The 57,671-nt window shown below is 69.7% G+C and carries 44 protein-coding genes (1 of these 44 running past the window's edge); 16 read left to right on the plus strand and 28 right to left on the minus strand.

Features of this window, described 5'->3' with window-relative positions; genetic code table 11:
* The first annotated feature begins 277 nt into the window (after positions 1-277).
* The 4 genes from O9280_RS03750 to O9280_RS03765 are packed head-to-tail and all read left to right on the plus strand — an operon-like array spanning position 278 to position 4,692.
* On the plus strand, positions 278-1,525 hold the full coding sequence (locus O9280_RS03750; RefSeq protein WP_298338954.1) for an efflux RND transporter periplasmic adaptor subunit: 1,248 nt from the start codon (positions 278-280) through the stop codon (positions 1,523-1,525).
* 29 nt (positions 1,526-1,554) lie between these two features.
* The gene (locus O9280_RS03755) at positions 1,555-2,241 is read left to right on the plus strand and encodes an ABC transporter ATP-binding protein (RefSeq protein WP_298339201.1); all 687 of its coding nucleotides are present in this window, start codon (positions 1,555-1,557) and stop codon (positions 2,239-2,241) included.
* A 13-nt stretch (positions 2,242-2,254) separates the two neighbouring features.
* On the plus strand, positions 2,255-3,517 hold the full coding sequence (locus tag O9280_RS03760) for an ABC transporter permease (protein WP_298338957.1): 1,263 nt from the start codon (positions 2,255-2,257) through the stop codon (positions 3,515-3,517).
* Positions 3,514-4,692, plus strand: a complete 1,179-nt coding sequence (locus O9280_RS03765; protein ID WP_298338960.1) for an ABC transporter permease — start codon at positions 3,514-3,516, stop codon at positions 4,690-4,692. The genes O9280_RS03760 and O9280_RS03765 overlap by 4 nt, the downstream gene beginning before the upstream one ends.
* Before the next feature lie 174 nt (positions 4,693-4,866).
* On the opposite strand, the gene O9280_RS03770 is transcribed toward O9280_RS03765, so the two are convergent.
* A complete protein-coding gene (locus tag O9280_RS03770) occupies positions 4,867-5,169 on the minus strand; it encodes a hypothetical protein (RefSeq protein ID WP_297877083.1) in 303 nt (100 codons plus the stop codon).
* 98 nt (positions 5,170-5,267) lie between these two features.
* On the opposite strand from O9280_RS03770, the gene O9280_RS03775 reads away from it, so the two are divergent.
* The gene (locus O9280_RS03775; RefSeq protein ID WP_298338963.1) at positions 5,268-5,981 is read left to right on the plus strand and encodes a WYL domain-containing protein; all 714 of its coding nucleotides are present in this window, start codon (positions 5,268-5,270) and stop codon (positions 5,979-5,981) included.
* A 100-nt stretch (positions 5,982-6,081) separates the two neighbouring features.
* Here O9280_RS03775 and O9280_RS03780 read toward each other — a convergent pair whose 3' ends face one another.
* The 15 genes from O9280_RS03780 to O9280_RS03850 form a co-directional block, all read right to left on the minus strand.
* Positions 6,082-9,678, minus strand: coding sequence for a M1 family aminopeptidase (locus tag O9280_RS03780; RefSeq protein WP_298338966.1), 3,597 nt, complete (start codon positions 9,676-9,678; stop codon positions 6,082-6,084).
* 12 nt (positions 9,679-9,690) lie between these two features.
* Positions 9,691-10,569, minus strand: coding sequence for an ABC transporter ATP-binding protein (locus O9280_RS03785; RefSeq protein ID WP_298338969.1), 879 nt, complete (start codon positions 10,567-10,569; stop codon positions 9,691-9,693).
* Positions 10,570-10,727: 158 nt separating this feature from the next.
* Positions 10,728-11,615, minus strand: coding sequence for a drug/metabolite exporter YedA (gene yedA / locus O9280_RS03790; RefSeq protein WP_298338971.1), 888 nt, complete (start codon positions 11,613-11,615; stop codon positions 10,728-10,730).
* 16 nt (positions 11,616-11,631) lie between these two features.
* A complete protein-coding gene (locus tag O9280_RS03795; protein WP_298338975.1) occupies positions 11,632-13,824 on the minus strand; it encodes a carboxy terminal-processing peptidase in 2,193 nt (730 codons plus the stop codon).
* 69 nt (positions 13,825-13,893) lie between these two features.
* Positions 13,894-14,889, minus strand: a complete 996-nt coding sequence (gene lipA, locus O9280_RS03800; protein WP_298338978.1) for a lipoyl synthase — start codon at positions 14,887-14,889, stop codon at positions 13,894-13,896.
* Between the two features lie 16 nt (positions 14,890-14,905).
* Positions 14,906-15,583: a lipoyl(octanoyl) transferase LipB gene (gene lipB, locus O9280_RS03805; RefSeq protein ID WP_298338982.1), complete on the minus strand. Its 678-nt coding sequence runs from the start codon at positions 15,581-15,583 to the stop codon at positions 14,906-14,908.
* The gene (locus tag O9280_RS03810) at positions 15,571-15,849 is read right to left on the minus strand and encodes a DUF493 family protein (RefSeq protein ID WP_298338985.1); all 279 of its coding nucleotides are present in this window, start codon (positions 15,847-15,849) and stop codon (positions 15,571-15,573) included. Before O9280_RS03810 ends, lipB begins: the two co-directional genes overlap by 13 nt.
* Before the next feature lie 15 nt (positions 15,850-15,864).
* Entirely contained in the window at positions 15,865-17,118 is a 1,254-nt protein-coding gene (locus tag O9280_RS03815) for a D-alanyl-D-alanine carboxypeptidase family protein (protein ID WP_343228723.1), read from the minus strand.
* Positions 17,119-17,231: 113 nt separating this feature from the next.
* Positions 17,232-18,281: a septal ring lytic transglycosylase RlpA family protein gene (locus O9280_RS03820; protein WP_298338988.1), complete on the minus strand. Its 1,050-nt coding sequence runs from the start codon at positions 18,279-18,281 to the stop codon at positions 17,232-17,234.
* Entirely contained in the window at positions 18,281-19,282 is a 1,002-nt protein-coding gene (gene mltB, locus O9280_RS03825; protein WP_298338991.1) for a lytic murein transglycosylase B, read from the minus strand. Before mltB ends, O9280_RS03820 begins: the two co-directional genes overlap by 1 nt.
* Before the next feature lie 144 nt (positions 19,283-19,426).
* Complete coding sequence (gene rodA, locus O9280_RS03830) at positions 19,427-20,533, minus strand: rod shape-determining protein RodA (RefSeq protein WP_298338994.1); 1,107 nt, start codon at positions 20,531-20,533, stop codon at positions 19,427-19,429.
* The gene (gene mrdA, locus O9280_RS03835) at positions 20,530-22,491 is read right to left on the minus strand and encodes a penicillin-binding protein 2 (RefSeq protein WP_298338997.1); all 1,962 of its coding nucleotides are present in this window, start codon (positions 22,489-22,491) and stop codon (positions 20,530-20,532) included. The genes rodA and mrdA overlap by 4 nt, the downstream gene beginning before the upstream one ends.
* Positions 22,488-22,982 (minus strand): rod shape-determining protein MreD, encoded by a 495-nt coding sequence (gene mreD / locus O9280_RS03840; protein WP_298339000.1) that lies wholly within the window; start codon positions 22,980-22,982, stop codon positions 22,488-22,490. The genes mrdA and mreD overlap by 4 nt, the downstream gene beginning before the upstream one ends.
* The gene (gene mreC / locus O9280_RS03845) at positions 22,979-23,941 is read right to left on the minus strand and encodes a rod shape-determining protein MreC (protein WP_298339003.1); all 963 of its coding nucleotides are present in this window, start codon (positions 23,939-23,941) and stop codon (positions 22,979-22,981) included. The genes mreD and mreC overlap by 4 nt, the downstream gene beginning before the upstream one ends.
* A gap of 31 nt (positions 23,942-23,972) precedes the next feature.
* Complete coding sequence (locus tag O9280_RS03850) at positions 23,973-25,019, minus strand: rod shape-determining protein (RefSeq protein ID WP_298339006.1); 1,047 nt, start codon at positions 25,017-25,019, stop codon at positions 23,973-23,975.
* 185 nt (positions 25,020-25,204) lie between these two features.
* Here O9280_RS03850 and O9280_RS03855 point away from each other — a divergent pair, with 185 nt between their 5' ends.
* A complete protein-coding gene (locus O9280_RS03855; RefSeq protein WP_298339009.1) occupies positions 25,205-26,140 on the plus strand; it encodes a carbohydrate kinase family protein in 936 nt (311 codons plus the stop codon).
* 277 nt (positions 26,141-26,417) lie between these two features.
* A complete protein-coding gene (locus tag O9280_RS03860; RefSeq protein ID WP_298339012.1) occupies positions 26,418-29,324 on the plus strand; it encodes a TonB-dependent receptor in 2,907 nt (968 codons plus the stop codon).
* A 63-nt stretch (positions 29,325-29,387) separates the two neighbouring features.
* On the opposite strand, the gene O9280_RS03865 is transcribed toward O9280_RS03860, so the two are convergent.
* The gene (locus O9280_RS03865; RefSeq protein ID WP_298339015.1) at positions 29,388-31,259 is read right to left on the minus strand and encodes a tetratricopeptide repeat-containing sulfotransferase family protein; all 1,872 of its coding nucleotides are present in this window, start codon (positions 31,257-31,259) and stop codon (positions 29,388-29,390) included.
* 57 nt (positions 31,260-31,316) lie between these two features.
* On the opposite strand from O9280_RS03865, the gene O9280_RS03870 reads away from it, so the two are divergent.
* Positions 31,317-31,898 (plus strand): 2OG-Fe(II) oxygenase, encoded by a 582-nt coding sequence (locus O9280_RS03870; protein ID WP_298339018.1) that lies wholly within the window; start codon positions 31,317-31,319, stop codon positions 31,896-31,898.
* Positions 31,899-31,911: 13 nt separating this feature from the next.
* The gene (locus tag O9280_RS03875) at positions 31,912-33,822 is read left to right on the plus strand and encodes an aspartyl/asparaginyl beta-hydroxylase domain-containing protein (protein ID WP_298339022.1); all 1,911 of its coding nucleotides are present in this window, start codon (positions 31,912-31,914) and stop codon (positions 33,820-33,822) included.
* 18 nt (positions 33,823-33,840) lie between these two features.
* Here the strand turns inward: O9280_RS03875 and O9280_RS03880 are convergent, their stop codons facing one another.
* The 7 genes from O9280_RS03880 to O9280_RS03910 form a co-directional block, all read right to left on the minus strand.
* On the minus strand, positions 33,841-34,581 hold the full coding sequence (locus tag O9280_RS03880) for a pseudouridine synthase (RefSeq protein WP_298339207.1): 741 nt from the start codon (positions 34,579-34,581) through the stop codon (positions 33,841-33,843).
* Positions 34,582-34,592: 11 nt separating this feature from the next.
* Positions 34,593-35,654 carry a methyltransferase gene (locus tag O9280_RS03885; protein WP_298339026.1) on the minus strand — a complete coding sequence of 354 codons (1,062 nt, stop codon included), beginning with the start codon at positions 35,652-35,654 and terminating at the stop codon, positions 34,593-34,595.
* Positions 35,655-35,678: 24 nt separating this feature from the next.
* Positions 35,679-36,068: a hypothetical protein gene (locus O9280_RS03890; protein ID WP_298339029.1), complete on the minus strand. Its 390-nt coding sequence runs from the start codon at positions 36,066-36,068 to the stop codon at positions 35,679-35,681.
* 33 nt (positions 36,069-36,101) lie between these two features.
* On the minus strand, positions 36,102-36,476 hold the full coding sequence (locus O9280_RS03895) for a hypothetical protein (protein WP_297867039.1): 375 nt from the start codon (positions 36,474-36,476) through the stop codon (positions 36,102-36,104).
* A gap of 65 nt (positions 36,477-36,541) precedes the next feature.
* Positions 36,542-37,690 carry a GGDEF domain-containing protein gene (locus O9280_RS03900; RefSeq protein ID WP_298339032.1) on the minus strand — a complete coding sequence of 383 codons (1,149 nt, stop codon included), beginning with the start codon at positions 37,688-37,690 and terminating at the stop codon, positions 36,542-36,544.
* 25 nt (positions 37,691-37,715) lie between these two features.
* A complete protein-coding gene (gene aceE / locus O9280_RS03905; protein WP_298339035.1) occupies positions 37,716-40,400 on the minus strand; it encodes a pyruvate dehydrogenase (acetyl-transferring), homodimeric type in 2,685 nt (894 codons plus the stop codon).
* A gap of 98 nt (positions 40,401-40,498) precedes the next feature.
* Positions 40,499-40,918: a universal stress protein gene (locus tag O9280_RS03910; RefSeq protein WP_298339037.1), complete on the minus strand. Its 420-nt coding sequence runs from the start codon at positions 40,916-40,918 to the stop codon at positions 40,499-40,501.
* Between the two features lie 200 nt (positions 40,919-41,118).
* Between O9280_RS03910 and O9280_RS03915 the strand changes: the two genes are divergently transcribed.
* Positions 41,119-42,066, plus strand: a complete 948-nt coding sequence (locus O9280_RS03915) for a glycosyltransferase (RefSeq protein ID WP_298339040.1) — start codon at positions 41,119-41,121, stop codon at positions 42,064-42,066.
* Positions 42,067-42,069: 3 nt separating this feature from the next.
* Here O9280_RS03915 and O9280_RS03920 read toward each other — a convergent pair whose 3' ends face one another.
* The 3 genes from O9280_RS03920 to O9280_RS03930 form a co-directional block, all read right to left on the minus strand.
* Positions 42,070-43,074, minus strand: a complete 1,005-nt coding sequence (locus O9280_RS03920; protein WP_298339043.1) for a glycosyltransferase — start codon at positions 43,072-43,074, stop codon at positions 42,070-42,072.
* Positions 43,075-43,085: 11 nt separating this feature from the next.
* Positions 43,086-45,365 carry an NADP-dependent malic enzyme gene (locus O9280_RS03925; protein ID WP_298339045.1) on the minus strand — a complete coding sequence of 760 codons (2,280 nt, stop codon included), beginning with the start codon at positions 45,363-45,365 and terminating at the stop codon, positions 43,086-43,088.
* A gap of 581 nt (positions 45,366-45,946) precedes the next feature.
* On the minus strand, positions 45,947-47,254 hold the full coding sequence (locus O9280_RS03930) for a flavohemoglobin expression-modulating QEGLA motif protein (RefSeq protein WP_298339048.1): 1,308 nt from the start codon (positions 47,252-47,254) through the stop codon (positions 45,947-45,949).
* Between the two features lie 88 nt (positions 47,255-47,342).
* Here O9280_RS03930 and O9280_RS03935 point away from each other — a divergent pair, with 88 nt between their 5' ends.
* The 3 genes from O9280_RS03935 (at position 47,343) to O9280_RS03945 (ending at position 52,756) form a co-directional block, all read left to right on the plus strand.
* On the plus strand, positions 47,343-49,670 hold the full coding sequence (locus O9280_RS03935) for a SpoIIE family protein phosphatase (protein ID WP_298339050.1): 2,328 nt from the start codon (positions 47,343-47,345) through the stop codon (positions 49,668-49,670).
* Positions 49,667-50,053, plus strand: coding sequence for an STAS domain-containing protein (locus O9280_RS03940; RefSeq protein ID WP_298339053.1), 387 nt, complete (start codon positions 49,667-49,669; stop codon positions 50,051-50,053). The genes O9280_RS03935 and O9280_RS03940 overlap by 4 nt, the downstream gene beginning before the upstream one ends.
* A gap of 201 nt (positions 50,054-50,254) precedes the next feature.
* The gene (locus O9280_RS03945; RefSeq protein WP_298339056.1) at positions 50,255-52,756 is read left to right on the plus strand and encodes a TonB-dependent receptor; all 2,502 of its coding nucleotides are present in this window, start codon (positions 50,255-50,257) and stop codon (positions 52,754-52,756) included.
* Between the two features lie 13 nt (positions 52,757-52,769).
* Here O9280_RS03945 and O9280_RS03950 read toward each other — a convergent pair whose 3' ends face one another.
* Positions 52,770-54,356: an FAD-binding domain-containing protein gene (locus O9280_RS03950; RefSeq protein ID WP_298339059.1), complete on the minus strand. Its 1,587-nt coding sequence runs from the start codon at positions 54,354-54,356 to the stop codon at positions 52,770-52,772.
* A gap of 116 nt (positions 54,357-54,472) precedes the next feature.
* Between O9280_RS03950 and O9280_RS03955 the strand changes: the two genes are divergently transcribed.
* From O9280_RS03955 to O9280_RS03965, 3 genes are all read left to right on the plus strand, one after another.
* Positions 54,473-55,123: a YceH family protein gene (locus O9280_RS03955; protein ID WP_298339062.1), complete on the plus strand. Its 651-nt coding sequence runs from the start codon at positions 54,473-54,475 to the stop codon at positions 55,121-55,123.
* Positions 55,124-55,154: 31 nt separating this feature from the next.
* Positions 55,155-55,370 (plus strand): DUF1289 domain-containing protein, encoded by a 216-nt coding sequence (locus tag O9280_RS03960; protein ID WP_298339065.1) that lies wholly within the window; start codon positions 55,155-55,157, stop codon positions 55,368-55,370.
* Positions 55,371-56,186: 816 nt separating this feature from the next.
* Positions 56,187-57,671, plus strand: partial view of an amidohydrolase family protein gene (locus O9280_RS03965; protein WP_298339067.1) — the 5' portion only. The gene runs 1,815 nt beyond the window's last position; 1,485 of the gene's 3,300 nt are visible here — the first part of the coding sequence; the start codon lies at positions 56,187-56,189; the stop codon falls past the right edge of the window.

Raw genomic sequence — 57,671 nt, forward strand, 5'->3', positions numbered from 1 at the left:
ATCTCGGCCAAGAACACCTCGCGCCGCGTGCGCTTGCGGCCTCCAAGATCCTCAGCATCACCAAACGAAAGCTGCATCGAACTCACCCTTGAAGCGATGACCGATTCTCGCCGAAAGTGGAGGAGTTGTTCAGACCTTCCCTAGGGCATGGCCGCGGGCCGAGGCAGCCGCGGCGCACCACCGGCTGACTTTCGTCAGTGACGCGGCGGCCCAGGACTTGGCACAGTGTCTTCATGCCCGGCGCCGCATGCTGTGCGCGCCCTGACTTGGAGCCCCCATGAGCCGTCCGGAAGACCACCTGCGCGACCTGCGCATCGACCGCCGTCCCGGCGCCGCGCGCCCAGCCTCCAACCGCAAGTGGATCGTGCTCGGCGTCATCGTCCTCGTGATCGCTGTCGGCGCCGTGCTGATGTCCGGCCGGCCCACGCCGGTCGACACCACGGTCGCGCGCAGCGCCGCCGACGCCGGCCCGCCCACCCTGCTCGACGCCTCGGGCTTCGTCACCGCGCGACGCATCGCCACCGTGTCGTCGAAGGTCACCGGCCGCGTGGCCGAAGTGCTGATCGAGGAAGGCATGAAGGTCGAGGAAGGCCAGCTGCTGGCCCGCCTCGACGCCACCGATGCTTCGGCCCAGCTCGAACTCGCCAGCGCGCAGCAGGCCTCCAGCGAATCGCAGCTCGCCGAAGCCCGCACGCAGCTTGCGCTGGCCGAGACCACGCTGAAGCGCCAGCAGGAACTGATCGGCCGCCAGCTGGTCGCGCAGTCGGCGTTCGACCAGGCCAAGGCCGACCGCGACGCCCGCGCCGCGCGCCTCGCCAGCCTCGAGAAGGCCGTTGAAGTCGCCCGCGACCAGCGCGCGCTGACCGCCATCGGCGTCGACAACACGCAGATCCGCGCGCCCTTCGCCGGCGTGATCGTGGCCAAGGCCGCGCAGCCGGGCGAGATGATCTCGCCGGTCTCGGCCGGCGGCGGCTTCACCCGCACCGGCATCGGCACGCTGGTCGACATGGACTCGCTCGAAGTGAACGTCGACGTCAACGAGGCCTACATCGGCCGCGTGCAGCCGAAGATGCCGGTCAACGCCGTGCTCAACGCCTACCCGGACTGGACCATCCCGGGCAGCGTCATCGCCATCGTGCCCACCGCCGACCGCACCAAGGCCACGGTGAAGGTGCGCATCGCGCTCGACAGCAAGGACCCGCGCATCGTCCCCGACATGGGCGTGCGCGTGAGCTTCCTGGCCCCGGTCGATGCCGACGCGCCGAAGCCCACCGGCGCCTTCGTGCCGGAAGCCGCCATCGTGCAGCCCGCGCCGGCCGCCGAGGGCGAGGAGCCCGGGCGCCCCGCCGTGTTCGTCGTCGAGGACGGCGTCGCCAAGCGCGTCGAAGTGACGCTGGGCGAAGAAGCCAATGCCGAGCGCCACGTCACCGCCGGCTTGAGCGGCGGCGAGACCGTGATCGTCGCGCCGCCGAAGGGCCTCGCCGACGGTGCGCGCGTGGTGGCCAACGCCGCCGCTGGCCGCTGAGCGACCGCCCCGCCATGAGCACGCTGTCGATGTTCCCGCTGGTCGAGATCCGCGACCTCACCAAGACCTATGTGCGCGGCAAGCAGCGCGTCGAAGTGCTGCACGGCATCCAGCTCGACATCCCGGAAGGCGACTTCGTCGCGCTGATGGGGCCGTCAGGCTCGGGCAAGACCACCTTGCTCAACCTGATCGGCGGCATTGATTCGCCCACCTCCGGGGTGTTGAAGGTCGGCGGCCAACGCATCGACGACTACGGCGCCGACGAACTGGCGAAGTGGCGCGCCGAGACCGTGGGCTTCATCTTCCAGAGCTACAACCTGATGCCGGTGCTCAGCGCGCAGAAGAACGTCGAGCTGCCCCTGCTGCTCACCGAGATGGGCGCCTCCGAACGCGCCAAGCGCGCCCGCATCGCGCTGGACCTCGTCGGCATCGGCGATCGCGCCGGCCACAAGCCCAACGAACTCTCCGGCGGCCAGCAGCAGCGCGTGGCCATCGCCCGCGCGCTGGTCAGCGACCCCACCCTACTGATCTGCGACGAGCCCACCGGCGACCTCGACCGCAAGACCGCGGACGAAGTGCTGCGCCTGCTGCAGCGCCTGAATTCAGAATTCGGCAAGACCATCATCATGGTCACGCACGACCCGAAGGCCGCCGAGTACGCCCGGCGCACGGTCCACCTCGACAAGGGCGCCCTCGTGCAGGAGGCCGCGCACTGAGCGCGGACGACCCATGCTGAAGTACGTCGGCCTCGTGCTCTCGGGCCTCACCCGCAAGAAGCTGCGCACCACGCTGACCTTCCTGTCGCTGGCCGCGGCGTTCACCCTGCTCGGGCTGCTGCAGGCGGTGAACTCGCTGTTCTCCGGCGCGGCCGATTTCCTCGGCGCCAACCGGCTGATCACGCAGGCCAGCACCAGCTTCACCCAGGCCCTGCCGATGCGCCTGATGCCGCAGATCGAAGCCGTGCCCGGCGTCACCGCGGTCAGCCATTCGCAATTCTTCGGCGGCCAGTACGGCGAGGGTCGCAGCTTCTTCCCGCAGTTCGCGGTGAACCCGCGGCGCCTGCGCGAGACCTACCCCGAGTGGGTGATGGAAGAAGACGCCTGGCGCAACTTCACCTCGACGCAGGACGGCGCGATCGCAGGACGTCTTCTCGCCGAGCAGAACGGCTGGAAGGTGGGCGACATCATCCCGCTCAACAGCTTCATCTGGACGAAGGCCGACGGCTCGCGGCTGTGGGAGTGGCGTCTCGTCGGGATCTTCGACGGCAAGGACGCGGAGTGGCAGAAGCGCGCCAACCTGATGTACCTGAACTACGGCCAGTTCGACGAGGGTCGCGTGCCGCAGGCGCGGGGTCTCGCGGGGGTGTTCGTCGTGCAGGTGGCGGACCCGGGTGAGAGCGAACGCATCGCCAGCACCATCGACGCGAAGTTCGCCAACTCCTCGGAAGAAACCAAGACGCAAAGCGAACAGGAGTTCCAGCTCGGCTTCATCCGCCAGCTCGGCGACATCGGCCTGATCGTCAACCTGATCACCGGCGCGGTGTTCTTCTCCATCCTCTTCCTCACCGGCGTGGCCATGTCGCAGGCGGTGCGCGAGCGCATCCCGGAGCTCGCCGTGTTGAAGTGCCTCGGCTTCAAGGACACGCAGGTGATGTGGCTGGTACTGGCCGAGAGCTTCGCGCTGTGCCTGCTCGGCGCGCTGGCCGGCATGCTGTTCGCCAGCTTCGTCATGCAGTTCCTGCCGCCGGAGTTCCCGATCACCGCCGATGCCTTCGTCTGGGGCGTGGCCGGCGCCAGCGTGCTGGTGCTCACCGTGCTCGTCGGCCTGCCGCCCGCGCTGACCGCGCAACGACTGAAGATCGTCGATGCGCTGGCCGGCCGCGCCGGGGATTCCCCGCTCGAACTCGCGCTGCGCAAGGCCATCGAATGGCCCGCCATGGGCTGGCGCTGGTTGATGGGTCGCCCGCTCCGCCCGGCCGAGGCCGACGCATGAGCACATGGACGCAGGTGCGCGAGATCACGCTGATGAACCTGCGCTCGATCCCCGAGCGCCTCGGTCCTTCGCTGGTGATCGTGGTCGGCATCGCCGGCGTGGTCGGCGTGCTCGTGGCCCTGCTCTCGATGTCCTCGGGCCTCGACGAAACGCTGGGCAGCGGCGGACGCACCGACCAGGTGGTCATCACCCGCGGCGGCAGCAATGGCGAGCTGGCGAGCTTCCTCGCCATCGGCTCGGCGACGCTGATCAAGCAGGACCCCGGCATCGCCCGCGCCGAGGACGGCACGCCGCTGGCCAGCAGCGAGCTGATCGTCATCACCGAAGTCCCTCGCCCCGGGCAGCGCACCGGCGCGAACGTCACCCTGCGCGGCGTGGAGCCTGTGGGGCTCGCGCTCCGCGACGGCTTCCGCATCGTGCGCGGGCGGCTGTTCCGTCCGGGCGTGCAGGAGCTGATCGTCGGTGCCGGCGCCGCGGCGCAGTTCAGCGGCCTCGAGGTGGGGCGCACGCTGCGCTTCCGCGGCTCGACGTGGACCGTCGTCGGCCACTTCGAGAGCGGCGGCAAGTACGACAGCGAACTTTGGAGCGACATCGGCACCGTGCAGAGCGCCTGGCGGCGCAGCGGCGTCTCGTCGATCCTCGCGCAGCTCAAGACGCCGGCGGTGCTGCCAGCGATGACGGCGCGGCTGAAGGAAGACCCTCAGCTCGACGTCGAAGTCAAGACGCAGCTCGACTTCTACCAAGGCCAGAGCGGCCAGCTCACCGCGACGATTGGGATTCTCGCCGGCATCGTGGCCCTGATCATGGCCTTTGGCGCCACCTTCGGCGCACTCAACACCATGTATTCCGCCGTCTCCGCCCGCACTCGCGAGATCGGCACGCTCCGCGCACTCGGCTTCGGCGCCTCGCCGGTCGTGGCCTCGGTGATGGCCGAAGCCCTGCTGCTCAGCACCTCCGGCGGCGCGCTGGGCGCGCTGTTCGCCTACCTCGTATTCAACGGCTACGCCGTGAGCACGCTCGGCGGCGGGTTCACGCAGGTCGCGTTCCAGTTCGCCGTGACCCCGCAATTGGTGGCGATCGGCCTGTCACTGGCCATTGCCATCGGCTTCATCGGCGGCTTGGCGCCCGCCATCCGCGCAGCGCGGATTCCGGTGACGTCGGCGCTGCGGGAGTAGCGCCGGCGCCACCGGTGTACCGCGGGGTCGCCGCCATGGCGCATCGGACCAGCAGGCGGACCGTTCCGCTCCCGCACGCTGACAGCAGGCGCCATTAGGCGAAGGCAGCGACCTGCCGTGGCCGGAAAACCGCCGCACTCCCGATGATTGCACCAATGCCTTTCGCGCGAGGCGTCAGGAGACACGCTGGTAGTGCGAGATCCTCAGGAAGTCGAGATCAATCAGGGCGAACACCCCTGCCAACTCCGGCGCGTCCTGGGAACGCCGCATCGCGCGCTCCGCCGCTTCGGCATCCTCCCAAGCGACATGGTCGATCCACCATCCATTGGCCTCGTCTCGGTACATGGAGCGTGACACATGGCCGGGCTGTGCCCTGATGAAGTCGCCGAGGGTCTCCATCCCTGCCCTCTGGTCGGCAGCGTCGACGCCACTGATGAACCGTAGCAGCGCGATCTCGTGCACCTGTTTGTCGTTCATTGGCTGAATTCTCCGTGTTGGACCGGCGTCGTCGCCGGCGCTTGAAGAATCCCCATGGACATGCCAGAAAATGGCATGTTCATTCATGCCAAACGCAAATGAGATCAGAGACCGGCGAGCGTGCCCTCGGACTGCTGCGCTCCCGCGATGACTGGACAGCACCTTCGCTGGCGCACGAATTGGGAGTCAGCGTGCGCACCGTCCACCGGCTGCTCGCGGAATTCAGGGAGCGTGGTTTGCCGATCGAGGCCTCCCGCGGCGCCGGTGGCGGCATCCGACTGGGGTGGAGCTACGGCCTCGACGGACTCCGGCTAGGGCACCGGGACACGCTCCAGGTGCTTCTTGCGCTGGCCGTTGCCGAGCGGGTCGGGGGGCCACTCATGACAGCGAGGCTCCCCGCGGTGCGGCAGCGGCTTGGCCTGGCGCTGCCCCAGCAACAGCGAAGCGCCGTTTCCCGACTCAGGCGCCGGGTCCTCGTGGGCGCGTCCGCCTCACCGGCCGTCGCGTCGACGTACGGAAGCATCAAGCCAAGCATCGCGGTTCGAATCCATGAGGCATTCCTTGCCCAGCGCGCCCTGCGCATCGCTTATCGGGATGGGTCGGGTGCCACCTCGGCCCGAAAGGTCGAGCCCCACTATCTGTTGTTCAATCCGCCCTGCTGGTACTTGCTGGCATGGGACTCCGGGAAGGATGCCGCCCGTCACTTTCGACTCGATCGCCTGACCGATGCCGGGGTCGCGGAGGAACCGTTCACCTTGCGCCCGTCGAAACAACTGATGCTCGACGTCGACACGTTCTTCGATGGCCTCTAGGTGCTGCCGATCCCAACATCAGGGCCTGTTTTGCCCAGTGACCGGAAGGCCGATCAACGCACTTGGAACGGGAGCCCCGAAACGGGGCCCCCGGATCCAATCAGGGCTCGACCACCTCCACCCGCTTGCGGTTATCCGAGGGCACGCGGTCGATCAACTTGTTGTAGGGGTCGAAGCCCACCTCGTAGGGCGCTTCGTCGACCGTCACGGTGATCGTCGGCTCGGCCTCGGTGATCCGGCGCCGCTCGAGGAACAGCACCCGCTCGTCCGCCTCGTCGGCACCCGGCGCGCGCGCGAACACCGCGACCTCGACCTGGTCGTCCATGGCCGCCGGCGTCTCCTTGCCCAGCCCATCGCTGTAGACCTTCGCGGCCTTGAGCGAGAGGGTGACATCCCAGCGACCGTCGGCGCGCTTCGTAGCCTTCGCGTCGAGCACCCGGTTGTCGTAGAACGTGATCCTCTGGAACAGGTCGGTGATCAGGCCCTGCTGCTCGGGTGATGCCTCGGCGCGGATGTACTCGATCAGTTCCGCGGAGGTCGTGTAGGGCGGTTGCTGGAAGCCCTTGTCCTGCAGGTAGCGCCGCAGCGCACGGTTGAGCGCTTCCTCGCCCATCTCCTCGCGCAGGCGGTAGAACACCAGCGAGCCCTTATTGTAGTGGATGTAGGACTGGTTCTCGACGCGGTAGAGCGGGAGTTCCTCCACCAGCTCGCCGCCACGCCGGTCGAGGTAGTTGTCCAACTCATACCTGAGGAACCGGCGCATCTTGTCACGGCCGTATTTCTTCTCCATCACCATCAGCGCCGAGTACTGCGACAGCGACTCGATGAGCATGGTCGAACCCTGCATGTCGGCGCCGACCACCTGATGCCCCCACCACTGGTGCGCGACCTCGTGCGAGGTCACGTAGTACACGTAGTCGATCGCGTCCTCGTCGCGCAGGTCGGCGATGAAGCCGATCGACTCCGAGAACGGGATGGTGTTGGCGAAGCTCTGCGCGAACTGCGCGTAGCGCGGGAACTCGATGATCCTTAGCTGCTTGTGCTGGTAGGGCGTGAAGTGCGTGGTGTAGTAGTCCAACGAATCCCTGGCCGCCTCGATCATGCGATCGACGTTGTAGGCGTGCGAGCCGTGGTGGTAAACCTCGATCGGAAGGCCGTTCCACGTGGCCTTCTCCACCTCCCAGCGGGCCGACAGCCAGGCGGCGAACGGCAGCATCGGGCGGTCCATCGCGTAGGCGAAGCAGCGGCGGCCGTTCTCCTCCGTCTCGGTCACGAGGTAACCGGGCGCCAGCGCGATCTGGTCGGGCGCGGTGCAGACCTTGGTGCGGAAGTCGATCCAGTCGGCATCGTCGCTGATGAAGCTGTTGGCGCGCGCCGCGTCGTCTTCCAGCTTCGCCATCCGCGGCACCTCGCCCAAGCCGCGCTCGCGGCGCTCGTTGCGGTCGACGATCTGGCCACCGCTGCCGTAGCCGAACGACGGCAGTACGCTGGAATTGAAGAACGTCCCGTTGCCGACCACCTGGGTCTGCAGCACGTTGTTGCCGAAGCCGCGCTCCGCGGCGCGCACCTCGAAGCGCAAGGTCATCTCGGCCCCCGGTGCCATCGGCTCGCGCAGTCGGTAGATGCGGTAGCCCAGCGCTTCGTCGAAGCGTTCCAACTCGTGCGGCGCGAATTCGATGGACGCCAATTCGACGTTTGACGGCGTCTGGATATGGAAGGCTTCGATCGGCGTGGCGTGCCGGTTCACCAGCCGGTAGGTGCCGCGGATGACGAGGCCGCGGGTCTCGGGGCGGATGTCGACGTCGGTGTCGATCGCCGTGATGCGCGGCTGCGGCAGGCCGGCGTACTTCGCGTACTCCTTCTCGTAGCGGGCCTGCAGGTCGAGCGCGGTGTCGGCGGACATGTAGTCGTTGACCACGTTGGTGTTCCAGAACACCCAGCCGCCGACCCCGGCCCAGGCCGCAACGGCGACGCCCAATGCCGCGCCGAGCGGGCCGCGCAGTCGCGCCACCGCCTGCCGGCGACGCTCCCGGGCCGACGGCGCGGTGCCGCGCACCCAGAACGCCGCGGCGAGCAGCAGCAGGGCGACCACGAAAAGCAGCCAGTACACCGAGAACCAGGCCCAGCCGGTCAGGTAGTGGCCGAAGCCGTTCATGTCGGAGTACGGCGCGATCGGCGCGCCCGTGAACTGCACCAGATTGTGGTCGATATCCACCACGCCCAGGACGATCTGCGAGACATAGACAAGGATCACGGCGAGGTAGCCCGCGAACTTGTTGTGCGTGAACACCTGCACCACCACGCCGAGCAGGCCCATCAGCACGAAGGGCAGCGCGGCGATCGCGAGCGAGGCCGCATACACGCCGGGCTCGATGTGGGTATAGCCGCGCATCAACTGGAAACCCATGCCGGCCAACACCCCGGCCGCGCTGAACACCCCCACGACCGCCAGGACTGCGCCGCACTTCGCCGCCAGCGGCACCCAGTCGGGCACCGGCAGCGCGTCGGACACGTCGCTGATCTTGACTTGGCGCTCCTTCCATATGAGTTCGCCGGCGTAGAACGTGACGATCAGGAACAGGAAGAGCGACATGCTGCCCTGCAGGGCCTGCACCATCAGGTAGCTGACCGGATAGACCTTGGCGCCAAACAGGGTGTCGACGAACTGCGCTGCGCCGAAGAAGTTGACGACGGCGAACGCCAGCATCACGAGGAAAGGCACGCTGCGCAGCACGCCCCAGGTGTCGAAGCGCAGCAGGCGCCAGAACTGCGCGAGCGCGGTGCGCAGGGTGAAAGCGCGTGGCGGATGCGCAGCGATCGCGTGCGGCATCGCGGTCGTTGCCGGCGTCGCCTGGACGATGGACGCCTTGCGCTTCGACGCAGGCCGTGAGCCCGTACCCGCCCGCATCGGCTTGAACAGCGCATAGGTGGCGCCCAGCAGGCCCAGTGCCACCGCACCCCACAGCGCACGGTTGGCGATGAGGTAACCGGCCAGTTCCGGCAGGCGGGTGTTCTGCTCCTCCACCGACCAGTAGCGCACCGCGCGACCCATCGCCCGCAGCCCGAAGGGGTCGACCAGCGCGGCGACCCAGGCATTCTCGATATCGCTGGTCAGGTTGCCGGCCACGATCCACAGCACGAAGAACGCCAGGACGCCCACGTAAACCATCAGCAGGCTGCGCGTGACCGCCGCCAGCAATGCCAGCAGCGCACCGCCGAACAGCAGGTTCGGCAGCACCAGCACCGCGAACGACCACAGGAACGGGGCGATCGAGAATGCACCCAAGCGCTCGGGGTCGATCCAGGGCATGAGTTGGCCGGCGATCATGCCGATGGCGACGGCAATGAAGATCACCAAACAGGTGACCAGCCCTGCCGCGAAGCGACCGAACAGATAGTCGGCCTTGCGCATCGGGGTGGCGAAGAACAGCTCGGACGTGCCGAACTCGTGGTCGCGCAGCAGCCCGTTGGCGATGAAGATCACGATCAGGAACAGCCCCAGCAGGCTGAACGCGCCGAACATGTTGGCGATCACGGTCGGCGCATTGCGGTGCACGTTGCCGATCGCACTGCCGACCTGGATCGCGTCGGACGAAGTAGCGCCGAAGGCCAGCAGGCCGAACACCGCGGCCACCAGCCACAGCAGGGGCGAGCTGAGCTGGTAGCGCAGCTCGAAGCGGAAGAATTCACCGAACATGGGCGCGCTCCCTCAGGCTGCCTGCGCGTGCTGGCGCAGGCGCTGGAAGTAGACGTCCTCGAGGTCGGGGGCGATCTTCGAAAAGCCCGCTTCCGGCTGCGATTCCGCGTGGACGTGGATCACTGGCTGGCCGCCGACCAGGCGCGTGGAAAGCACGTTGAAGCGCGCCTGGTAGTCGGCCAGCGAGGCCTTGCTGACCGTCGCCTTCCACACCCGGTCGCTGAGCGCCTCGATGGCCTCCTGCGGGCGGCCGGTCAGCAGCACCGTGCCGCGGTTGATGATCGCCATCCGCGGGCAGAGGTCGGTCACGTCCTCGACGATGTGGGTCGACAGGATCACCACCACCTGCTCGCCGATCTCGCTGAGCAGGTTGAGGAAGCGGTTGCGTTCCTCGGGGTCGAGGCCGGCGGTCGGTTCGTCCACGATCACCAGGCGGGGGTTGCCGATCAGCGCCTGCGCGATGCCGAAGCGCTGGCGCATGCCGCCGGAGTAGGTGCCGAGCTTGCGCTTGCGCGCCTCCCACAGGTTGGTCTGGCGCAGCAGGGATTCGACCACCTCGCGGCGCTCCTTGCGCGCGGCGTAGCCCTTGAGCGCGGCGAAGTGGTCCAGCAGGTCCTCGGCGCTGACCTTCGGGTAGACGCCGAAGTCCTGCGGCAGGTAGCCCAGCGTTCGGCGCACGGCGTCCTTGTCGCGCAGCACGTCGATGCCGTCGAAGGTGATCGAGCCCTCGTCGGGCTCTTGCAGGGTGGCGATGGTCCGCATCAGCGAAGACTTGCCGGCACCGTTCGGCCCCAGCAGCCCGAACAGCCCCTTCGGGATGTCGAGCGAGACGTGGTTGAGCGCGCGCACGCCGTTGGCGTAGGTCTTGGACAGATCGCGGATGGTCAGCATGGTCTTCCCCGTCAGGATGGGCCGGCACCGTCGGTGCCGTCATGGAACGGGACCATGCTGGTGGCGCGGCGCTGCCCTAGGCCCGTGCGGCAAGTCATGGGGTGACCTTGGTCATGGGGCTTGGCCGCGCGGCGCCGCGCGCGACGGACAAGCGCGGCTCAGCCCCGCTTCGGCGCCCGCGTCACCAGCACCACGCTCGCGAGGATGACCGCCATCGCGATCCACGTATCCGCATCGAAGCGCTCGTGCAGCACGACGGTGCCGAGCAGCACGGCGATGGCCGGGTTCACGTAAGCGTACGAGGTGGCCAGCGCCGGCCGCACGTGGTGCAGCAGCCACACGTAGGCCGTGAAGCCCACGATCGAGCCGAACAGCGCGAGGTAGACGAGGGCCAGCGTCGAATCCAGCGGCGGCACGCCGGTGAAGCGCTCACCCAGCACCAGCGAGGCGATCGCCATCAGCAGGCCACCGCAGAGCATCTGGCCGGCGGCGCTCATGAAGGGCGTGGGCAGGTCCTGGTCGCGGCTCCACACCGAGCCCCAGGCCCACGAGAGTGGCGCCACGATCAGGCAGACCATGCCCAGCCACGAACCGCGCAGCTCGCTGCCGAAGTTCAGCAGCGCGACGCCGCCGAGGCCCATGACAATGCCCGTCCACTCCAGCGCACCGAGCTTGCGGCCACGCAGCGTGGAGAACACGGCGACGAACAGCGGCATCGAGGCCACGGCGATCGCGGCGAGGCCGCTGCTCACTTCCGTCTGCGCGAGGTTCACCAGGCCGTTGGCGAACAGCACCATGAACACGCCCATCGCCGCGAGGTTGCGCCACTGCGCGCGGGTGGGCGGCGCCACGCTGCGCCAGCGCAGCACGGCGTAGAACAGCGCACCGGCGGCGAGCATGCGGATCGCGCCCATCGCGAAGGGCGGGTAGCCCTGCACGCCGATGGCAATGGCGAGGTAGGTCGAACCCCAGACGAGGTAGACCGCCGCGAGCGCGGCGGCAACGGCGAGGCGTGAGGGCGCAGCGGCGTTCAATGACGCCGCCACGAGTACGCGAACGGGATCAATCCGCCCAGAGCGTGGCTTGGCGCGTTTCCGGCAGCACCTGCGTCGCGAGACGCTGGTTGCCGGCGAGCAGGCCGAGCGCATCGGCCAGCACGTGCGCCGACTCGCGCAGCAGCGGGTCGATGTGGTTCTCGGCGGCCTTCTCGTCGGCCACCTGCTCGGCGACATCGCGCTCGTCGGCCTGCAGGCCATCGTCGGCGCGGTTCGGCAGGCTGTCATCGAGACCGAGGCGCTTGCGTTCGGCGGTGCGGGCCACGCGCTTGGCTTCGGCTTCTTCGCGTTCGGTGCGGCGGGTGGCCTCGTTGAGCGAGATCGTGCCCTCCTCGCGCTCCTTGCGGAACTCGGCCACGTCCTCGCGCCACCAGCCGAACTCGACGTCCTTGGCGATGCGCGCTTCATGGCGCTGCGCGAGCGGCAGCAGCATGGGGGCGAAGTTGCCGTAGGTGCGGTGCGTGGCGGGCTGGATGCGGCTGGCGGGCAGCGCGTTGTCGTAGCTGCTCTCGCCGAACTCGCTGGCGTCGAGCGTCACGGGGAAGGCCAGGTCGGGCACGACGCCATTGAACTGCGTGGTGCCGCCGTCGATGCGGAAGAACTGCGCGACGGTGAGCTTCAGCTGGCCGAAGCGCGGCTCGCGGGTGTTCTGGAAGCGGTCGAGGTCGATGAGGTTCTGCACCGTGCCCTTGCCGAAGGTCGTCTCGCCGATGATCAGGCCGCGGCCGTAATCCTGGATGGCGGCAGCGAAGATCTCGGAGGCGGAGGCGGAGCTGCGGTCGACCAGCACGGCGAGCGGGCCGTCCCACGCAACCCCGGCGACGTCGTCGCTCTCGATGCTGATGCGGCCGCCGGCTTCGCGCACCTGCACCACGGGGCCGGTGTCGACGAAGAGGCCCGTGAGTTCGACCGCTTCGGTCAGCGAGCCGCCGCCGTTGCCGCGCAGGTCGAACACCACGCCATCGACCTTCTCGGCCTTGAGTTCGGCGAGCAGTTTGGCGACGTCGTTGGTGGCCGAACGCGCATCGGCGTCGCCACGGCGCTTCGCTTCGAAATCGGCGTAGAAGGTCGGCAGGCGGATGACGCCGATGCGCTTGCCGTCGGCCTCGATGAGCTGCCGGCGTGCGGCCTGCTCTTCCAGCTTCACGCGGTCGCGGACGATCTCGACGATGCGATGCTCGCCATCGATGCCGTTGGCGGCCGGGATGGTGTCGAGGCGCACCGTGGTGCCCTTGGCACCGCGGACCAGCTGCACGACGTCGTCGATGCGCCAGCCCATCACGTCGACCATCGGGCCATTGCCCTGCGCCACGGCGACGATGCGATCACCGACGGTGAGCTGGCCGGTCTTAGCGGCCGGGCCGCCGGGCACGAGCGTGCGCACGACCACGTAGTCGTCCTGCGACTGCAGCACCGCGCCGATGCCCTCGAGCGAGAGGCGCATCGACATGTTGAAGTTCTCGGCGCTGCGCGGGCTCATGTAGCCGGTGTGCGGGTCGATCGACTCCGTGTAGGCGTTCATGAAGGTCTCGAACGCGTCCTCCGGCTTCAGCTGGTTCACGCGCGTGGCCATCTGCGCGTAGCGCCGGTCGAGCGTGCGGCGGATCTCCTCCGGCGCGCGGCCGGCAAGCTTCAGGCGCAGCCAGTCGTTCTTGACGTACTTCTCCCACAGCACGTCGAGCTCGGCGCTGTCCTTGGCCCAGGCGGCGTCCTCGCGCTCGTAGCGCCACACCTCGTCACCGCTGAAGTCGAAATCGCCCTTCAGGCGCTCGCGGGCGAACGCCACGCGCTCGGCCACGCGAAGCATGTAGCGGGTGTAGAGGTCGAAGGCCGGCTGCAGGCTCTGGCCCTTGATGGCGTCGTCGAAACGGCGCTCGTTCTTCTGGAAGGCGTCGATGTCCGACTGCATGAAGAACAGCTTCTGGCCGTCGAGGCTCTCGAGGTAGCGACCGAAGATGGCGCTGCTGAGCGCATCGTCGAGCGGCTTCGGCGCATAGGCGTAGCGGCTGTCGGACAGCACGCCGTAGACCATGCGGGCGGCGCCCTGCTGGTCGACGGTGGGGCGGAAGGCCGGAGTGGCGGTGGCGGCCGAAGCCGGGGCCGCGGCGGCACTGCCGGTGGCGACCTGCGGCGACAAGGCCGCGCCGGCGAGGGCCAGCGGCAGGGCAAGGGCGAGTACGAGGGGCAGCGGCTTCAGCATGGGGTGTGGTCCGTCCGTTCGATGCAGCATGCCGCGATTGGGCGGCCGGTCAATGTGCCGGACGTCGCATCAGGCGATGACGCCGGCCTCGGCCGCCGAACGGTCGGCGTGGTAGGACGAGCGCACCATCGGCCCGGAAGCGACGTGGCTGAAGCCCAGACCGTAACCGAAGGCCTCGAGTTCCTTGAATTCTTCCGGCGTCCAGTAGCGCATCACGGGATGGTGATGCGCCGTGGGCTGGAGGTACTGGCCGATGGTGATCATGTCGACGTCGTGGGCGCGGAGGTGCTCGAGGCACTCCTTCACCTGGTCCATGTCTTCGCCGAGGCCGAGCATGATGCCGCTCTTGGTCGGCACCGACGGGTGCTGGGCCTTGAAGCGCTGCAGCAGCTGCAGCGACCAGTCGTAGTCGGCGCCCGGGCGCACGTTCGGGTACAGCGGGCGGACGGTCTCGAGGTTGTGGTTGAAGACGTCCGGCGGGTTCGTGGCGAGGATCTCGAGCGCGCGGTCCATGCGGCCCTTGCCGCGGAAATCCGGCGTGAGGATCTCGATCTTCAGCGCGGGCGACAGCGCGCGGGCCTCGCGGATGCAGTCGGCGAAATGCTGGGCGCCGCCGTCGCGCAGGTCGTCGCGGTCCACCGAGGTGATCACGACATACTTCAAGCGCATGTCGGCGATCGTCTGCGCGAGCTTCAGCGGCTCCGAGGCGTCCGGCGGCTTCGGCCGGCCGTGGGCCACGTCGCAGAAGCTGCAACGCCGCGTGCAGACCTCACCGAGGATCATGAAGGTGGCGGTGCCGTGGCTGAAGCACTCGTGGATGTTCGGGCAGCTCGCCTCTTCGCAGACCGTGACGAGCGCGTTCTCGCGCAGCTTCGACTTCAGCTGCTGCACGGCGTTGCCGGCCGGGATGCGCACGCGGATCCAGCTCGGCTTGCGCAGCTTCGGGGCCTCGTCGAACTGGACCGGGCTCTTGCCGATCTTGTCGCCGCCGAGCTGCTTCTTGCCCGCCTCGAGCGCGTCGGGCGTGAGCACGGTGAGCGGGATGGTCTTGGTCGGCGTGGACATGGTTCGATTCGCGTCGTCAGGGGCCGGCGGGCGCCGCGCCGAGGTCCGGCGGGTCGTCGCGCCACTCGGCGGCAAGGCCGAGCTGTCGGCAGAGATGGGGCACCAGCACGTCGGCCACAAGGCTCAGCTCACCGGGGCCGCCGCAGTCTAGCAGCGTGGTCACGGGCTGCCCGGCGTAACCGCAGGGGTTGATGCGCTGGAAGGGCTCGAGGTCCATCGCGATGTTGAAGGCGAGGCCGTGGAAACTGCATCCACGCCGCACGCGCAGGCCCAGGGCCGCGATCTTCGCTCCCTCCGACGTGTACACGCCGGGGGCACCGTCCTTGCGGAAGGCGGCGATCCCATAGGCCGCGCAGGTGTCGATGATGGCCTGCTCGATGCGCTCGACCAGCGCCTTCACGCCGATGCCGAGCCGCCGCAGGTCGACCAGCGGATAGGCCACCAGCTGGCCCGGCCCGTGGTAGGTCACCTGCCCGCCGCGGTCCACGGGGATGACCGGGATGTCGCAGGCCGCCAGCACGTGTTCGGGCTTGCCGGCCTGGCCGAGGGTGAAGACCGGATCGTGTTCGACCAGCCAGAGCTCGTCGACCGTGTCGGCGCCGCGCCGGTCGGTGAGCGCCTGCATGGCGCGCCACACCGGCGCATAGGCCTGCCGGCCGAGCCAGCGGACGCGCACCGGCGTCAGAGCGTCCACTTCACTTCGGGCAGGGCGCGCAGGGTCTCGTGGGCCTTTTCGTAATCGGCGCGCGTCGCGGCGTCGAAGGCGTAGGTGACGGACACCCAGTTGCCCTTGGCGGAAGGCCGGCTGCGGTGGCCCCCGCGATGCACGACGAAGCCGGCGGTTTCCAGCGCATCAGCCATCTTCGCGTCGAGCCCGGCGCCGGCCGCGCCCATCGCGCTGATCTCGAAGGTGCCCGGGAACTGCAGGCCGTGTTCGGGGTTGTCGGAGGTGATCGACATGCGCGCTCCGGCCGATTACTCGGCGTTCCACCACATCAGGAATTCATCGTACATGCGGCCGAAGAAGCCGGCTTCGGCCACCGGCTTCAGCGCCACCAGTGGCGCCGAGGCCACTTCCTTGCCGTCGAGCATCACGCGCACCGTGCCGATGGCCTGGCCCTGGGTGATGGGCGCGACGATCTGCTTCGGCACGTCGATCTGCGGCTTGAGGTCGCCGTAGCGGCCGCGCGGCAGGGTGACCAGCACCGGCGTGGTGACGCCGAGCTCCACGGTTTCGACCTCGCCCTTGAACAGCGGCTGGGTCGCCAGCGCGGCGCTGCCGCCGAACAGTGCGTGGGTCTCGTAGAAGCGGAAGCCCCAGTTCAGCAGCGCGAGGTTGTCGCCTTCGCGGATGCGGAAGGCATCGGCGCGCGAGTCGGTCTCGATGCCCATCACCACGGAGATGAGGCGCATGTCGCCGCGCTTGGCCGAGGCCGCGAGGTTGTATCCGGCGTTGTTGGTATGGCCGGTCTTGATGCCGTCGACGCTGGGGTCCTTCCACAGCAGGCCGTTGCGGTTGTGCTGGGTGATGCCGTTCCAGGTGAATTCCTTCAGCGAATGCAGCGCATACGCCTCGGGGAAGTCGCGGATCATCGCGCGGGCCAGCAGGGCCATGTCGCGCGCGCTCACCACCTGGCCTTCGGCGTCGAGGCCGTGGGCGTTGACGAAGCGGCTGTTCGTCATGCCGATTTTCGCGGCATAGCTGTTCATCAGGTCGGCGAAGGCCTCCTGCGTGCCGGCCACGTGCTCGGCCATCGCGATCGAGGCGTCGTTGCCGCTCTGCACGACCATGCCGGTCAGCACAGCATCCAGCGGCGCGCGGGTGTTCACGTCGAAACCGGAGTAGCTGCCCGCGGTGCCGGCGCCGCCTTCGCGCCAGGCGCGCTCGGAGATCAGCACCTGGTCGTCCTTCTTGATGCGGCCGGCGGCCAGCTCGGCGGCGATCACGTAGGCGGTCATCACCTTGGTCATCGAGGCCGGCGCGCGCGGGGTGTCGATGTCCTTGCCGGCCAGCACCTGGCCACTCGTCGCGTCCATCAGGATCCAGGCCGCGCCCTGCGAAGCCGGCGCCGGCGGAATCGCCACCGGAGCGGCAGCGGGGACCGGCGCGCTCGGCTGCGGCACCGGCGTGGCCACGGGCTGGGGCACGGGCTGCGGCGTGGGCGTTTGGGCGACGGCGAACGTGGCAGCAACGATCAGGGGAAGCGCGAGCAGGGACGGGCGACGCATGGGACGACAGGACTCCGGGGTGCGGGGCGCGCGGTGGTCGCGCGTGGAAAGGGTGGAAGGTTACGGCGCGACGGCTGAATCGCGTGCCGGAATGCGGCGCAGGAATGGCGGTTTCAAGGCTCCGCGCCGAACAGCCGCGGGGTGGCGAGGCCGCTGTCGATGATGCGGGCTGCCAACGCCTGCGCCGCGTCCACGGCCTGGGCCGGGAAGCGCACGCGCCAGACGCTGCGCTCGCCGACGATGGCGTGGTCGAGTTCGGCCCCGTCGAGCCCCGCATCGGCCAGGCGCTCCACCAGCCGCTCGGCATTCATACGGTCACCGAAGCTGCCGACCTGCACGACGTGCGGTCCCGTCCCCATCGGGGCGGGCGCCGTCGCTCCGCGGTCGGGCGCGGGCGGCACGGGGCCGCGCCAGCGGTTGGCGGGCACTGGGGCGGTGGCACGCGGCGACGCGGCGGGCGCCGGCGGAACCGCATCGGCCAGCAGGGTGTCGTCCGGGCCCATCAACGCGCGCACCTCGACGCGGGCGGTGCCAGCCTGCTTCATGTCGAGGCGCGTCGCCGCGGCATAGGACAGATCGATGATGCGGCCAGCGTGGAAGGGGCCGCGGTCGTTGACGCGCACCACCACGCTGCGACCGTTGTCGAGGTTGGTGACGCGCACGTAGGTGGGCAGCGGCAGCGTCTTGTGCGCGGCCGTGAACGCACACATGTCGTAGCGCTCGCGGCTGGAGGTGTGGCGGCCGTGGAACTTGTAGCCGTACCAGCTGGCGATGCCGCGCTCCTCGTAGCCTTCGGCCGAGTCCATCACCCGGTAGGTGCGACCGAGGACGCTGTAGGTCTCGCGGTTGCCGTAGCGCGATTTCGGCTCACGGCGCGGCACCGGCTCGGGGATGTTCGAAACGTCGATGGCCACCGGCGGGGCGCTGTCCGCGACGCCGGGCGCGTAGAGGCCGCCGGCGGTGTACAGCGATTCGTCGTGCTCGCGCGGCGGCACGCAGTTCGGCGCCGGCGGCAGCGCATCGACGCTGGCCGCGCCGCCATCGTGCAGCGGTCGCACGCGGCTTCCCCCCTCCCCGGCATACGGGTCGGGGCGCGGTTTCGGCGCACTGCCGCAGGCCGCGAGCAGCAGCGAGGCGACGACGACGCCGGCGACGCGCGACATCACGGCGCGGCGTCGCCCGCGATGATTTCGTCGGCCAGCTGGTGCACGGCCAACGCGTACATCGGCGAACGGTTGTAGCGGGTGATCACGTAGAAGTTGCGGAAGCCGAGCCAGTGCTCGGTGCCCTCCGCACCTTCGAGCGTCACCAGCGTGGCCGGCGCGTCATGGCCCTGCGCCTCGGCCGGTCGGAAGCCCTTTTCGCCGAGCTCCGCGAGGCCGTAGCGCGGCTCGAGGTCGGGCGGCACGAAGGCTGCGCCGTCGTTCGCGGTGGCACGCGCCACGACAGGGCTGCCCTGCTCCCAGCCATGCGCAATGAAGTAGTTGGCGATCGACGCGAACACATCCGGCAGCGAGCCGAACAGGTCGCGCTTGCCGTCGCCGTCGCCGTCCTTCGCGTAGGCGCGGTAGCTGGACGGCATGAACTGGCCCCAGCCCATCGCACCGGCGTAGCTGCCCTTCTGCGCGGGGATGTCGATGCCCTCCTCGCGCGCCAGCAGCAGCGACTGCGCCAGCTCGTCGCGGAAGAACGCGCCGCGCATCGCCTCGCGCTGCGGATTGCCGAGCGACGGATAGTGGAAACCCAGGGTGTAGAGCGCATCCAACACTTCGAAGCTGCCGGTGATTCGCCCGTAGGCCGTTTCGACGCCGATGATCGCGACGATGTACTGCTTCGGTACGCCGGTCTCGTCCTCGACCTTCTGAAGCGCCTCGCGATGCTCGGCGAGGAAGCGCCGGCCGCCATCCACGCGGGCATCGGTGATGAAGATCGGCCGGTAGTCCTTCCACGGCTTGACGCGCTCGGCCGGCCGCGACATCGCATTGACGATGCTCTGCTGGTAGGTGGCCTTCGCCAGCCAGCCCTCGATCTCGGCGTCGGTGAGCCCGTACTTGGCACCGGCTTCGGCGATGAAGGCCGCCTTCGCCGCGGGGTCGGTCTCGGCGGCCGAAGCCGGGAGGGCGAGGGCCGCGAACAGCGCGGCGGACAGCAAGGCGAAACGCATCGGGATCAGGCCGGGACATCCGCGCGACGACGGTCGCGCTGTGCCGCGCAATTTACCATGCAGCCGCATGGGGGCTGTGCGAGGAGAGCTCGCGAACGGTGCGCTGAGCGGCCCGTGTGCGAGTGCTCGCTGAACGCTCCCGCCTCACCCACCCCAAGTGCGCCGGTGCGCGCCCGCGGCCATCACCATGCCGAAACCGGCCAACAGGGACACCGCCGAGGTGCCGCCATAGCTCAGCAGCGGCATCGGCACGCCCACGACCGGCAGGAAGCCCGCGACCATGCCGGCATTCACGATCACGTAGACCGAGAAGGTCAGCGCCAACGCACCGGCCAGCAGGCGGCCGTAGGTATCGCGGGCCTGCGACGCCAGCCACAAGGAGCGCGCCACGACGAAGAAGTACAGCGCCAGCAGCACCAGCACGCCCAGCCAGCCGAATTCCTCCGAGAACACCGAAAAGACGAAATCCGTGGTGTGCTCGGGCAGGAAATCGAGGTGGGCCTGGGTGCCCTGCCCCCAGCCCTTGCCCGTCGCGCCGCCGGAGCCGATGGCGATCTTCGACTGGATGATGTTCCAGCCGGTGCCGAGCGGGTCGGATTCCGGGTCGAGGAAGGTGAGGATGCGGTCGCGCTGATAGGGCATGAGGAACTGCCAACCCACCGGCAGCGCGGCCAAGCCGAGGCCGGCGAACAGACCGATGCGCCACCAGGCGATGCCGGCGAGGAAGACGGCGAACACGCCCGAGGCGCCGACCAGCAAGCCCGTGCCGAAGTCGGGCTGGAGGATGGTGAGGCCCACTGGCAAGCCGATGATCACGGCGGTGATGCCCAGCGTGCGCCACTGCGGCGGCAGGTGGGCCTGGTGGAGGAACCAGGCCACCATCATCGGCACGCTCAGCTTCAGCAGTTCGCCGGGCTGCAGGTAGAAGACCTTGAGATCGATCCACAGGTTCGCGCTGCGGCCCGTGCCGACGGCGAACACCAGGCCAAGCAGCACGAGGCTGGCGAGGTAGGCCAGCGGCGTCCATTGCCGCAGGGTGGACGGCGCGAGGCGCGACAGCATCAACAGGGCACCGAGGCCGATGGCGAAGCGCGCGGCCTGCTTCACGACCGAATCGACGTCGCCGCCGGCGCTGGCCTGCACGACGAGGCTGATGGCCATGATGGCGCAGAGCCCGAGCAGCAGCGGCAGATCCACCTTGTCGAGCCAACGCCAGGCGAAGGCGCTGAAGGCGCGCACCAGCACGTTCATGTGCGCGGCTCCGGAGTGGCGGACGGAAGCACGGCCGGTTCGGCAGGCGTCGGAGCGGGCGTCGCTGCGGGAGCCTCCGCTGGCAACGTCGCAGGGGCCGCCGGCGGCGGGCCGATCCAGGCATCGAAGATGCGTCGGGCCACCGGGGCGGCGGCTGTGGAACCGGAACCGCCGTGCTCGACGACCAGGGCCAGCGCGATGGTCGGCGCTTCGGCCGGCGCATAGCCGACGAACAGCGCCTGGTGGCGCAGGTGGTAGGGCAGCTTGTTCGGGTCGAGGCGTTCGTCGCCGCGACGGCTCACGCGCTGCGCGGTGCCGGTCTTGCCCGCCATCAGGTAGTGGGCGCCGGCCGCGGCACGGGCCGCCGTGCCCGTGGGCCCGTGCATGGTCGCGACGAGGCCATCGCGGACCGCCGCGAGGTGCGCCGGATCGTCCACCACCGGCACAGCCGGGGGCTGCGGCTCGGGCACCCGCGCTGCGCCGAAACCAGCCTGTGTGGCGCGAACCAGATGGGGGCGGCGCAGTTGCCCATCTCCCGCCAGCATCGCGGTGCCCTGCGCGAGTTGCAGCGGCGTGGTCACCCAGTAGCCCTGCCCGATGCCCGAGATCACGGTCTCGCCGGGGTACCAGGCCTGCTTGAACCGCCGCTGCTTCCATTCGCGGCTCGGCAGCACGCCGGAAGCCTCCCCGGCCAGGTCGATGCCGGTCGGCCTGCCGAAGCCCATGCGATCGAAATCGGCGCTGATCCGGTCGATGCCCAGCTTCATGGCGAGGTCGAAGTAGTAGGTGTTGACCGACTGTGCCAGCGACTCGCGCAGGTTGACCGTCCCGTGGCCGCCGGGACGCCAGTCCATGTATCCGCGCTCATGCCCCGGAAGGCGGTAGGTGCCGCTGGAGAAGATCGTGGTGTCCGGCGTGATCAGGCCCTCTTCGAGCCCTGCCAGTGCCATGAAGGGCTTCACCGTCGAACCGGGCGGGAAGCCACCGAGCACATTGCGGTTGAACAGCGGCCGGGCCACGTCCTCGTTGAGCCGCCGGTAGTCGTCGAAGGAAATGCCGCCGACGAACAGGTTGGGGTCGTAGCTCGGTAGGCTGACCATGGCGAGGATCTCGCCGCTCATTGGATCGATCGCGATCGCCGCGCCGTGCTGGCCTTCGAAGGCGTCGACCATGGCCTTCTGCAGGGCGATGTCGATGCTCAGGTGCAGGTCGGCGCCGGGCTTCGCGTCGTGCCGGCGCAGCACGCGCAGGGGACGGTTCTCGACGTTGGTCTCGACCTCCTGGTAGCCGACGTCGCCGCGCAGCCGGCTCTCGTAGTAGCGCTCGAGGCCAGTCTTGCCGATGTGCGGCAGCGCCGCGAAGCGCGATTCACCGCGCGACTCCATGGCGTCGACATCGTCCTGGTCGATGCGCCCGACGTAGCCGACGATGTGGGCGGTGAGTTCGCCAAAAGGGTAGCGCCGCGTCAGGTAGGGCACCACCTCGACGCCGGGAAAGCGGTGGCGGTCGACGGCGAGCCGCGCGATTTCCTGTTCGGAAAGGCGCAGCTTCAAGGCGATCGGCTTGAAGCGCCGCGTGCCCTTGCGGGCGTTATCGAAGCGGCGGAGCTCATCCTCGGACAAGGCCACGCGCTCGCGCAGCGCAGCCAGCAGCTGCGGCATGTCCTCGACCCGCTCGGGAACGATGTCGAGGCGATAGGCGGGTGCGTTGTCGGCCAGCAGCACGCCGTTGCGGTCGTAGACGAGGCCGCGCGCCGGCACGATGGGGTCGAGCCGGATGCGGTTTTCCTCGGAGCGCGTGGCGTACTCCTCGTGCTGCTGGATCTGCAGCCGGCCATAGCCCAGCGCCAGCGCCAGCAGGGCGAGGGCGACACCGGCCGCGGCGAGCAGCGCGCGGCGGCGGAACTGCTCGCCTTCGGCCGCGGCATTGCGGACGGGACGGGCGCGCCACCGCCTCATCGGCCGCCGGCCCGCTCGCGATGCCGAAGGCGCAGCGAATCCAGCAGCAGGAAGCCCCAAGGCCACACCACCAGCCCGACCAGCGGCGCCAGCGCCGGCCCCCAGCCCGGCAGGCCGGCCCCGGCGATCAGCCGGATCAAGGCCATCAGGGCGAAATCGTTGACCAGCAGCAGGCCCACCGCCGCCGACTGTTGCCATAGCGGGAAGAAGCGCAGCTGCGCGCGGAAGCGCTGCACCAGGAACACCAGCACGGCCATGCGCAGCGCCTGCTCGCCGAGCAGCGTGCCCGCCACCACGTCGGCCAGCAGGCCGGCGGCCCAGGCCAGGGCCATGCCGCCGCGGCCCGGCGATTCCAGCGCCCAGTACACCAGCGCCAGCGCCAGCAGGTGCGGGCGCAGGGTGTCGAACGGCGTGGGCAGCGGCAGCACGAGGAACAGCAGGCCGACGGCGAGGCTGCCCAGCCGCAGCCAGACGGGCGTGTCGCGGTTCATTCGCGGCGCTCCGGGGCGGACGTCGGGCCATCGGCGACCGTAGCCTCGGGCAGCGCCTCCGGCGCGATGGGTTCGGGATCGCGGTAGCCCTCCGGGATCGGCGGCCCCACGTCGATGTCGATCTCGCCGCGCATCACCAGCAGGACCTCGAGGCCGCGATCGAGCTGGGCGGCGGGCGTCACCTCGGCCACGAGGAACAGGCGGGTGTCTTCCGGCCCCACGGCCCGCACCGTGCCCACGGCAAAGCCGGCGGGAAAGCGGCCGCCGATGCCCGACGTGACCAGCAGATCCCCCTCGCGGATGTCGGCGGACTGCGGAATGTTCGGCACCCGCAGGCTGTCGCTGCGGCCCGTGCCCACGGCAACGAGGCGCAGACCGGTGCGCACGACCTGCACAGGCACCGAGTGGCTGGCATCGGTGAGCAGCAGGGCCGTGGCCCCGTGCTCGGAGACCTGCACGACTTGCCCGAGCATGCCGCCGGCATCGATCACGGCCTGGCCCACCTCGACGCCCTCGGCACTGCCGCGATCGAGGCGCACGCGCTGCCGCCACGGGTCGAGGTCGACGTCGACGATGCCGGCCATCTGCACGGCCAGGCGGAAATCGCCCTTGCCCCCGAGCAGGGCACGCAGGCGCTGGTTCTCGCGGGCGACCGCCTCGAGGCGCGCCAGCTGCGCATCACGCAGCTGCAATTCGCGGCGCAGGGTGACCGTCTCGTCGGCCAGCACCTGCTGGCGGCTCAGCGCGGTGTCGGCCCATCGCCACAGCGCGGCCGGGAGGGCGGCGAAACGCCACATCGGCTCGATCGCCGTGGATAGCGCGGCGCGCACTTTCGGCGAGAGATCACCGCGATGGTCGGCCACCATCAGCACGGCGGAGAGGGTGATGCAGGCCAGCAGCGGCAGCGTGCCGGCGGCCGCTTCCGAAAGTTTCGGCGCTGGCGAGCCGGAGTGGATCACGGGTGCCGGGCGGTCGTCGGCGTGCCGGGGTTCACTCCGGCGAGAAGAACTCGTTGCCGGTCATGTCGACCAGCTCGAGCGCACGGCCACCACCGCGGGCGACGCAGGTGAGCGGGTCGTCGGCCACGTGCACCGAGAGGCCGGTTTCCTCGGAGAGCAGCTTGTCGAGGTCCTTCAGCAGCGCGCCACCGCCGGTCAGCACGATGCCGCGCTCGGCCACGTCGGCGCAGAGCTCCGGCGGGGTCTGCTCCAGCGCCTGCTTCACCGCGGTGACGATGCCTGACAGCGGCTCGTGCAAGGCCTCCAGCACCTCGGCCGAGGTGATGGTGATGTTGCGCGGCACGCCCTCGGCGAGGTTGCGGCCGGAGACCTCCATCGAGCGGGACTCCTTCTGCGGGTAGGCGCAGCCGATTTCCAGCTTGATGCGCTCGGCCGTGGCTTCGCCGATCAGCGTGCCGTGGTTGCGGCGCACGTAATTGATGATGCCCTCGTCGAAGCGGTCGCCGCCGATGCGCACGGACTGCGCGTAGACGATGCCGTTGAGAGAGATGACCGCCACTTCGGTGGTGCCGCCGCCGACGTCGATGACCATCGAACCCGAAGCCTCGCCCACCGGGATCCCGGCGCCGATCGCGGCGGCCATGGGCTCTTCGATAAGGAATACATCGCGGGCGCCAGCCTCGAGGGCCGACTCCTTGATGGCGCGGCGCTCGACCTGGGTCGAGCCGCAGGGCACGCAGATCAGCACGCGGGGGCTGGGGCGGAGCAGGCGGCTGGTGTGCACCTTGCGGATGAAGTGCTTGAGCATCTCTTCCGTGTAGGTGAAGTCGGCGATCACGCCGTCCTTCATCGGCCGGATGGTCATGATGTTGCCCGGCGTGCGGCCCAGCATGCGCTTGGCCTCGGCGCCGACGGCCGCCACCGACTTGGCCGAGCCCACGCCGCGGTCCTGGCGGACGGCGACGACGGACGGCTCGTTGAGGACGATGCCCTGCCCACGGACGTAGATCAGGGTGTTGGCCGTGCCGAGGTCGATCGACAGGTCGTTGGAGAACAGACCGCGGAGCTTCTTGAACATCGGGGATCGGGCCGGAAAGTCGCTGGAAACAAGCTAACAAGGGTAACAACCGCGCACCCTGCCCCACAAGGAAAAAGCCCGTTAATGCGGGTATCCTTCGCGGCCCGCCCGGCCGCTACCGGGCACCGCGCGGTACCCGTCATCCGGCCGGGTCGCGCTTTCGACGACCCCTGAGGACCGATCCGATGACTGCTGCCCTGATCTGCGGCTCGCTGGCCTACGACACCATCATGGTGTTCCAGGACCAGTTCAAGAACCACATCCTGCCGGACAAGGTGCACATCCTGAATGTGTCCTTCCTCGTCCCGCGGATGCGCCGCGAGTTCGGCGGCTGCGCCGGCAACATCGCCTACAACCTGCATCTTCTGGGCGGAAAGCCGCTGCCTATGGCCACCGTCGGCGCCGATTTCGCCCCCTACCGGGCCCACTTCAGCGACCTCGGCATCCCCCTGACCCATGTGAAGGAGATCGCCGACCTCTACACGGCGCAGGCCTTCATCACCACCGACCTCGACGACAACCAGATCACCGCCTTCCATCCCGGGGCCATGATGCGCAGCTACGAAAACCACGTGCGCGACGTGCCGGGCGTGGGCTTCGGCATCGTCGGGCCGGATGGCTACGAGGCCATGCTGCAGAACTGCACCGAGTTCGCCGAGTGCGGCATCCCCTTCATCTTCGACCCCGGCCAGGCCATGCCGCTCTACAACGGCGAGGAACTGCGCCGGATGATCGACCAGGCGACCTACGTGACGGTGAACGACTACGAGTCGAGCCTGCTGCAGGAGCGCACCGGCTGGTCGGCCGAGGTCATCGCCAGCAAGGTGAAAGCCTACTTCATCACCCGTGGCCCGAAGGGCTCCGAGGTGCACACCCCGGACGGGATGATCCACATCCCCTCGGCCACCGCCATGCGGGTCGTGGACCCCACCGGCTGCGGCGACGCCTACCGCGCCGGCCTGATCTTCGGCTTCATGAACAACCTGGACCTGGCCACCACCGGCCGCATCGCCAGCCTGATGGGCGCCCTGAAGATCGAGCACCTGGGCCCGCAGAACCAGCGCTTCGACTACGCCCAGTTCGCCGAGCAGTTCCGCCAGCAGTTCGGCTACGCGCTCTGAAGGCCCGCTGAGCCGCGCGAGCGGCCAGTGCAAGCCCCCTTGACAGAGCCGTCAACACCCGCCGCCCCCGGCGAGTGTTTCTTTTTCAATCAACCACTTGGCAGGCCGCGCGAGCATCGCGGGCATTCCCCGCGGCACGGCACTGGACTTGAAGTGAAGGAAGTATTAAACGTTGTCTCTGGTCACACGGCCTGCACAGCGTTTTGACCGGGCGTCGACGCGGCAGCGCTCGTCTGCCAGCCCTCCTTCATTATCGACCAGCAAGGACTACAACCCCATGACGCAACGTAACCCGCTCGCCGCAAGCGTTCAGCGCGCGCTGGTGCTCGGCATCGCCGGCGCCGCCGCCATAAGCGCTCCGACCTTCGCGCAGACCGCCCCCGCCGGCGAAGAAGCCCAGACCCTCGACACGATCGTCGTCACCGGTAGCCGCATCCGCCGCGTCGACGCCGAGACCGCCACCCCGGTCTTCACGATCGACCGCTCCGCGATCGAGCGCACGGGTGCGGCCACCATCGGTGACTTCCTGCAGGACATCCCGGCGATCTCCGGCGCGGCCACCAACCCCTCCGTGAACAACGGCGGCGGCACCGGCGCGGCCACCGTCTCCCTGCGCGGCATCGGTGACGAGCGCACGCTGACGCTGCTCAACGGCCGCCGGATGGTCTACAACGACATCAACTCGATCCCGATGGCCGCCATCGCGCGCGTCGAAGTGCTGAAGGGCGGCGCCTCGGCCATCTACGGCACCGACGCCATCGGCGGCGTCGTCAACTTCATCCTTAAGCGTGACTTCGACGGCGGCGAGCTGTCGGTCGGCTACGGCCAGTCAAGCGAAGGCGATGCCGAGCGCACCACCGGCAACGTGACCTACGGCTGGTCGGGCGAACGCGGCAGCGTGCTGCTCAACCTCAACTACAACGACCAGCGCGAGGTGCTCGCCGCGGACCGCGAGTACTCGCGCAACGCCCTGACCCTGTACTCCGGCACGGTCACCGTCGGCGGCTCGAGCCGCACCACCACGGGCCGCTATTCGGTGCCTCGCACCAATGCCGCCGCGAACGGCATCAACTGCGCCGGCACCGGCGCCACCGTCGCGCTGACCCGCATCGCCGGCCGCCCCGGCACGCAGTGGTCCGACTTCCGCTGCTTCAACAACGCCACCGACCTGTTCAACTACCAGGCCGTCGGCAACCTGCAGCTGACGCCGCAGGAGCGCGCCGGCGCGTTCTTCTCCGGCCGCTTCAACATCAATGACAACGTCACGGCCTACGCCGAGCTCTACAACCAGAGCACCCGCGCCTACGGCCAGATCGCCCCGCTGCCGTTCGACGCCCGCCCCGGCCAGGACGAAGTGACGATCTCCCCCAACAGCGTGTTCTGGCCCTTCGCGGGCCTGTCCGGCGGGCTCGTCGGCAACGACCTGCGCCTGCGCCTGTCGGCCATCGGCAACCGTCGCTTCTCGTACAACACCGACGTCACCCAGATCTCGACCGGCTTCGAAGGCGCGATCGGCGACAGCTCGTGGTCGTACGACGTCGGCATGACCTACGGCAAGCTCGAGCAGAACGCCCTGTCCACCGGCTACCTGTTCACGCCGGCCCTCGCCAGCGCCCTCGGCCCGTCCTTCCGTGATTCGACCGGTGCGCTGCGCTGCGGCACCCCGGCGGCGCCGATCGCCAACTGCACCCCCGTCAACTTCTTCGGCGACCTGTCCTCGGCGGCCGACCAGGCGGCGCTGGCGCGCATTTCGTCGCCGTCGATCAACAAGACCGACGAGACGCTGAAGAACTTCTACGCCAACACCTCGGGCGACCTGTTCGAGCTGCCGGCCGGCATGGTTGGCGGCGCGTTCGGCGTCGAGTACCGCGAGGAGTCCTCGGCGTTCGAGCCGAGCTTCCTGGCCGTCGTCGACCCCACCAACTACACCTGCCTCATCTCGTCGGAAGCCTGCACCACGCGCGCCGTCGGCGAGTTCGACGTGACGGAGATCTACGGCGAAGTGCTGTTCCCGCTGCTCGCCGACGCTCCGCTAGCGCAGAGCCTGAACGCCATCGCCGGTGCCCGCTGGTCGGATTACTCGACCTTCGGCAGCACGACCAACTGGAAGGTCGGCCTCGAGTGGCGTCCGATCGACGGCCTGCTGGTCCGCGGCACCGTCGACAAGGTGTTCCGCGCCCCGACGATCGACGACCTGTTCCAGGGTGATTCGGCGTCGTCGGACAGCTTCTCCGACCCCTGCAACCGCTGGCGCGGTGCGCCGGTCGGCAGCCCGCAGCGCCTCGCTTGCGCGAACGTCCCGACCGACGGCACGTTCAACCAGACCGACACGCAGCTCTCGGCGATCAAGGGCGGCAACTCGACCCTGCAGCCGGAAGAAGGCAAGGTGTTCACGTACGGCGTGATCTACGATCCGAGCTGGCTGGAGGGTGCGTCGGTCTCGGTCGACCTGTGGCGCATCTATCTGAACGACACGATCGGCACGGTCGGTACGCAGACCATCCTGAACAACTGCTTCAATAACGGGCAGTTCTGCAACCTGTTCTCGCGCAACGCGTCGGGCGAGATCCTCCGCCTGTTCGACCGCAACGCCAACGTTGGCCGTACCGACACCAAGGGCGTGGACTTCGGCCTGAAGTACCGCCTCGAGGACACCGCGTTCGGCAGCTTCCAGTTCTCGCTCGACACGACCTACACCGCGCAGTACGATGTCAAGACGATCGTGCTCGGCCAGGTGGTCGCCCAGCAGTACCTCGCGGGCACCTTCCTGTCCTCGGCCAACGGCGGCCTCGGCAACTACAGCCGCGTCCGTTCGCTGGGCTCGCTGGGCTGGTCGATGGGCGATTGGGAAGCGCAGTGGACCTCGCGCTACATCAGCGGGTTCAGCGTCGGCGCAATCTTCCCGAACACCCGCACCAATGTCTGCGCCGACCTCGGCCTCGCCATCACTGCGGGCGGCACGCCGGGCTGCCAGTTCGATCGCGGTTCGCAGACCTACCACAACCTGCAGGTCGGCTATAACGTCGAGGCATGGAACACGAAGTTCCAGATCGGCGTCGACAACGCGTTCGACAAGCAGCCGCCGATCATCTACCAGAACAACTCGCTCAACGGTAATACCGACGAGCGCACGTTCGACACCGTGGGCCGCTACTACTGGGCGACGGCGACCGTGAAGTTCTGATCGGCGATCAGCGGCAGTGAATGAAAACCGCGCGGGGCGACCCGCGCGGTTTTTCTTTGCGCGTCAGTCGAGGGAATAGCCGAAGCGTTCGACCCACGGCGCGAGCAGGTCGAGCGTCTCGCCGTCGAACCACGGCCGCCAGGCCTGCCAGCGGCCGACCGCGCGACGGTTCACCGGCTGAACCACCTGCGTGTAGCTCGGCGTGCTGATGACGCCGCGCGACTTCGCCCGCTCGGTGAAGCCAAGCAGCTCGTCACGCCAGTCGAGGCCGAGGAAGGCGAACAGCCGGCGGCCTTCCCCCGCCACGTCGGCGACGAGGTCTTCGTAGCGCAGCACGTGGGTGGGCACGCCGATGGCGTCGCGGAAATCGAAATACGTGCGGAACACGCGGTCGTACATCCGCGCCGTGCTCTTCAGCGTCTCGAAGGTCACCGCGAAGGCGGGCGCGCGGAAGTTCTGCATCCAGCAGGAGACGACGACGTCGCAGGGGTGGCGCAGCGCCAGCACGGCCTGGGCGTCGGGGAACAGCGCCGCCACCAGCGGCAGGCGGACGAGGTAGAGGGGATTCTTGTCGACCGGGCGCCGAGCCGCGAGATCCGGCCGCTGCCTCTGCACGTCCGCGAAGTACTGGGCGCGGAAGTCGCGGCGATGCGCCGCGGGGAGGTCGACCAGGCCGCCCGGATAGCCGGCCGGCGAAGCGTTCATGCGGGTCACGAGGCGCTGCAGGAAGGGCTGCTCGTCGAAGGAGGCGAGGGCCGGATGCGCATCGAGCAACTGCTCGAGCAGCGTCGTCCCCGAACGGGGGAAGCCGACGACGAACAGCGGATCGCGATGGCCGTCGTCGGCCCCCTCGCGAACGCCGGTGCGGAACGCCGGCACGGCGCGATCCAACGCGGCGAGGAGCCCATCCTCGCGCATCAGATTCGGATGCGCGGCGTTGACGTGCGCGAGGCGCTCCGCGTGGCCGAGGGAGAAGGCCGAGAAGGCCGCGGCGTGGTCACGCATTTCCACGCAGGCCTTGCCCAGCTCGAAGCGGAGGTTCGTGCGCAAGGCGGGATCACGCGGCGGATCGACGAGGACGGCCTCGAACAGCGCCCGGGCGACCTCGGGGCGGCCGCGGCGGGCGGCCAGCCGCGCGTCGAGCTGCGCCAGCGCGCTTCCGACGTCCGGCACGGCGCGCGCGCGCGCCTCGTCCACCCGCGCGCGTACCGCCTCGGCCTCGTCCAGCCGGTTGTGGCGCTCATGACAGGTCGAAAGCCCGATCAGTGCGCCGGGATGCCCCGGGTCTTCCACCAGCAGGGCCTCGAAGGCGCGCTGCGCGTCCGCGTAATTCGCGAGGTTGAGCTGGATCTCGGCGGCCTCGACGCGGAGGTCGAAGGGCAGGGCCGACGAGCGCAGCGATGCCAAGGTCGCAGCCGCCTGGTCGGTTTCGTCCATCGCGAACAGCACGCGCGCGCGGAACAGAAGGAATTCCGGGTCGAGCGCTTCGAGCGCAAGGGCGCGGTCGATGCAGGTCAGGGCCGGCAGCGGCCGGCCGTTCGCCAGCTCCGCACGCGCCAGCGCATAGAAGAGCGCAGCACTGCGGTCGCCCCGCTTGAAAGCCTGCTGCAGCGGCGGCAGTGCGTCGGCCTCGCGGCCGAGCTCGCACAGCGCGTTACCGAGATTCGACCAGTGCTCGGGCACCTGCGGCTGCCGCGCCACCAGTGCCTCGAACAGCGGCAAGGCTTCGGCGGCACGGCGCTGCTGGGCCAAGGCCAGCGCAAGGACGACCACGGCATCCACGGACGCCGTCAGGGGGTCGCTCGCTCCGGCGATCGCGAGGACACGGCGGGCCCGCGACTCGGCTCCGGTCGCATCGCCCTGTCCGAGCGCTTCGAAGGCCGCCTGAAGCGCCGCTTCCGCGGTCTGCGCCTCGTTGCTCTGGCCTGTGGCCATCCGGGCTCCTTGTCTATGATTCGCCTGCGGCGGCGCGCCGCATCGTAAAGGATTCCCGTGACACCGGCTTCCGATCCGCGTGACCGCCTGTCGCGCTTCGTGCAGGTCTTCGACGACGCCCTGCCCCTGCCCGTGTGCCAACAGCTGGTGCGGGGTTTCGAAGCCCTCGGCGAGCAGCAGGTGGCCAATGGCCGCCATCGTCGCGATTGGCTGGCGGGCAGCGCCTGGACCGAACTCGACATCGGGCCGCTGTCCGACGCCGCCTTCCGCGAGTCGCTGCTCGACGGCATGCACCATTTCCTGGCGCGCTACAACGCCGCGCTCGGGCTGACGCTGCCGGTGCCGGCCACGACCAAGACCAGCGAGTGGATCCTGAAGCGCTACCGGAACGACGGCGACGAACGCTTCCAGCCGCATTTCGATTCGGTGGGGCCGGTCGCGAACCGCTACCTCGTGTTCCTCTGGTACTTGAACGACGTGGCGGACGGCGGCGAAACCGCCTTCGTCGACCTCGATCTTGCGGTCAGGCCGAAGGCGGGGCGCCTCGTCGTCTTCCCGCCGTACTGGATGTTCCAGCACGAGGGCCGCCCGCCGATCAGCGGCGACAAGTACATTCTCTCCACCTACTTGCTGTTCTGAAGGCCGCGTCGCGATGAGCCACCCCACCCTCGCCGCGTTGGCGCGTGCCGTGTACGAGCTGTCCGGCGACCTGCGGGCCTTCGGCCCAGAGGCGGACGCGGCGCTGGGCGGCACCGGAGCGGCGGACGCGCACGTGCGCGATCTGCTCGCGCAAGTGCACGACCTGCGACAAGCGCTGTCGGCGACGCGGCCGGCCTGGCTCGCCGCGCAGCGCGCGCGACTGGGCCTCGATGCCAACGCCCGCGGCCTGAAGCTGCACATCGGCTGCGGCGCCCACGAGCTGCCCGGCTGGGTGAACCTCGACGTGCATCCGGCCCCGTTGTGCTGGAACGTCCAGTGGGGCCTGCCGTTCGCCGACGGGGCAGCCAGCCACGTGTTTGTCTCGCACCTGTTCGAACACCTGTTCTTCCCGCACGACGCGATGGCCTTCCTCGCCGAGCTGAAGCGCGTGCTCGCGCCGGGCGGCCGCGTGCGCCTCGTGGTGCCCGACGTGCGCCAGCTGATTGACGCCTACCAGCGCGGCGACCGGGCCTTCTTCGCGAAACGGGCCGCGCATTGGGCGAACGCCCACGGAGAGGGTCCGCTGCTGGCCCAGTTCCTCAACTACGCCGGCGCCGGCCCGGATCCGGGCTACCTCTTCGAGGCGCACAAGTTCGGCTACGACTTCGAAACGCTGTCGCACCTGCTGCGCGAAGCCGGCTTCGAAAGCGTCGTGCGCAGTGGCTACATGGCCAGCGACGACCCGGCACTCCGCCTCGACGACCAGAGCGCCGTGGCCGGTGCCACGCACGAGGGCGGCCACTACTCGCTGTTCGTCGAAGCGCTCGCGCCGGCCGCTCCCGCCATCCCCATGCCGACACCCGCGCACGAGGCTCGCCGCCGCGGCGTGGTGCTGAGGGCGGAACGACGCCTCGAGGAGGCCGAAGCCGCGTTCCGCGAAGCCATCCGCCTCGATGCCCAGATGCCGGCCGCGCACCTTCAGCTCGGCCAGCTGCTGGAATCCAGCGGTCGAGCCACCGAGGCGGTCGGCGCCTACTTCAGGGCACTGATGATCGCGCAGGGGCGCGGGCTCTGGCTCGATGAAGCGAGCACGCCGCCCGGTCTCCGCGCCGACGTCCTCCATGCGATGGCCGTCGTGCGGGAGCAGCGGGTTCCGGTGCTGATGGGCCTGATGGAACCCCTCGAAGCCCGCTTCGGACGCGAGGCGATGACGCGCGTCCGCGCCGGTCTCGCCCACCACCTCGGCGCCGAGGCGCATCCGCCGCAGGACGCACGCCAAGCGCCGCGCTTCCTCCACATCCCGGGCCTGCCCGCCACGCCCTGGTTCGACCGGGGGCTGTTTCCGTGGCTGCCCGCACTTGAAGCCGCATTTGCAGCGATGCGCGAGGAAGCGATGGCAGTGCTCGCCCAACGCGACGGCGTGCGGCCGTTCCTGCAGGCACCGGACGGCACCTCGCTCGAACCCTACCTGGGCGGCGATCAGGCGCGTTGGGACGCGTACTTCTTCTACCGCGACGGCCAGCACCATGCCGATGCCGCGCAGCAGGCTCCGCGGACGGCCGCAGCGCTCGAAACGCTGCCGCTCGTGCGGATCCATGAACACGCCCCGGAGATCTGCTTCTCGATCCTCGCGCCCGGGACCCACATCAAGCCGCACTACGGCGTCACCAACTCGCGCGTCGTGGTGCACCTGCCGCTGGTGGTGCCGGACGGCTGCACGTTGACGGTGGGCGGCGACGAGCGGCACTGGCGCGAAGGCGAGGCCTGGGCGTTCGACGACACCTTCCTGCACGAGGCGCGCAATGCGAGCGGCGACACCCGAGTGATCCTGCTGATGGACGCATGGAACCCGCACCTCACAGAGGCCGAGCGCGTCGCGGTCAAGGCCATCGTCGAGGGCATCGGCGACTTCAACCGCGGCTGATCCGCCCCGCGCCGGGCGTCAGGACCCCAACAACGCGCGCTCCGCCGAGGTGAGCATCCGCCACGTTCCGGGGTCCAGCCGCAGCGCGTCGAGCGTGAGCCCGCCGATCGCCTCGCGATGCAGGGTGGCCACGGCATTGCCGGTGGCCGCGAACATCCGCCGCACTTGGTGGTATCGGCCCTCGTGCAACGTGAGCCGCGCCTCGCGCGGTCCCAGCACTTCGAACTCCGCCGGCAACAGCGGTTTGTGTTCGCCCTCCAGCATCAAGGTGCCGGCAGCGAACAGCGCGGCCTCGTTGCCACGCAGGTCTTCGGCCAACGTGGCGCGATACACCTTGGGCTGGTGGTACTTCGGGCTGGTGAGGCGATGCAGCAACTGGCCATCATCGGTGAACAGCAGCAGTCCCGAGGTGTCCTTGTCGAGCCGCCCCACCGGCGAAACGATCGGATCGCGCGCCTTCCAGCGCGGCGGCAGCAGGTCGTAGACGAGGCGGCCGGGGTCCTTCGTCGAACAGGTGACGCCGACCGGCTTGTGCAGCACGGCGAGCAGGCCCGGCGGCGCATCCAGCGCCTCGCCATCGAAGCGGATGGCCGCATGCGGTAGGCGATGCCCGCCGCGCGACGGCGCGCCTTCGCCGACTTCGTCGTCGACGTACAGCGCTTCGCGTTCCGCGTCGGTGATGCGGCCCTCGGCGATCAGCGCTTCCACCTCGCGACGCGTGCCGTAGCCCAGCGACTGCAGGTACTGCCGCAGCTTCACCGCCTTGCCGCTCACGGCTTGGGCTCCCACGCGCGATACACCTTGAAGCCGCCCTGCTCGGCCAGAGCCTCGCCGCGGCCGAAGACCGTTCGCAGTTCGTCCTCGTAGGGCAGGTGGCGGTTGGCCACCAGAAGCAGCTGGCCGTCCTTCGCCAAGGCCCGCGCCGCGGCGGCGATAAAGGCGCGGCCGAGCGCCGGCACGCTGCGGCTGCCCACGTGGAACGGCGGATTGCAGACAACGGCGTCGAAGCGCGGGCGGCCGTCCGAAAGCACGCCGGCCGACACGTCATGCCAGTGGATGCCGACCGGCACGCGCGCGCCGGCGAGGTTGCGCCGGGCCAGATCGACGGCGCGGGCCTCGGCTTCAAACAGCTCGAGCGTGGTCACCGCCGGACAGCGCTCAAGCACCGCCAGCGAGAGCAGCCCGCTGCCGGCGCCGAGGTCGGCGACGCGGCCGCGCAGGTCCTTGGGCAGGTGTTCGATCAGCAGGGCCGAGCCGCCATCGAGCCGCCCTTCGTTGAACACGCCCGGTCGCTGCCAGAGGCCGGTGGTCGCATCGCGGCGCGGCGCATCGGCGGCGAGCCATGCCTCGGCCAAGGCTTTGTCGAACGCACCGGCGCCGGGCGCCATCCGCACCCAGAATGCGCGGCCGTGGTGCTTGCTCAGGCTGCCGGAGAGCGGCACCAGGAGCGCGAGGTCCTTCTCGAAACTTCGCGCGCCCTCGTCGTTATGCGCCGCGGCCAGCAGCAGGCCACCGGCGGCTTCAAGCCGAGCCACGCCTCGCGCAAGCAAGCCGCGGCCGACTTCGCGGCTGCGCGGCAGCAGCACCAGGATGACGGTCGGCGAAGGCGCGGGGGCAAGGACGGCACCCACGCCTTCGACGCCACTCTCCACCGCCCAGCCGCGCGCCACGATCGCATCGGAAACGAAGCGGACCCCCTGCTCGCAGCGCGAGGGCGCATGCGGCAGCGTGGCGGCCGCGTCGGCGCCCCAGAACTCGAGCTCGCCGGAGGGAAGGGGAAGCAGCCGCCCGAGGGCGGCTTCCATGGTGCGCAGGGCGGGATGGGACGACATGCCCGCCAGTGTAGCGAGCGCCGCTCAGGCGCCGGGGCCCTTCAGGGTCTCGTGCAGCTGCACCGGCGCGGCGCTGACCTTGCGGTAGCGGATGTTCAGCAGCTCGATGAACACGGCGAAGGCCATCGCGAAGTACAGGTAGCCCTTCGGCACCGCCTCGCCCATGCCGTCGGCGATCAGCACCACGCCGATGAGCAGCAGGAAGGCCAGCGCGAGGATTTTCACCGTCGGGTGGCGCTGCACGAACTCGTGGATCGCCTTGGCCAGGAACACCATTACCGCGGTCGCCACGAGGATGGCGATCACCATGATGCTGACGTGCTCGGTCATGCCCACGGCGGTGAGGATCGAATCGAGCGCGATCAGGGTGCCGAGCGCCATCCACGCTTCGGGGGACGCCAACCACTCGAACATCTGGATCTCCTCGCTGCCGATGTCCCGCCGAGACTAGCGCAGGCCGATGGCGCCCGCGCGACGGGCGGCAATGAAGGACTTCACCATGAGCGCGAGCAGCGTGGCCGACAGCACCAGCATGCCGAGGTTGACGCCCAGCGCCAGCGGGCTCATGCGCGCGGCGCGGATCACCAGCGCCGCGGCCGGTGCCAAGGCCCCCAGCAGCGCGACCAGCGCGGCCACGTGCATCAGGTGCTTGCGGGCGCCCTCGAAGGCCAGCGAAAGACCGGCCAGCAGGGCCAGCGCGGCACCGACGTAAGCCGGCATCAGGGCGGTGCGGCTCGGAGAACCGTCACCAGACGAGATCGCGAAAGCCCCGACGCCCAGGGCGATCAGCAGGGCGGCGAGGATCAGCGTGGTCTTGGGCATGGAAGCAGTCCGGATCAGGGCGTCGGGAGGCGCAGCCTGAGGGGCAGGCCGTCACCGTGGCGTCGTCAGGCGACGACGACGCGGTTCTTGCCTTCGGCCTTGGCCTGGTAGAGCGCTTCGTCGGCGCGACGGTAGAGCGCCGGGAACTCGGCCGGGCCACGCGCGGCCACCAGCCCGATGCTCGCGGTCAAGCCGCTCGGCGCGGATTCGATGCCCGCCAACTCCGCCGCGACGGCCAGGCGCAGCCGTTCGGCGAATCGCCTGGCCCCGTCGGCGTCGGTCAGCGGCATCAGCACCACGAACTCCTCGCCGCCGAAACGGGCCACCACGTCCTCGGCCCGCGACTCCGCGAGCAGGCGCGCGCCGACCCGGGCGATGGCGTGGTCGCCCAAGCTGTGTCCCCCTTCGTCGTTGAGACGGCGGAAGTCATCGAGGTCGATCACCGCCAGTGCCACCGGGGCGTCGCGCCGCGCCGACAGCGCAAGCAGCGGGTCGGCGAGTTCGTGGAAGCCGCGGCGGTTCAGCAGCCCGCTGAGCGGATCGCGCGAGGCCATGCTGTGGAGGTCGCGCCGCACGCGGTCGGTGGCGAGCAGGATGAAAGCGACGGTGATGCAGGTCAGCGCCAGCATGGTGGAAACCAGCAGCACCGGCACGACCAGCCCGCCCACGAGGAAACGCACCGCATCCGCCCCCTCGAAGAGCACGGTCGCCGCGCGCCAGCTCTGCGCGAGGGCGAGCATCGCGAGGCCCACCGCCATCAGCAGCGGGCCGAGGCCGGCCAGACGCGGATGCGCCCGCAGCAGGGCGTGCAGGCCCACGACCAGGCAGGCCACGTGCAACGATGCGAGCACCACCAGCCGGAATTCCGCCCATCCGGCGAGCACGGTGGCCATCGCCGCCACGGCATAGGTGCTCAGCGCGATGGCGGCGAACACCCGCTCCCGGCCCGGAAAGCCGAGGAAGCGACGGATGGCGATCGCCGTGAGCACCATCGACGGCACCCACAGCGCGTTCTGCACGAGGATGGCTTCCGTGCTCTGCGAGAAGCCCATGGCCAGCAGGGCGGCTGGCGCGGCCACGCAGACCAGCGAGGCCGTCCAGGTGCCAAGGCCGCGCGCGTTGTCGCCAAGGCCGACCCGCAGCGACAGGGCCACTACGGCGAGCAGGCCCTGCAGGAGGGCCAGCACGAACAGCAGGGTCGGTTGGTCGAGCATCGGCCTTCCCCCTCGCCTTCGACCGTCAGACGCCGATCGGGTTGGCCTTCTCGGCGTCGATGTTGAACACCTTGATCGCGCGGGCCACGTCCTTGGCGTTCATCTTGCCCTCGGCCGCGAGCGCGGCGATGGCGGCATGCGCGATGTAGTAGCGGTCGACCTCGAAGTGGCGACGCAGGTTGGCGCGGGTGTCCGAACGACCGAAGCCGTCGGTACCGAGCACCGTGTACTTCATCGGCACGAAGGCGCGGATCTGGTCGGCGAACTGGCGCACGTAGTCGGTCGCGGCAATGGCCGGGCCCTGGCGGCCTTCCAGCAGCTCGGTGACGTAGGCCTTGCGCGGCGTCTTCGCTTCCGGATGCAGGCGGTTCCAGCGCTCGGCGTCGAAGCCGTCGCGACGCAGCTCGGTGAAGCTCGGGCAGCTCCAGATGTCGGAGGACACGCCGAATTCCTTGTCGAGCAGTTCGGCCGCGAAGATGGCCTCGCGCAGGATCGTGCCCGAGCCCATCAGCTGCACGCGCAGCTCGCCCTTCTTCGGCTTGCCGGCGTCCTTCAGCAGATACATGCCCTTGATGATCCCTTCCGCGGCGCCTTCCGGCATCTCCGGGTGGGTGTAGTTCTCGTTCATCAGGGTCAGGTAGTAGTACTCGTCCACCTGCTCCGCCATCATCCGCTGCATGCCGTACTGCAGCACCACGGCCACTTCGTAGGCGAAGGTCGGGTCGTAGGGGCGGCAGTTCGGGATGTTGCCGGCCAGCAGCTGCGAATGGCCGTCCTCGTGCTGCAGGCCCTCGCCGTTCAGCGTGGTGCGGCCGGCGGTGGCGCCCAGCAGAAAGCCGCGGGCGCGCATGTCGGCGGCCTGCCAGGCCGAATCACCGATGCGCTGGAAGCCGAACATCGAGTAGAAGATGTAGAACGGCAGCATCGGCACGTTGTTCGTGCTGTAGCTGGTGGCCGCAGCCATCCAGCTCGAGAAGCTGCCCGCTTCGTTGATGCCTTCCTGCAGCACCTGGCCGGCCGTGTCCTCGCGATAGAACATCAGCTGGTCGGCGTCGACCGGCTTGTACTTCTGGCCGAACGGCGAGTAGATGCCGATCTGACGGAACAGGCCTTCCATGCCGAAGGTGCGCGCTTCGTCGCAGATGATCGGCACCGTGCGCGGGCCGATCGCCTTGTCGCGCAGGATCACGTTGAGCGCCTGCACGAAGGCCATCGTCGTGCTGATCTCGCGGTCGCCGCTGTCCTTCAGCAGGCGGTCGAAAACGGCGAGCTCCGGCACCGGCAGCGATTCGCTGGCCTTGACGCGGCGCTGCGGCAGCGAACCGCCGAGCGCGGCGCGGCGCTCCTTCAGGTACTTCACTTCCGGCGCTTCCGGGCCCGGGTGGTAGAAGGGCACCGAAGGCAGCTGCTCGTCGCTGACCGGGATGTTGAAGCGGTCGCGGAAGGCCTTCACCGCCGCGTCGTCGAGCTTCTTCTGCTGGTGGGTGATGTTGATCGACTCACCGGCCTTGCCCATGCCGTAGCCCTTCACCGTCTTGGCGAGGATCACGGTGGGCTGGCCCTTGTGGGCGGTGGCGGTGGCGTAGGCCGCGTAGACCTTGTGCGGGTCGTGGCCGCCGCGATTCAGGCGCCAGATGTCCTCGTCGGAGAGCGAGGCGACCATCTGCTTGGTCTCCTCGTACTTGCCGAAGAAGTTCTCGCGCGTGTACGCACCGCCGAAGGCCTTGCAGTTCTGGTACTCGCCGTCGACGGTCTCCATCATCAGCTTCTTCAGGACGCCGTTGGTGTCCTTGGCGAGGAGCGGGTCCCAGTAGCTGCCCCAGACCACCTTGAGCGCGTTCCAGCCGGCGCCGCGGAAGACGCCTTCCAGCTCCTGGATGATCTTGCCGTTGCCGCGCACCGGGCCGTCGAGGCGCTGCAGGTTGCAGTTGATGACGAACACGAGGTTGTCGAGGCCTTCGCGACCGGCCAGCGAGATCGCACCGAGGCTCTCGGGCTCATCGCACTCGCCGTCGCCCATGAAGCACCACACCTTGCGGTCGCTCACCGGCATCAGGCCGCGGGCTTCGAGGTACTTCCAGAAGCGCGCCTGGTAAATCGCCGCAATCGGGCCGAGGCCCATCGAGACGGTGGGCGTCTGCCAGAAGTCCGGCATCAGCCACGGGTGCGGGTAGCTCGAGATGCCCTTGCCGTCCACCTCCATGCGGAAGTGGTTGAGCTGGTCTTCCGTCAGGCGGTCTTCGAGGTACGCGCGGGCATACACGCCGGGCGAGCTGTGGCCCTGGATGAACAGCAGGTCGCCCGGATGCGATTCGTTCGGCGCGCGCCAGAAATGGTTGAAGCCGACGTCGTAGAGCGTGGCCGCCGACGCGAAGCTGGCGATGTGGCCGCCGAGTTCACCGGGCTTGCGGTTGGCGCGCACCACCATGGCCAGCGCGTTCCAGCGGATCAGCGAACGGAGCTTCCACTCCATCTGCGCATCGCCCGGCATCTTGGCTTCGAGATGCGCCGGAATGGTGTTGATGTATTCGGTGGTCGGCACGAAAGGCAGGTGCGCACCGGCGCGGCGCGTCAGCTCCACCATCCGCTCGAGGATGTGGTGCGCGCGCTCCGGACCATCGGCATCGATGACCGCCTTGATCGACTCCAGCCACTCCTGGGTCTCGGTGGGGTCGATGTCGTTTGCCAAAACGTCCTGCAGCCAGTTCATGCCTTCCCGCTCCGCGTGGAAACTAGAGCTGGAAGTCTAACAGTGGCCGGCGCGACGCCGGCGGGGCTGCATACGAATACGCGGGCGTACGGCAGGCGTCAGCGCACCACGAGCACGGGCGTGCGGCAACCCGCGAGCACCTTGCTGACCGTACTGCCCAGCAGCAGGCCGGCCAAGGCGCCGTGGCCGTGCGATCCCATCACGACCGCGTCGTACCCGCCGGCCTCCGCCTCCTCGGCCACCAGGCCTCCCGGATGGCCCACCTTCACGACTTCCCGAGCCGTGCGCCCCGCCGCGGCCAGTCGCCCGCGCGCTTCACGGAGCGCGTCGTCATGCTCATGGGCGTACTGCGCCGCCACGATCTCGGCCCCCACGGCGGCCGCGGCGCGCGGCGGCAGCGGCTGTGCAACGTGGATCAGCGTGAGCGCCGCCTGCCCGAACATGGCGGGCCGGGCGAGCACGTAGTCCAGGGCTTTCGTGCCGAAGGCGCTGCCGTCGACAGCGATGAGGACGTTCATGGGGGACTCCTTGTCGTTGGAAGGGGTGGTCACCAGAATGCCCTCGGGCGACGGGCCGCCATTTGGCGTCGATCAATTCCGGAACCGGCGTGCGGGGAAAGCAATCGCCGCCGTGGGTCGGTCCGGCAGGCCGCACGGGGTGCGCGATGGATGCATTCCGGCGATCATGGCCGCACCCCAGCCGCTCCCCGCCCACCCACGTGCCCTCCCCCCTCGTTTCCGTCGCGCTGTGCACCTGCAACGGCGAGGCCTACATCGAAGCCCAGCTGGCGTCGGTACTCGCGCAGACCCACCGCGAGCTGGAGCTGGTGGTGGTCGACGACGTCTCCAACGACCGTACCGTCGAGATCGTCGAGGAGGCGGCGCGCCGCGACCACCGCATCCAACTGCATCGGAACCCACGGCGCCTGGGCGTCAACGCCAACTTCGCGCGGGCCTTTGCGCTGTGCCGCGGCGACTTCATCGCGCCCTGCGACCAGGACGACGTGTGGTCCGCACGCAAGCTCGAAACCCTGATGGCGGCGATCGGCGACGCCGACCTCGCCTACGGCGATTCCGCCGTCGTCGATGCGGAAGGCAGGCCCACGGGACTGACCCTCGGCGGGCAGCGGCGGATGGTGCGGGGCCAGGGCAATGTGGCGCTGGCGTTCGAGAACACCGTCTCCGGCCACGCCGCGCTGTTCCGGAACACCCTGCTTCCGCAGGCCCTGCCCTTCCCCGAGGGCGTCTGGTCCGACGGCTGGCTGGCCTTCGCCGCATCGCAGCGCGCGGGCGTGGTCTACGTCGACGAAGTGATGGTCGATTTCCGCCGCCACGCTGACGCCCAGACCCGCATCGGCCATGCCCCGCGCGGCGGCGCACCGGACCGACACCAGCGTCGCGCCCGCGAGGCCCGGCAATGGCTGTCCACCTGCGCGGCGGCACTCGACGCCGCGGCGGCGCGCCCTTGGCCCTGCCGGGAGGCGGCCGGCGCGCTTTCCAAGACCCTCGACGATGCCAACGCCGGGGGGAGCACGATGCCGCTGTGGCAGGCCCTGCTGCGCCATCGGCGGGCACTCTACGGCGATGGCCCGCTCGCTGCCTTGCGGGCCCTGCGCCTTGGCGGCCGGATCCTCAGCCGCATCCGGCGGGCCCGCTCGCAGGCCTGAGCGTCAGAGCTTCAGGAATCGCCGCGGCACGGCCAGCTTCAACAGGCGCTCGAAGGATTTGCGCCGCAGCCCGGGATGGCGGAATCCCGCCACGATGTGCGGCCACCAGTCGCGCTTGCGACCCTCCAGCATGGCGCGACGGGCATTGGCCTCGATGCGGTACATCGCGGCGAGCTGCAGGCCGAGCGCGCGCCGAGGCTCCGGCACGGCCGCGATGCGAGCGCAGCGATCGGCGTCGTCGGCGATCTCGGCATACATCCGCAGCGTGCGCTCGTAGCGCTGGCGCTTGGCGTCGGGCCCGCCCCCGTGGGCGAACACCCAGCCATGGAGGTTCCCGGCGTGGATGCGGTAGTCGAGCCAGGGCTCGTCGAGGCAGTGCACCTCGCCGAACAGGGCCGCGCGCAGCGTGATCATGTTGTCCTCGACCATGCCCTGCAGGGGCGGCAGGTCATCGAGGACGAACCGGCGCATCGCCATCGAAGCCCCGAGCAGGCAGACGAAACTGCCGCGCTGGAGCAGCCACTGCTGGTCGGCGCGACGGAAGCCGGGGTCGCGGGTGCGGCGGGCGATGACGGCACCGGCAGCATCGATCTCGTCGACCGTCGTGCCGACGAGGGCGACGCCGGGATGGGCGTCGAAGAAAGCCAGCGCGCGGGCGACACGATCCGGATGGGAGCGGTCGTCGCCGGCTTGGAACAGCAGGATGGCGCCGGTGGCCTCGGCCGCGACCACGTTGATGTGGGCGCACAAGCCGAGGTTGGTCTCGTTTCGGCGGACCACGAACCGATGCGGCCCGCGGTACTCGCGAGCGAAGGCTTCGGCAATGGCGAAGCCCTCATCCGGCGCCGGGGAGGCATCGTCGGAGACGATGATCTCGCAGGGCACGGTCTGCGCCACCGCGCTCTCGAGGGCCTCGCGGATCGTCGCGCCCATCCGGTAGGCCAGCAGCAGGATGGACGCCCTCGGCGCCGCTGCGGCGGCGGCGACGGTGACGATCTCCCCACCCACGCCTTGCGTGCTCAGACCGCGCGCTCCGCGCGGATCAGCGCATCGACCGCCGCCACCGCCGTCATGTTGACGATGCGGCGGATGGTGGCCGAGGGCGTCAGCACGTGGGCCGACTTCGAGAGCCCCATCAGGATCGGGCCGAGGCCGACACCGTCGGTCATCGCGCGGGTGATGTTGTAGGCCGCGTTCGCCGCGTCGATGTTGGCGAACACCAGCAGGTTGGCGCGGCCCTTGAGGCGCGAATTCGGGAACACGCGCTCGCGGAGCTCCTCGTTGAAGGCGAGGTCAGCGTGCATCTCGCCTTCCACTTCGAGCTTGGGCTCGCGCTCGTGGAGGATCGCCAGCGCGTCGCGCAGCTTCTGCGCGCTCGGCGCCTCGGAGCTGCCGAAGTTCGAGTGGCCCACCAGCGCCACCTTGGGCGCCACGCCGAACAGGCGCAGGCGGAAGGCCGCCTGCTGCACGCAGTCGGCGATCTGCTCGGCGCTCGGCTCGACCTGCACGTGCGTATCGGCGAAGAAGAACACGCCCTTGTCGTTCAGCACCGCCGAAAGCGCCGAGAGGCCCTTGCTGCCGTCATCGAGGCCCAGCACTTCGCGAACGTAGCGCAGCTTGCGCGCGTAGCGGCCGACGATGCCGCAGAGCATCGCATCGGCCTCGCCACGGCGGACCATCAGCGCGGCGATCACCGTGTCGCGGCCACGGACGATCGCCTTGGCGGCGGAAGGCGTGACGCCCTTTCGCTGCATGATCTGGTGGTAGAGCTGCCAGTACTCGTTGAAGCGCGGGTCGTCGTCGATGTTGGTGATCTGCACGTCCACGCCGGGGCGGATGCGCAGGCCCAGGCGCTGGATGCGGCGCTCGATGACCGCCGGGCGGCCGACGAGGATCGGAAAGGCCAAGCCTTCGTCGACCACCGTCTGCACGGCGCGCAGCACGTTCTCCTCCTCGCCTTCCGCGTACACGACGCGCTGGCGGTTGACGCGGGCGCGGTCGAACACCGGCTTCATCATCAGGCCGGTGCGGAACACCCACTGGCTCAGGCGGTCGCGGTACTGGGCGATGTCGACCGGGCGCGTCGCCACGCCGGAGCGCATCGCGGCCTCGGCCACGGCCGGAGCCAACGAGACCAGCAGGCGCGGGTCGAAAGGCCGCGGGATCAGCGATTCGGCGCCGAACTGCACCGGCTCGCCGCCGTAGGCGCTGCCGAGGTCGGTGGCCTCGCGGCGGGCCAGCTCGGCGATGGCGATGACGCAGGCGCGCTTCATTTCCTCGTTGATCGTCGTGGCGCCCACATCAAGCGCGCCGCGGAAGATGTACGGGAAGCAGAGCGCGTTGTTGACCTGGTTCGGGTAGTCGCTGCGGCCGGTGGCGATGATCGCGTCCGGGCGCGCGGCCTTGGCGTCGGCCGGGTGGATCTCGGGGTTCGGATTCGCCAGCGCGAAGATGATCGGGCGCGGCGCCATCGTGGCGACCATCTCGGGCTTCAGTACGCCGCCGGCAGACAGGCCGAGGAAGACGTCGGCGCCGTTGACGATCTCGGCGAGGCTGCGGAACGGCGTCTCGCGGGCATAGCGCACCGTGCCTTCGTTGAGGTCGGTGCGGCCGGTATGCAGCACGCCGTCCTTGTCGACCACGAGGATGTTCTCGCGGCGCATGCCGAGCGCGACGAGCATGTCGAGGCAGGCGATACCGGCCGCGCCGGCGCCGCTGACCGCCAGCTTCACGTCGTGTATCTGCTTGCCGACGACGTGCAGGGCGTTGGTCATCGCCGCGCCGACGATGATCGCCGTGCCGTGCTGGTCGTCGTGGAAGACCGGGATCTTCATCCGCTCGCGGAGCTTGCGCTCGACGATGAAGCACTCCGGCGCCTTGATGTCCTCGAGGTTGATGCCGCCGAAGGTCGGCTCCAGCGAGGCGATGATGTCGACCAGCTTGTCCGGGTCCTTCTCGGCGACCTCGAGATCGAAGACGTCGATGCCGGCGAACTTCTGGAACAGCACGCCCTTGCCTTCCATCACCGGCTTGCCGGCCAGCGGCCCGATGTCGCCGAGGCCGAGCACGGCCGTGCCGTTGGAAATCACCGCCACGAGGTTGCCGCGGGCGGTGTAGTCGCTGGCGGTGGCCGGGTCGGCGACGATCGCCTCGCAGGCCGCGGCGACGCCGGGCGAATAGGCGAGGGACAGATCGCGCTGGGTGACCAGCGCCTTGGTCGGCATGACCTTGATCTTCCCGGCCGGGGCTTGGCGGTGGTAGTCGAGGGCGGCCTGTTTGAACGCGTCGTGTTCGGACATCACTGGGGTCTTTCGAAGGCGAATCCGCATTCTAGCCACGGCTTCGTGACGGCAGCGGACGGCGGCGTATGGGCGCCAACGCCGCGGTCGTCGCGCATCCGGCCTAGGGGCCTCGGCTGCCTCGCCCCAGTTCGAGCTGGACTGGAAACCCGGCGGTCCGGCCGAATGCGACGTCCCTGTCGCTCGGCCGGATCGCGCATCCTGCGCGACCCTCCGGGCTTGCGCCTTGACAGCGCGCTGGGGCTCGAAATCCGCCTCAGCCCCCTAGGCCCGCCGCGCGCCCTGTCCTGGCTGCGGGTTAATCGAAGAGCAAGAGCGCGGCGACGGCGTCGCGTCATGCGGAGATGCGTCGAACACGCGACATGCGCGAGAGGACCGAGCCCGGGCATGGCGCGAGGCGACTTGAGGAGCCCCGACGCGCCAACCAGGCGCCCGCCGCGAAGCGGTGGCGCAGGGATGCGCCATCCGGCCGAGGGTCAGGATGACCCCTTCGGCCGGACAGCCGGGTTTCCAGCCAGAAAGGTGACGGGGCGGGTCCGCCGAGCACCATGACCGAGCTCGGTCCTTTCGCGCCTTGGCGCCTACCGCCCGGCTTCCCGCGGCTCCGATTCCGCCACCCCGAACAGCCGAGGCACGGCATCGAGGTTCTCGATGTCGACCTTGTCGAGCCGGATGGTGTTCGCGAACAGCGAAAAGGCGAGGATCCCGGCCAGACCGTTGGCGCGCTTGGCCCAGGGCGGCAGGTAGTGCGGCGGAGCGATGGCCCCGCTCTCGAAGGCCGGGGCGAGGTCGAAGACGTCCTCGAGGGTCATCTTCCCGGCGAACAGGCGATGCGTGAGGGCCAGCTTCTTCTGCCGCAGGCACCAGCGGAAGAAGGTGTGCACGCGCACCAGGCCGGCGAGGTACACGCCGTCCTTGGTGAAGGCCGCGCCACCGGTCACCGGCACGCCGCGGAACACGCGGGCCGCCGAGGCGAAGCTCTCCGGTTCGCGCTGGCCGGCGTCGAGCAAGAAGCGGAACACGTCGATGAAGTCGGCGCCGCGCAGGGCCATGTCGATGGCGAGGATGCGCAGACTGATGCGCTTCATGCGCTCGATGTCGATGTGCCCGGTGATCAGCTCGGCGAAGGTCGCCAGGCCTTCCTGGGTGGCGATGATCCGCGGCGAAGTGCGCGAAAGCGAGGCGAAATGCGGCTGCTCCCGGCCGTTGAGGGCCGTCAGCGTGTGCACGAAGGCCTCGTGCTCGCGCAGCTGGTGGATGTCGTACTCGCTGAAGGCCGCCCCGGTGCGCAGGCGGATGCGCGTCGGGCCGGCCGCGGCCTTGGCGATCAAATCGGCATCCAGCTCGACGCTGACCTTGCCGGGGCCGAAGAAGCCGTCCATGTCCTGCTGCAGGCGTTCGCGGACGATGGGCGCTTCCACCGCGTCGTCGTTGGTGTCGACGGCCCGCAACTCGGCATCGAGCTCATCGGCGATGCGGATGAAGTGCATGGCCGCGTCGACCCCGGACACGGTGCCCCCCGGCAGCGCGTCGCCCGGACGGCCGAACAGGCGGATGGAATGGTCGGTGACCGCCGCGGTGCCGACGGATTCGAGCAGCAGGGCGGCGGTGTGCCAGCTGTCGGCCGTGCGGCGGATGTAGAGCCCCAAGGGCTGGTGCGGGTCGCAGGCCTGGGCGATCGCGCGCAGCTCGGCGCGGACCTCGGCGTGGTCCTCGGGCACGTAGTCGGGCTCGGGAAGCCGGTGCACGCCGCGGCGCCAGCGGTCGAGGAACTCGCGCTGCACCCGCTGTTTCCAGCTCACCGCCTGCAACAGGCGCAGGCGGCGCGTCGCCCGCACCATGCGGGCGTCCAGTTCGGCCAGGCTCTGCAACGCGGCGCCGTCGGGCATCGGCAGCCCTCCTAGGAAGTGCGACGGCCAGCATACCCCCGGCATCCCCCCCGTTGACCGCCACCGCCGCGCGCCGCAGCCTTGGGCCATGGCCACCTCCGCCCTCGCTCCGACCGCCCGTCCGCCTTGGCGCCACAGCCTGCGCACGCGCATCGCGCTGTGGTTCGGCCTGCTGGCCGCCGCCGTCGCGGCCGCGGGCGGGCTGGCCATCCATGCGGTCGCCGAGCGTCGCGCTCTCGAGGATGCGGAGGCCGCGGCACTTCGCGAGCTGCGTCGCGCCTCGGCGGAATTGCAGGCCCTGCTGCAGGCAGTGGAAGTCAGTGCGGGCACGCTGGCACGCAGCGAGGCCGCGGCCGGCGGTGATGCCACGCGCCTGCGCGCCCTGCTCGATGCCACGGTGCTGAGCGAGCCCAATACCGCGGGTGGCCTGGTGGCGCTGGCGCCGGCCGCCTCGCCCACGCCGGGCACGGTCTGGGCCCGCTACGTCGGCAAGCAGGGCCGGGGACTGGCGGAAACCGACCTCGCGGCGCGTGGCCTCGACGTGGAAGCGCAGCCTTGGTTCCGCGACACGCTGGCGGCGGACCAGGCGCGCTGGTCGGCGCCCTACTTCAACGACACCGCGGGTGGTCGTTGGATGATCACGTTGAACCAGCCGCTGCCGCTGGGTCCCGCCGGCGAGCGCCGCGGCATGGTCAGCCTCGACGTTCCCATCGACCGCTTCAACCAGGCGCTGGCGCCGTTCCGGAACGACAAGCGGTTCCGCGCGGTGCTGCACAAGGGCCCGCTGTGGATCGGCGATTCCGACTGGCTCTCCATCGGCACCCCGCCGCCCAGCGCCACCGCGCTCGACGAGCATCGTGGTGCCCTGCAAGGCGTGGACGCAGGCCTCGCAATGCGCCCGCTCGGCCCGGGGCTGCGCGGCGTCCATGAGGCGCTCGGCGATGGCTGGGGCTTGATGGTGCTGATGGACGAGGACACCGTGCTGGCGCCCCTTCGCGAGACGGCGTGGCGCTTCGTCGGCGGGACGCTGGTGGTGATCGCGCTGCTCGCCTTGCTCAGCAATGCGCTGGCCCGGAGCGTCACCCGGCCGATGGTGCAGTTGGGCCACGCGGCGCAGCGGCTGGCGCAGGACGGCTTCGAGATGCCGACGCTCCTGCTGGTGCGGAAGGACGAGGTCGGCCAGCTGGCCCGCGTGCTGGACAGCGCCGATTCCGCGCTGCGCCAGCAGCTGGCGCACTCGCAGCGGATGGCGCAGGAGCAGCAGAAGCTCGACAGCGAACTGCGCCTCGCCCACGACCTGCAGCAGTCGATGCTGCCGCCAGCCACCGCGGTCGACGTGCAGGAAGGCCATCTCGACATCCACGCCGTGCTGAAGCCGGCGAAGAGCGTGGGCGGCGACTTCTACGCCTTCCACCCGCGCGACGACGGGATGCTGTGGTTCGGCATCGGCGACATCAGCGACAAGGGCGTGCCCGCCGCGCTCTTCATGGCGCGCACGGTCGCGGTGCTGGAGGCCACGGCCCGCAGCACCGACTCCCCGGCCCTGATGCTGGCTCGGGCCGCGCCGCGGCTGGCCGAAGGCAACGACAGCTGCATGTTCGCGACAGCCCTGTGCGGGCTCGTCGACCCCCACACCGGCATGTTCGAGCTGGCGAGTTCCGGCCACGAACTGCCCTTCATCGTCCGCGCCGACGGCCGCATCGAGCTGTTCGAGATGGAAACCGGCGCCCCGCTCGGCATCGACCCCGACGCCTACGGCGAGGGCTATGCCGGCATGCTGGCGCCGGGCGACGTGCTGTTCTGCTTCACCGACGGCGTTACCGAGGCGCGCAGCCGCGGTGGCGAGCTCTTCGGCGAAGCGCGACTGCGCGACGCGCTGAAGCCCGGTCGGAACGCCGAGCAGGTGGTGGCCGACGTGGTCGCCGCCGTCGAGGCCTTCGCGGCCGGTGCCGAGCCCGCCGACGACATCACCGTGCTGGCGGTCGGGCTGGTGGCCCCCGAGAAACCTGCCAACGACCCCCTGCACTTCTCGATCTGGCCTTCGGGCCTCCGGGCGATGAACCGCGCCATCGACGAATGCCTGGGCAGCCACGGCATCGACACCGAGGGGCAGTCGGACGTCCGCCTGGTGCTGGAGGAACTCGTCGCCAACGCCATCGACCATGGCGGGGCCGTCGAATGCACGGTCGACCTGTCGTTCACCGAGCGCACGATGACGCTCCGGATCATCGACGATGGCAACGCCTTCAATCCGCTCGACGCCCCGGACCTCGAGCTGGACCCCGACGACCTCGACCGCCCGATCGGCGGCCTCGGCCTGCACCTGATCAAGACCATGAGCCTCGACGCGGTCTACGCGCGCGAGGATGACCGCAACCGACTCACCCTCGTCCTGCCAAGGAATCCGCCGAAATGACCGACGACCTCCGCATCGCCATCGAGGGCAGCGGCCCGAAGCGCACCTGCCGCCTCGCCGGCCACCTGGACACCCACACCTACCAGCGCGCCGACAGCGAACTGGAACCGGTGCTGGCCGACCCTTCGGTCAACCTTCTGGTCCTCGATCTGTCGGACCTCGAGTACATCAGCTCCGCCGGCCTGCGAACGGTGTTCCGCGCCCGCAAGAGCCTCGGCAGCCGCGGCGGCAAGGTGCTGGTGGCGAACCCCCAGCCGCAAATCCGCAAGGTCTTCGACCTGGTGAAGGCCGTGCCGTTCTCGGAGATCTTCAGCTCCACCGCCGAGGCCGACGCCTACCTCGACGCCATGCAGAAGCGCGTGCTTTCCGGCGACGACGAGTAAGGGCCCTCACGGCCCTGGGGCCGCCGTCAGAGCGCGGGAACGCCGAAGGCGTGTGCATGGCGTGAGGAATACGCGTCGACAGGCTTCAGGGACTTGTCGCGGGCCTTGGCGCCGAGCATCTTCCGTCACGGAACTTCCATATTCCCGATGGGAATCCCGCACCGTCTTGCCGCGCCGCACCGCCAGCCCAAGGATGTCGCCATGAACCGACCTGCCCTGCTTGCCCTCGCCATCGCCTCGGCCCTGTCCGCCGGCGCCACCCATGCCCAGTCGAACGCCGCCGTCAGCACCGAGGCCGCCGACGACACCCAGACCCTCGACGCCATCGTCGTCACTGGTACGCGCGTCGCGGGCCGTTCCCGCAACGACACTGCCGCGCCAGTCGACGCCATCGGCGTCCAGCAGCTCGAGCGCACCGGCTCGCCCGAGATCAACCAAGCCCTGTCGGTCGCCCTGCCTTCCTTCAATTTCCCGCGCCCCGGCCTCACCGACGGCACCGACACCGTTCGACCGGCGCAGCTTCGCGGCCTCGCGCCCGACCAGACCCTCGTGCTGGTGAACAGCAAGCGCCGCCACTCGGCCGCGCTCGTCAACGTCAACGGCTCCGCGGGCCGCGGTTCGGCGGCGGTCGACCTCAACACCATCCCCACCGCCGCCGTGCGCACGGTCGAAGTGCTGCGTGACGGCGCTTCCGCGCAGTACGGCTCCGACGCCATCGCCGGCGTCATCAACGTACTGCTGCGCGAGGACGACACCGGCGGCGGCGTCACCGTCAGCTACGGCCAGCGCGATTCCGACTATGAAGTGATCACCGGCACGGCCCCGGCCAACGCCACGTGGCCCTCGCCCGGACGCATCTCGCGCAGCGTCAACGACGGCGAAACCACCACCGTCTCGGCATGGAAGGGCCTCTCGCTCGGCGGCACCGGCTTCCTCACGATCGCGGCCGAACTGAAGGACCAGGAGCGCACCGAGCGCGGCGGCTACGACGTGCGCCAGCAGTACCCGCTGGTGAGCGGCGCTTTCGACCCGCGCGAGCGCACCTTCAACCGCTTCAGCGCCTGGTACGGCGAGCCGGAACTCGACCAGAAGACCCTGTTCGCCAACGCCGGCATCGATTTCGAAAGCGGGACGCGAATCTACGGTTGGGCCAGCTGGCAGGACCGCGACGCGCGCTCGGCGGGCTTCTACCGGCCCGCGCAGGACGCCCGCAACATCACATCGATCTACCCCGACGGCTTCCTGCCGATCATCGCCCCGACGGTCATCGATTCCAGCGTGGCCGGCGGCGTGAAGTGGGCATGGGGCGAGTGGTCGATGGACAGCTCGCTCGTCTGGGGCCGCAACGAGATGGATTTCACCATCGAGAACACGCTGAACCGCTCGATCGGCCCCTCCAGCCAGCGCAGCTTCCAGGCCGGCGGCTTCGACTACACGCAGGCCACCTTCAACTTCGGCGGCTCGCGCAGCTACGCGCTGGACGCCTTCGCCTCCGACCTCTACCTCAGCGCCGGCCTCGAGGCCCGTGAGGAGACCTACCGCATCTTCGCCGGCGAGCCGAACTCGTACATCAATGGCGGCGCGCTGCTGAACGGCGCGCCCACGGCCTCCGGTGCGCAGGTGTTCCCGGGCTTCCGCCCGTCGAACGAAGTCGACGAATCGCGCAATGCGATCGGCCTGTACGTCGACCTCGAAGCCAACATCACGGACCAGCTGCTCGGCTCGGTGGCGATCCGCGGCGAGGACTACTCCGATTTCGGCAGCAACCTCAGCGGCAAGGTGGCGATGCGCTACGACTTCAGCGAGGCCTTCGCGCTGCGCGGCTCGCTGCAGAACGGCTTCCGCGCGCCCTCGCCGCAGCAGCAGTTCTTCACCGCCACCTCGACCAACTTCATCAACGGCGTGCCCTTCGAGATCACCACCTTCCCCGCGACGAGTGCGGTGGCGGCGGCCCTCGGCGCCCGGCCGCTCGAGGCCGAAGAGTCGGTGAACGTTTCGCTCGGCGCGGTGTTCAACTTCGGCGAGGCCACGCTGACGATCGACGCCTACCGCATCGACATCGACAACCGCATCGTGCTGTCGGAAAACCTCACGCAGGCCAGCGTGCGCAACTTCCTGACGGCGCAGGGCTTCGTCGGCATCGGCGGCGGCCGCTTCTTCATCAACGGCGTCGACACCGAGACGCAGGGCGTGGACGTGGTGTTCACCGTGCCCTTCGAGACCGCCTCGGCCGGCCGCTTCGACGTCACGCTGCTGGCCAACTGGAACAACACCGACGTGACGCGCGTGCCGACCACGGCACCGATCGCCGCCATCGACCCGACCATCCGCCTGTTCGATCGCGTCAACGTCCTCACGTTCGAGGAAGGCTCGCCGAAGGACAAGTACGGCGCCAACCTGAACTGGTCGCTGGACCGCTTCGGCGCCACGCTCCGAGTGACGCGCTATGGCGAGGTGCTCGCCCCGGGCACCACGGCGGCCAACGACTTCGTCCTCAGCCCGAAGGTGCTGCTCGACCTCGAAGGCCGCGTGACCCTGTGGGACGGGCTCGAGCTGGCGATCGGCGCCGAGAACCTCGCGGACGAATACCCGGACCCGCTGCCGGCGAACCTCAACACCACCGGCAACACGCCGTTCTCGAACTTCTCGCCCTTCGGTCGTTCCGGCCGCTTCGTCTACGGCCGCCTCAGCTACAGCTTCTAAGTCTCGACCGGCCTCAGTCGAAAAGACTGCCCTGCGTCGCCTCGTGCGGCGCGGGGCTTTCTTTTTTCCGGCCCTCCAGTCGCGGCCTCGTCTGCTTCATCCGGCTGCCGTGCTTCAGCAGGACGCCGCGTGCCAACTCGCGCATGCCCGGGTGATCGCGCCACCACGCGGTGAGCCTCGCTTTCGCCTCGCGGGCGGCCTGCTCGTGGTCGCGGATCGGCTTCGGGTAGTCGCGGCCGAGCACCACGCCATGCTTCGCGAGCTGCGCTGGGGGCAGTTGCCACGGCAGGTGGATCCAAGGCGCCGGCACCGCGGCGAGTTCAGGCACCCAGCGGCGCACGAACGTGCCCTCGGGGTCCTGGTCGAGCCCCTGTTTCACCGGGTTGTAGATGCGCGGGATGTTGATGCCGGTGACGCCGCTCTGCATCTGCACCTGCGGCCAATGGATGCCGGGCTCGTAGTCGGTGAACTGCCGCGCGAGGTGCAGGCCGGTCTCGCGCCAGTGCAGCCACAGATGGTAACTGGCCACCGCCACGAGCATCGCGCGCATGCGGAAGTTGATCCATCCGGTGGCGGCCAGCATGCGCAGGCACGCGTCCACGAACGGCCAGCCGGTGGTGCCGGTGCGCCAGGCCTCGAAGGCCTCGTCGTCGAAGTCGCCTTCGCGCAGGCCGTCGAAGCCGCGATGCGTATTGCGGAACTCGATGGCGGGCTCGCTCTCGAGCTTCTGCATGAAGTGGCCCTGCCAGTGCAGGCGTGATTCGAAGCTCTGCAGCGCCCTCGCCGGCGTGCCGCGCCCGGCCCACTGCGCGGCGCGCGAGGCGGCCACGGCCTCGCGGATCGACAGCGTGCCGGTGGCGAAGTGCACCGACAGCCGCGAACACACTTTCGGCGCACTGATTGGGCTGCTCATGCCGCGCGAATACGTCGCCCCGCGACCATCGACGAAGCTGCCCAGCAGGCGCAGCGCCGAGGCACGCCCCCCGGGCTGTCGCCCGGGGCAGGGATCGTCCGGCAGGCCGAGGTCGCGGGCCTCGGGCAGCGCGTCGCATCGGAGATCGGCAAACACCGGCCCGGCGGCGTCTGCCGACGCGGCGTTCGAGGGCCGGGCGGGCGCCAAAGCCACCGGTGCCGGCAGCGGCGCCTCGCCATTGTGGCCCTCCCAGTGCCGCGCCCAGCCGTCGCGGCGACGCAAACGGCGCACCGTGCTGCCGTTCGGATGTTCGAAGAAGGGAATGCCGGTCTCGCGCAGCCAGGCACCCACGCGGCGGTCGCGGGCGAAGGTCCAGGCGTTGCCGGTTTCCTCGTGGGCATGCACCTCGACGAGGCCGAAGGCGCAATGCAACGCCCCGAAGGCCTCGACGACATCGCCATGGAGCACCTGCAGCGGTGCACCGAGGGTGGCGAGGGCGTCACGCAGCTCGAGCAGCGATTCGCGGAACACCGCCCATTGTCGCGCGCTGGCGTCGTCCTGCTGCCACAGTGACGGCTCGATCACGTACACCGGCAGCACCGGCCGCCCGCTGGCCGCCGCGGCGAGCAGGGGCGCGTGGTCGACGGTGCGCAGGTCGCGCTTGAACCAGACGAGGGCGTGGGGCATGGCGCGATGCTGCCGAAGCCACGCTGCAGCCCGGGTGAAGCGGCCGCAGGGTGGCGCGCTCGGCTAGTCTGGCGGCCTCTGATTCCCGCGCGGCCCGTCGCCGCAAGGCCCTTGCGATGACCGATGCCCCAACCCTCCTGCTCGACGCCGCCGAAGCCCGCGTGCTCGGCTGCCTCGTCGAGAAGGAAGCCACCACGCCCGAGCAGTACCCGCTCACCGAGAACGCGGCCCTTCAAGCGGCCAACCAGAAGACCAGCCGTGAACCGGTGATGGCGCTGGAAACCGGCGAAGTGGCGCGCGCCCTGCGCGGTCTGGAAGCGAAGGGCCTCGCGCGGCGAGTCGACGGCGCCCGCGCCTTGCGCTTCGAGCACAGCGCCGCACGCACGCTCGAGCTCACCCGCGGCCAGCTCGTCGCGTTGGCCCTGCTGATGCTGCGCGGCCCGCAGACCGCGGCCGAACTGCAGTCGCGCAGCGAGCGCCTGCATCGCTACGCCGATGCCGACGACCTCGCGCACGCGCTGGAGCGCCTCGCCGCACGGGGCTTCGCGGTCGCCCTGCCCCGCGCACCGGGCCAGCGCGAGGGCCGCTGGGCGCACCTGCTCTGCGGGCCCGTCGACTTCAGCGCGATGGCGCTCGACACCAGCGCCGCGCCGGCGCGCGAACCCGTGCCGCGAGGCGACGACATCCTGCTCGCGCGCATCGAAGCGCTCGAAGCCCGCGTCGCTGCGCTGGAAGCCCAACTTGCCGGCGGCGAAGCCGGGGACTGACGCCGTGGCACCGGCTCGACCGACCCCGGCGGTGCGTTCGCCCGGCAGCGCCGAAGACCGCCACACCCCGGCGTCCCCCTGCATCCGCCAGTGCTGTCTCGACGACGCCGACGAATGCATCGGCTGCGGGCGCACGCTCGAGGAGATCAAGGCCTGGCACGGGGCGGATGCCGCGGGCCGCGAGGCGATCCTGCGTGCGGCGGCAGCACGGCGGGACGCGCGGGCGGCGCGGTACGGGCGGGGTTGATGCGCGCAAGCGCTGTCGCCGGCGCCTGCCGCACGGTGGGCCAAGGGCCTGCGACTGCCTCGCCCCAAGAGGTCTTGTTCAAGAAACCCGGCGGTCCGCCCGAAGGGGGCGTCCTGCCCCTCGGGCGGACGGCTCATCCTGAGCCGGTCCTTCGGACCTTGCGCCTGGATAACGCGCTGGGGCTCGAAACTCGCCGCAAGCCCCTGGCCCACCTTACGTTGGCGCTGCAAGCGTCCGCGCGCATCAATTGTGTCCGGCACGACATACCAGCCCAGGTCATCAGGCCTCCGAGTGCGTGTCGAGTTCGCCTTCGTCTGTGGTCAATTTCCAGTGCGCAAAGGTGGTCAGTTTTCGGCGAGCGCCAACACGTGTTGCCGCTCGCTGAGAACTGACCAGCAAAGCGGTCACTTGCGCATCAAGGATTGACCAGCCCGATGCGCCTACGATCGGCCAACACCGCATCCCCACGCCTACGGTACCCGGCGTCGATTTCGCCCGCACCCGCTCGGTACGGCGCAACACTCTCACAGCGCCGCCGCAGGGTGGCCGGGGCCTGCGGCGAATTTCGAGCCCCGACGCGCGGCCGAGGCGATAGCCGCGAAGCGGTGGCGCAGGGATGCGCCATCCGGCCGAGCGACAGGATGTCGCCTTCGGCCGGACCGCCGCGTTTCTTGACCAGAAAGTGATGGGGCGAGGCAGCCGCAGGCCCCGGCCGGCCCTGCGGTGAGCGCCCGCTGAGCGAACCCTGCGCTTCGGCACAGGCCGGGCCACGCCACTGCCGCTACGCTCGTGGGCTCGCCCCAGGGGAACCCACTCATGCGCCACACCCGCCTCGCGATCGCCGCCGCGCTCGCCCTCGCCGCCTCCGTCCCGTTCGCCGCCGACGCGCCCGCTTGGGACGTCAATGGCGAACACGGCCCGACGAAGACCGTGCGCTTCACGACGGACGAAGGCACGTGGCTCGACCTCGACGTCGCGCCCGATGGCCGCACGATGGTGTTCTCGATGCTGGGCGACCTTTACCGCCTGCCGATCGCCGGCGGCCGCGCCACGCGCCTCACCTCTGGCCCCGCCTGGGACGTGCAGCCGCGCTACTCGCCCGATGGCCGCGAGATCGCCTACACCTCGGATCGCGACGGCGGCAACAACCTGTGGCGGATGCAGGCCGATGGCACGCGACCGGTGCAGGTGACGAAGGAGCGCTTCCGCCTGCTCAACAACCCGGCCTGGACGCCGGATGGCCAATACATCGTCGGCCGCAAGCACTTCACCGGCCAGCGTTCGCTCGGCGCCGGTGAGCTGTGGCTCTACCACCGCGACGGCGGCGACGGCCTGCAGCTGACGACGCAGAAAAACGACCAGCAGGATCTCGGCGAGCCCGCCGTGTCGCCGGACGGCCGCTACGTCTACTTCAGCGAAGACGTCAGCGAAGGCCCGTCCTTCCAATACAACAAGAACCCGCACGGCCTGATCTACGCCATCAAGCGCCTCGACCGCCAGACCGGCGAGATCGAGACGCTGGTGAGCAGCCCCGGCGGCGCCGTGCGCCCGCAGCCCTCGCCGGATGGCAAGACCCTCGCCTTCGTCAAGCGCATCCGCGAGAAGTCGGTGCTCCACCTGATGGACCTCGAATCCGGCCAGGTGCGACCGCTGTGGGACGGCCTCGAGCGCGACCAGCAGGAGGGCTGGGCGATCTTCGGGCCCTACGCCAATTTCGACTGGACGCCGGATGGCGCCGCGCTCGTGGTCTGGGGCAAGGACGGCAAGTTCTGGCGGGTCGACGCGGGCAGCGGTGAGGCGACGAACATTCCGTTCAGCGCCGAGGTCGAGCAGCGCGTCACCGAGGCGCCGCGCCAGCAGAAGACCCTGCCGACCGGCACGTTCGCGCCGCGGATGGTCCGCGACGTCGCCACGTCGAATGACGGCCGCCGCGTGGCTTTCCACGCGGTCGGCCGCCTGTGGCTGCGCGAGGGCAATGGCACGCCGCGCGCACTCACCGACCACGACGACCGCTTCGAGTACCAGCCGTCGTTCTCGCCGGACGGCAGCAAAATGCTGTTCACCACGTGGAACGACGAAGCGCGCGGCCAGATCGTCGAGCGCGACGTCGCCAGCGGCACCGAGCGCGTGCTGACGACCGTGCGCGGCGTCTACTACGGTCCGCGCTATTCGCCGGACGGCCGCAGCATCGTCTTCGTTCGCGATCGCGGCAACTCGGTGATCGGCAGCGCCTGGGGCCGCGACGCCGGGGTGTTCGTCATGCCCGCCGCAGGCGGGGAGCCGCGCAAGCTGGCGGACGAT

Origin of the sequence: Silanimonas sp. (assembly GCF_027531545.1) — a bacterium.
GTDB lineage: Bacteria > Pseudomonadota > Gammaproteobacteria > Xanthomonadales > Xanthomonadaceae > Silanimonas.

Coding starts and splice junctions, on each gene's coding strand:
- O9280_RS03895 (WP_297867039.1), bottom strand. CDS start 36,476: ATGCCCAAGACCACGCTGATCCTCGCCGCCCTGCTGATCGCCCTGGGC.
- O9280_RS03850 (WP_298339006.1), bottom strand. CDS start 25,019: ATGTTCAAGAAGCTCCGCGGTCTGTTCTCCAACGACCTGTCGATCGAC.
- O9280_RS03775 (WP_298338963.1), top strand. CDS start 5,268: ATGAGATCAGAGACCGGCGAGCGTGCCCTCGGACTGCTGCGCTCCCGC.
- mrdA (WP_298338997.1), bottom strand. CDS start 22,491: ATGAGGCGGTGGCGCGCCCGTCCCGTCCGCAATGCCGCGGCCGAAGGC.
- mltB (WP_298338991.1), bottom strand. CDS start 19,282: ATGCGTTTCGCCTTGCTGTCCGCCGCGCTGTTCGCGGCCCTCGCCCTC.
- O9280_RS03890 (WP_298339029.1), bottom strand. CDS start 36,068: ATGTTCGAGTGGTTGGCGTCCCCCGAAGCGTGGATGGCGCTCGGCACC.
- O9280_RS03955 (WP_298339062.1), top strand. CDS start 54,473: ATGACCGATGCCCCAACCCTCCTGCTCGACGCCGCCGAAGCCCGCGTG.
- O9280_RS03855 (WP_298339009.1), top strand. CDS start 25,205: ATGACTGCTGCCCTGATCTGCGGCTCGCTGGCCTACGACACCATCATG.
- rodA (WP_298338994.1), bottom strand. CDS start 20,533: ATGAACGTGCTGGTGCGCGCCTTCAGCGCCTTCGCCTGGCGTTGGCTC.
- O9280_RS03780 (WP_298338966.1), bottom strand. CDS start 9,678: ATGTTCGGTGAATTCTTCCGCTTCGAGCTGCGCTACCAGCTCAGCTCG.
- O9280_RS03815 (WP_343228723.1), bottom strand. CDS start 17,118: ATGCGTCGCCCGTCCCTGCTCGCGCTTCCCCTGATCGTTGCTGCCACG.
- O9280_RS03925 (WP_298339045.1), bottom strand. CDS start 45,365: ATGTCCGAACACGACGCGTTCAAACAGGCCGCCCTCGACTACCACCGC.
- O9280_RS03860 (WP_298339012.1), top strand. CDS start 26,418: ATGACGCAACGTAACCCGCTCGCCGCAAGCGTTCAGCGCGCGCTGGTG.
- O9280_RS03900 (WP_298339032.1), bottom strand. CDS start 37,690: ATGCTCGACCAACCGACCCTGCTGTTCGTGCTGGCCCTCCTGCAGGGC.
- O9280_RS03770 (WP_297877083.1), bottom strand. CDS start 5,169: ATGAACGACAAACAGGTGCACGAGATCGCGCTGCTACGGTTCATCAGT.
- mreD (WP_298339000.1), bottom strand. CDS start 22,982: ATGAACCGCGACACGCCCGTCTGGCTGCGGCTGGGCAGCCTCGCCGTC.
- O9280_RS03910 (WP_298339037.1), bottom strand. CDS start 40,918: ATGAACGTCCTCATCGCTGTCGACGGCAGCGCCTTCGGCACGAAAGCC.
- O9280_RS03750 (WP_298338954.1), top strand. CDS start 278: ATGAGCCGTCCGGAAGACCACCTGCGCGACCTGCGCATCGACCGCCGT.
- O9280_RS03885 (WP_298339026.1), bottom strand. CDS start 35,654: ATGTCGTCCCATCCCGCCCTGCGCACCATGGAAGCCGCCCTCGGGCGG.
- O9280_RS03755 (WP_298339201.1), top strand. CDS start 1,555: ATGTTCCCGCTGGTCGAGATCCGCGACCTCACCAAGACCTATGTGCGC.
- O9280_RS03760 (WP_298338957.1), top strand. CDS start 2,255: ATGCTGAAGTACGTCGGCCTCGTGCTCTCGGGCCTCACCCGCAAGAAG.
- O9280_RS03810 (WP_298338985.1), bottom strand. CDS start 15,849: ATGTCGATCACCTCCGACAACCCCGAACACGGCCTGCAGTTCCCGGGC.
- O9280_RS03935 (WP_298339050.1), top strand. CDS start 47,343: ATGGCCACCTCCGCCCTCGCTCCGACCGCCCGTCCGCCTTGGCGCCAC.
- O9280_RS03875 (WP_298339022.1), top strand. CDS start 31,912: ATGAGCCACCCCACCCTCGCCGCGTTGGCGCGTGCCGTGTACGAGCTG.
- O9280_RS03930 (WP_298339048.1), bottom strand. CDS start 47,254: ATGCCCGACGGCGCCGCGTTGCAGAGCCTGGCCGAACTGGACGCCCGC.
- O9280_RS03795 (WP_298338975.1), bottom strand. CDS start 13,824: ATGCTGAAGCCGCTGCCCCTCGTACTCGCCCTTGCCCTGCCGCTGGCC.
- O9280_RS03940 (WP_298339053.1), top strand. CDS start 49,667: ATGACCGACGACCTCCGCATCGCCATCGAGGGCAGCGGCCCGAAGCGC.
- O9280_RS03765 (WP_298338960.1), top strand. CDS start 3,514: ATGAGCACATGGACGCAGGTGCGCGAGATCACGCTGATGAACCTGCGC.
- O9280_RS03950 (WP_298339059.1), bottom strand. CDS start 54,356: ATGCCCCACGCCCTCGTCTGGTTCAAGCGCGACCTGCGCACCGTCGAC.
- O9280_RS03785 (WP_298338969.1), bottom strand. CDS start 10,569: ATGCTGACCATCCGCGATCTGTCCAAGACCTACGCCAACGGCGTGCGC.
- O9280_RS03945 (WP_298339056.1), top strand. CDS start 50,255: ATGAACCGACCTGCCCTGCTTGCCCTCGCCATCGCCTCGGCCCTGTCC.
- O9280_RS03865 (WP_298339015.1), bottom strand. CDS start 31,259: ATGGCCACAGGCCAGAGCAACGAGGCGCAGACCGCGGAAGCGGCGCTT.
- lipA (WP_298338978.1), bottom strand. CDS start 14,889: ATGTCCACGCCGACCAAGACCATCCCGCTCACCGTGCTCACGCCCGAC.
- aceE (WP_298339035.1), bottom strand. CDS start 40,400: ATGAACTGGCTGCAGGACGTTTTGGCAAACGACATCGACCCCACCGAG.
- O9280_RS03820 (WP_298338988.1), bottom strand. CDS start 18,281: ATGTCGCGCGTCGCCGGCGTCGTCGTCGCCTCGCTGCTGCTCGCGGCC.